The organism is Corynebacterium sp. HMSC070H05 (assembly GCF_001837615.1).
Taxonomy (GTDB): Bacteria; Actinomycetota; Actinomycetes; order Mycobacteriales; family Mycobacteriaceae; genus Corynebacterium; species Corynebacterium coyleae.
In genome coordinates, this window is sequence record NZ_KV833293.1 from 1 (window position 1) to 55,503 (window position 55,503).

General features: G+C 63.3%; 56 protein-coding genes and 1 tRNA gene (1 of these 57 only partly in view). 18 read left to right on the plus strand and 39 right to left on the minus strand.

The window, feature by feature from the left end; genetic code table 11:
• Window positions 1–288: 288 nt before the first annotated feature.
• Genes purM through HMPREF2617_RS02875 form a run of 3 tightly spaced genes read right to left on the minus strand, consistent with a single transcriptional unit; the run spans window position 289 to window position 3,287 of the window.
• Complete coding sequence (purM, locus tag HMPREF2617_RS02865; protein ID WP_070771839.1) at window positions 289–1,356, minus strand: phosphoribosylformylglycinamidine cyclo-ligase; 1,068 nt, start codon at window positions 1,354–1,356, stop codon at window positions 289–291.
• Entirely contained in the window at window positions 1,356–2,894 is a 1,539-nt protein-coding gene (gene purF, locus HMPREF2617_RS02870) for an amidophosphoribosyltransferase (RefSeq protein WP_083322927.1), read from the minus strand. Before purF ends, purM begins: the two co-directional genes overlap by 1 nt.
• 15 nt (window positions 2,895–2,909) lie before the next feature.
• Complete coding sequence (locus HMPREF2617_RS02875) at window positions 2,910–3,287, minus strand: sterol carrier family protein (RefSeq protein ID WP_070422523.1); 378 nt, start codon at window positions 3,285–3,287, stop codon at window positions 2,910–2,912.
• Between the two features lie 24 nt (window positions 3,288–3,311).
• Between HMPREF2617_RS02875 and HMPREF2617_RS02880 the strand changes: the two genes are divergently transcribed.
• Complete coding sequence (locus tag HMPREF2617_RS02880; RefSeq protein ID WP_070839782.1) at window positions 3,312–4,322, plus strand: acyl-CoA thioesterase; 1,011 nt, start codon at window positions 3,312–3,314, stop codon at window positions 4,320–4,322.
• Here HMPREF2617_RS02880 and purL read toward each other — a convergent pair.
• Genes purL through purS form a run of 3 tightly spaced genes read right to left on the minus strand, consistent with a single transcriptional unit; the run spans window position 4,319 to window position 7,503 of the window.
• On the minus strand, window positions 4,319–6,595 hold the full coding sequence (gene purL / locus HMPREF2617_RS02885) for a phosphoribosylformylglycinamidine synthase subunit PurL (protein WP_070839785.1): 2,277 nt from the start codon (window positions 6,593–6,595) through the stop codon (window positions 4,319–4,321). The two genes, HMPREF2617_RS02880 and purL, sit on opposite strands and share 4 nt — an antisense overlap.
• A gap of 6 nt (window positions 6,596–6,601) precedes the next feature.
• Window positions 6,602–7,276, minus strand: a complete 675-nt coding sequence (gene purQ, locus HMPREF2617_RS02890; RefSeq protein ID WP_070422520.1) for a phosphoribosylformylglycinamidine synthase subunit PurQ — start codon at window positions 7,274–7,276, stop codon at window positions 6,602–6,604.
• The gene (gene purS, locus HMPREF2617_RS02895) at window positions 7,273–7,503 is read right to left on the minus strand and encodes a phosphoribosylformylglycinamidine synthase subunit PurS (RefSeq protein WP_070422519.1); all 231 of its coding nucleotides are present in this window, start codon (window positions 7,501–7,503) and stop codon (window positions 7,273–7,275) included. Before purS ends, purQ begins: the two co-directional genes overlap by 4 nt.
• A gap of 109 nt (window positions 7,504–7,612) precedes the next feature.
• Here purS and HMPREF2617_RS02900 point away from each other — a divergent pair, with 109 nt between their 5' ends.
• Genes HMPREF2617_RS02900 through HMPREF2617_RS02915 form a run of 4 tightly spaced genes read left to right on the plus strand, consistent with a single transcriptional unit; the run spans window position 7,613 to window position 12,448 of the window.
• Complete coding sequence (locus tag HMPREF2617_RS02900; RefSeq protein WP_083323182.1) at window positions 7,613–10,027, plus strand: ExeM/NucH family extracellular endonuclease; 2,415 nt, start codon at window positions 7,613–7,615, stop codon at window positions 10,025–10,027.
• A gap of 16 nt (window positions 10,028–10,043) precedes the next feature.
• On the plus strand, window positions 10,044–10,943 hold the full coding sequence (locus HMPREF2617_RS02905; protein ID WP_083323178.1) for a metal ABC transporter solute-binding protein, Zn/Mn family: 900 nt from the start codon (window positions 10,044–10,046) through the stop codon (window positions 10,941–10,943).
• 15 nt (window positions 10,944–10,958) lie between these two features.
• Window positions 10,959–11,630: a metal ABC transporter ATP-binding protein gene (locus HMPREF2617_RS02910; protein WP_070816115.1), complete on the plus strand. Its 672-nt coding sequence runs from the start codon at window positions 10,959–10,961 to the stop codon at window positions 11,628–11,630.
• Window positions 11,627–12,448, plus strand: coding sequence for a metal ABC transporter permease (locus tag HMPREF2617_RS02915; RefSeq protein WP_070839791.1), 822 nt, complete (start codon window positions 11,627–11,629; stop codon window positions 12,446–12,448). The genes HMPREF2617_RS02910 and HMPREF2617_RS02915 overlap by 4 nt, the downstream gene beginning before the upstream one ends.
• Here the strand turns inward: HMPREF2617_RS02915 and HMPREF2617_RS02920 are convergent.
• The 3 genes from HMPREF2617_RS02920 to HMPREF2617_RS02930 are packed head-to-tail and all read right to left on the minus strand — an operon-like array spanning window position 12,430 to window position 16,117.
• Window positions 12,430–13,104, minus strand: coding sequence for a DUF2334 domain-containing protein (locus HMPREF2617_RS02920; protein WP_070839794.1), 675 nt, complete (start codon window positions 13,102–13,104; stop codon window positions 12,430–12,432). The genes HMPREF2617_RS02915 and HMPREF2617_RS02920 overlap by 19 nt on opposite strands.
• An 8-nt stretch (window positions 13,105–13,112) precedes the next feature.
• Window positions 13,113–15,209: a S9 family peptidase gene (locus HMPREF2617_RS02925; RefSeq protein ID WP_070839891.1), complete on the minus strand. Its 2,097-nt coding sequence runs from the start codon at window positions 15,207–15,209 to the stop codon at window positions 13,113–13,115.
• A gap of 11 nt (window positions 15,210–15,220) precedes the next feature.
• Complete coding sequence (locus HMPREF2617_RS02930) at window positions 15,221–16,117, minus strand: phosphoribosylaminoimidazolesuccinocarboxamide synthase (RefSeq protein ID WP_070839797.1); 897 nt, start codon at window positions 16,115–16,117, stop codon at window positions 15,221–15,223.
• A 19-nt stretch (window positions 16,118–16,136) separates the two neighbouring features.
• Between HMPREF2617_RS02930 and HMPREF2617_RS02935 the strand changes: the two genes are divergently transcribed.
• Window positions 16,137–16,664, plus strand: coding sequence for a hypothetical protein (locus tag HMPREF2617_RS02935; protein ID WP_070450230.1), 528 nt, complete (start codon window positions 16,137–16,139; stop codon window positions 16,662–16,664).
• Here HMPREF2617_RS02935 and purB read toward each other — a convergent pair.
• The gene (purB, locus tag HMPREF2617_RS02940; protein WP_224213538.1) at window positions 16,661–18,085 is read right to left on the minus strand and encodes an adenylosuccinate lyase; all 1,425 of its coding nucleotides are present in this window, start codon (window positions 18,083–18,085) and stop codon (window positions 16,661–16,663) included. The two genes, HMPREF2617_RS02935 and purB, sit on opposite strands and share 4 nt — an antisense overlap.
• Before the next feature lie 5 nt (window positions 18,086–18,090).
• Window positions 18,091–19,341 carry a phosphoribosylamine--glycine ligase gene (gene purD, locus HMPREF2617_RS02945; RefSeq protein ID WP_070839803.1) on the minus strand — a complete coding sequence of 417 codons (1,251 nt, stop codon included), beginning with the start codon at window positions 19,339–19,341 and terminating at the stop codon, window positions 18,091–18,093.
• Window positions 19,342–19,372: 31 nt separating this feature from the next.
• On the opposite strand from purD, the gene HMPREF2617_RS02950 reads away from it, so the two are divergent.
• The gene (locus HMPREF2617_RS02950; RefSeq protein WP_070422510.1) at window positions 19,373–19,789 is read left to right on the plus strand and encodes an HIT family protein; all 417 of its coding nucleotides are present in this window, start codon (window positions 19,373–19,375) and stop codon (window positions 19,787–19,789) included.
• Here HMPREF2617_RS02950 and HMPREF2617_RS02955 read toward each other — a convergent pair.
• The 3 genes from HMPREF2617_RS02955 to HMPREF2617_RS02965 all read right to left on the minus strand — a co-directional run bounded on the left by HMPREF2617_RS02955 (window position 19,767) and on the right by HMPREF2617_RS02965 (window position 22,119).
• Window positions 19,767–21,161 carry a sensor histidine kinase gene (locus HMPREF2617_RS02955; protein ID WP_070422509.1) on the minus strand — a complete coding sequence of 465 codons (1,395 nt, stop codon included), beginning with the start codon at window positions 21,159–21,161 and terminating at the stop codon, window positions 19,767–19,769. The genes HMPREF2617_RS02950 and HMPREF2617_RS02955 overlap by 23 nt on opposite strands.
• Before the next feature lie 15 nt (window positions 21,162–21,176).
• Entirely contained in the window at window positions 21,177–21,881 is a 705-nt protein-coding gene (locus HMPREF2617_RS02960) for a response regulator transcription factor (protein WP_070422508.1), read from the minus strand.
• A 165-nt stretch (window positions 21,882–22,046) separates the two neighbouring features.
• Window positions 22,047–22,119 (minus strand) — tRNA-Thr (locus HMPREF2617_RS02965).
• Window positions 22,120–22,185: 66 nt separating this feature from the next.
• Here HMPREF2617_RS02965 and HMPREF2617_RS02970 point away from each other — a divergent pair.
• Genes HMPREF2617_RS02970 through HMPREF2617_RS02995 form a run of 6 tightly spaced genes read left to right on the plus strand, consistent with a single transcriptional unit; the run spans window position 22,186 to window position 27,192 of the window.
• Window positions 22,186–23,634: a threonine/serine exporter ThrE gene (locus tag HMPREF2617_RS02970; RefSeq protein ID WP_246821684.1), complete on the plus strand. Its 1,449-nt coding sequence runs from the start codon at window positions 22,186–22,188 to the stop codon at window positions 23,632–23,634.
• A 58-nt stretch (window positions 23,635–23,692) separates the two neighbouring features.
• Window positions 23,693–24,052 (plus strand): hypothetical protein, encoded by a 360-nt coding sequence (locus HMPREF2617_RS02975; RefSeq protein ID WP_070839809.1) that lies wholly within the window; start codon window positions 23,693–23,695, stop codon window positions 24,050–24,052.
• A complete protein-coding gene (locus tag HMPREF2617_RS02980) occupies window positions 24,052–25,329 on the plus strand; it encodes an alpha,alpha-trehalose-phosphate synthase (UDP-forming) (protein WP_070839812.1) in 1,278 nt (425 codons plus the stop codon). Before HMPREF2617_RS02975 ends, HMPREF2617_RS02980 begins: the two co-directional genes overlap by 1 nt.
• A complete protein-coding gene (locus HMPREF2617_RS02985; RefSeq protein ID WP_070816123.1) occupies window positions 25,326–25,727 on the plus strand; it encodes a YajG family lipoprotein in 402 nt (133 codons plus the stop codon). The genes HMPREF2617_RS02980 and HMPREF2617_RS02985 overlap by 4 nt, the downstream gene beginning before the upstream one ends.
• Window positions 25,721–26,428 carry a trehalose-phosphatase gene (locus tag HMPREF2617_RS02990; RefSeq protein WP_070839815.1) on the plus strand — a complete coding sequence of 236 codons (708 nt, stop codon included), beginning with the start codon at window positions 25,721–25,723 and terminating at the stop codon, window positions 26,426–26,428. Before HMPREF2617_RS02985 ends, HMPREF2617_RS02990 begins: the two co-directional genes overlap by 7 nt.
• Window positions 26,410–27,192 (plus strand): CE1 family esterase, encoded by a 783-nt coding sequence (locus HMPREF2617_RS02995; RefSeq protein WP_070839818.1) that lies wholly within the window; start codon window positions 26,410–26,412, stop codon window positions 27,190–27,192. The genes HMPREF2617_RS02990 and HMPREF2617_RS02995 overlap by 19 nt, the downstream gene beginning before the upstream one ends.
• Here HMPREF2617_RS02995 and rlmB read toward each other — a convergent pair.
• From rlmB to HMPREF2617_RS03025, 6 genes are all read right to left on the minus strand, one after another.
• Entirely contained in the window at window positions 27,155–28,087 is a 933-nt protein-coding gene (gene rlmB, locus HMPREF2617_RS03000; protein ID WP_070422501.1) for a 23S rRNA (guanosine(2251)-2'-O)-methyltransferase RlmB, read from the minus strand. The genes HMPREF2617_RS02995 and rlmB overlap by 38 nt on opposite strands.
• A 3-nt stretch (window positions 28,088–28,090) precedes the next feature.
• On the minus strand, window positions 28,091–29,449 hold the full coding sequence (gene cysS / locus HMPREF2617_RS03005) for a cysteine--tRNA ligase (RefSeq protein WP_083323179.1): 1,359 nt from the start codon (window positions 29,447–29,449) through the stop codon (window positions 28,091–28,093).
• Window positions 29,450–29,454: 5 nt separating this feature from the next.
• Entirely contained in the window at window positions 29,455–29,940 is a 486-nt protein-coding gene (ispF, locus tag HMPREF2617_RS03010; protein WP_070422499.1) for a 2-C-methyl-D-erythritol 2,4-cyclodiphosphate synthase, read from the minus strand.
• Window positions 29,937–31,412: an HNH endonuclease signature motif containing protein gene (locus HMPREF2617_RS03015; RefSeq protein WP_070483425.1), complete on the minus strand. Its 1,476-nt coding sequence runs from the start codon at window positions 31,410–31,412 to the stop codon at window positions 29,937–29,939. Before HMPREF2617_RS03015 ends, ispF begins: the two co-directional genes overlap by 4 nt.
• Before the next feature lie 99 nt (window positions 31,413–31,511).
• The gene (ispD, locus tag HMPREF2617_RS03020; RefSeq protein WP_070839824.1) at window positions 31,512–32,234 is read right to left on the minus strand and encodes a 2-C-methyl-D-erythritol 4-phosphate cytidylyltransferase; all 723 of its coding nucleotides are present in this window, start codon (window positions 32,232–32,234) and stop codon (window positions 31,512–31,514) included.
• A 9-nt stretch (window positions 32,235–32,243) separates the two neighbouring features.
• Window positions 32,244–32,822, minus strand: coding sequence for a CarD family transcriptional regulator (locus HMPREF2617_RS03025; protein WP_070422496.1), 579 nt, complete (start codon window positions 32,820–32,822; stop codon window positions 32,244–32,246).
• A gap of 157 nt (window positions 32,823–32,979) precedes the next feature.
• Between HMPREF2617_RS03025 and HMPREF2617_RS03030 the strand changes: the two genes are divergently transcribed.
• Together HMPREF2617_RS03030 and radA are read left to right on the plus strand one after the other, a co-directional pair.
• Window positions 32,980–33,519 (plus strand): hypothetical protein, encoded by a 540-nt coding sequence (locus HMPREF2617_RS03030; RefSeq protein ID WP_070422495.1) that lies wholly within the window; start codon window positions 32,980–32,982, stop codon window positions 33,517–33,519.
• Between the two features lie 118 nt (window positions 33,520–33,637).
• A complete protein-coding gene (gene radA / locus HMPREF2617_RS03035; protein ID WP_070450265.1) occupies window positions 33,638–35,002 on the plus strand; it encodes a DNA repair protein RadA in 1,365 nt (454 codons plus the stop codon).
• Window positions 35,003–35,012: 10 nt separating this feature from the next.
• On the opposite strand, the gene HMPREF2617_RS03040 is transcribed toward radA, so the two are convergent.
• The gene (locus HMPREF2617_RS03040; RefSeq protein ID WP_070422493.1) at window positions 35,013–35,693 is read right to left on the minus strand and encodes a hypothetical protein; all 681 of its coding nucleotides are present in this window, start codon (window positions 35,691–35,693) and stop codon (window positions 35,013–35,015) included.
• A gap of 9 nt (window positions 35,694–35,702) precedes the next feature.
• The gene (locus tag HMPREF2617_RS03045; protein ID WP_070422492.1) at window positions 35,703–36,323 is read right to left on the minus strand and encodes a carbonic anhydrase; all 621 of its coding nucleotides are present in this window, start codon (window positions 36,321–36,323) and stop codon (window positions 35,703–35,705) included.
• A gap of 133 nt (window positions 36,324–36,456) precedes the next feature.
• Between HMPREF2617_RS03045 and HMPREF2617_RS03050 the strand changes: the two genes are divergently transcribed.
• Window positions 36,457–37,209, plus strand: a complete 753-nt coding sequence (locus HMPREF2617_RS03050; protein WP_371441286.1) for an HhH-GPD family protein — start codon at window positions 36,457–36,459, stop codon at window positions 37,207–37,209.
• Here the strand turns inward: HMPREF2617_RS03050 and HMPREF2617_RS11580 are convergent.
• Entirely contained in the window at window positions 37,188–37,358 is a 171-nt protein-coding gene (locus HMPREF2617_RS11580; protein ID WP_083279432.1) for a DUF4236 domain-containing protein, read from the minus strand. The genes HMPREF2617_RS03050 and HMPREF2617_RS11580 overlap by 22 nt on opposite strands.
• Window positions 37,359–37,382: 24 nt before the next feature.
• Here HMPREF2617_RS11580 and HMPREF2617_RS03055 point away from each other — a divergent pair, with 24 nt between their 5' ends.
• Window positions 37,383–38,840: a lipase family protein gene (locus HMPREF2617_RS03055; RefSeq protein ID WP_070839827.1), complete on the plus strand. Its 1,458-nt coding sequence runs from the start codon at window positions 37,383–37,385 to the stop codon at window positions 38,838–38,840.
• Here the strand turns inward: HMPREF2617_RS03055 and HMPREF2617_RS03060 are convergent.
• Window positions 38,792–41,530, minus strand: a complete 2,739-nt coding sequence (locus HMPREF2617_RS03060; RefSeq protein ID WP_070839830.1) for an ATP-dependent Clp protease ATP-binding subunit — start codon at window positions 41,528–41,530, stop codon at window positions 38,792–38,794. The genes HMPREF2617_RS03055 and HMPREF2617_RS03060 overlap by 49 nt on opposite strands.
• A gap of 160 nt (window positions 41,531–41,690) precedes the next feature.
• Between HMPREF2617_RS03060 and HMPREF2617_RS12430 the strand changes: the two genes are divergently transcribed.
• A complete protein-coding gene (locus HMPREF2617_RS12430) occupies window positions 41,691–41,918 on the plus strand; it encodes a hypothetical protein (protein ID WP_210400802.1) in 228 nt (75 codons plus the stop codon).
• On the opposite strand, the gene HMPREF2617_RS03065 is transcribed toward HMPREF2617_RS12430, so the two are convergent.
• From HMPREF2617_RS03065 to ftsH, 15 genes are all read right to left on the minus strand, one after another.
• A complete protein-coding gene (locus HMPREF2617_RS03065; RefSeq protein ID WP_070839833.1) occupies window positions 41,915–42,727 on the minus strand; it encodes a MetQ/NlpA family ABC transporter substrate-binding protein in 813 nt (270 codons plus the stop codon). The genes HMPREF2617_RS12430 and HMPREF2617_RS03065 overlap by 4 nt on opposite strands.
• Before the next feature lie 57 nt (window positions 42,728–42,784).
• Complete coding sequence (gene ptsP, locus HMPREF2617_RS03070; protein ID WP_070839836.1) at window positions 42,785–44,476, minus strand: phosphoenolpyruvate--protein phosphotransferase; 1,692 nt, start codon at window positions 44,474–44,476, stop codon at window positions 42,785–42,787.
• Window positions 44,477–44,486: 10 nt separating this feature from the next.
• Complete coding sequence (locus tag HMPREF2617_RS03075; RefSeq protein ID WP_070839838.1) at window positions 44,487–46,484, minus strand: glucose PTS transporter subunit IIA; 1,998 nt, start codon at window positions 46,482–46,484, stop codon at window positions 44,487–44,489.
• Window positions 46,485–46,553: 69 nt separating this feature from the next.
• Complete coding sequence (locus HMPREF2617_RS11835) at window positions 46,554–47,414, minus strand: hypothetical protein (protein WP_141762989.1); 861 nt, start codon at window positions 47,412–47,414, stop codon at window positions 46,554–46,556.
• A 5-nt stretch (window positions 47,415–47,419) separates the two neighbouring features.
• A complete protein-coding gene (gene lysS, locus HMPREF2617_RS03085) occupies window positions 47,420–48,961 on the minus strand; it encodes a lysine--tRNA ligase (protein ID WP_070839896.1) in 1,542 nt (513 codons plus the stop codon).
• Window positions 48,962–48,977: 16 nt separating this feature from the next.
• On the minus strand, window positions 48,978–50,231 hold the full coding sequence (locus HMPREF2617_RS03090) for a hypothetical protein (RefSeq protein WP_070450286.1): 1,254 nt from the start codon (window positions 50,229–50,231) through the stop codon (window positions 48,978–48,980).
• 38 nt (window positions 50,232–50,269) lie between these two features.
• Window positions 50,270–51,067, minus strand: coding sequence for a pantoate--beta-alanine ligase (locus HMPREF2617_RS03095; protein ID WP_070422484.1), 798 nt, complete (start codon window positions 51,065–51,067; stop codon window positions 50,270–50,272).
• 12 nt (window positions 51,068–51,079) lie between these two features.
• On the minus strand, window positions 51,080–51,781 hold the full coding sequence (locus HMPREF2617_RS03100) for a 6PGD fold domain-containing protein (protein ID WP_070568718.1): 702 nt from the start codon (window positions 51,779–51,781) through the stop codon (window positions 51,080–51,082).
• Window positions 51,782–52,606: a DUF6779 domain-containing protein gene (locus HMPREF2617_RS12400; protein ID WP_070839900.1), complete on the minus strand. Its 825-nt coding sequence runs from the start codon at window positions 52,604–52,606 to the stop codon at window positions 51,782–51,784.
• A 10-nt stretch (window positions 52,607–52,616) separates the two neighbouring features.
• A complete protein-coding gene (locus HMPREF2617_RS03110; RefSeq protein ID WP_070839845.1) occupies window positions 52,617–53,084 on the minus strand; it encodes a DUF3180 domain-containing protein in 468 nt (155 codons plus the stop codon).
• Complete coding sequence (gene folK / locus HMPREF2617_RS03115) at window positions 53,081–53,539, minus strand: 2-amino-4-hydroxy-6-hydroxymethyldihydropteridine diphosphokinase (RefSeq protein ID WP_070839903.1); 459 nt, start codon at window positions 53,537–53,539, stop codon at window positions 53,081–53,083. Before folK ends, HMPREF2617_RS03110 begins: the two co-directional genes overlap by 4 nt.
• A 5-nt stretch (window positions 53,540–53,544) precedes the next feature.
• Entirely contained in the window at window positions 53,545–53,916 is a 372-nt protein-coding gene (folB, locus tag HMPREF2617_RS03120; RefSeq protein ID WP_070450300.1) for a dihydroneopterin aldolase, read from the minus strand.
• Window positions 53,909–54,751 (minus strand): dihydropteroate synthase, encoded by an 843-nt coding sequence (gene folP, locus HMPREF2617_RS03125; RefSeq protein WP_070820572.1) that lies wholly within the window; start codon window positions 54,749–54,751, stop codon window positions 53,909–53,911. The genes folB and folP overlap by 8 nt, the downstream gene beginning before the upstream one ends.
• 7 nt (window positions 54,752–54,758) lie before the next feature.
• The gene (folE, locus tag HMPREF2617_RS03130; protein WP_070839848.1) at window positions 54,759–55,334 is read right to left on the minus strand and encodes a GTP cyclohydrolase I FolE; all 576 of its coding nucleotides are present in this window, start codon (window positions 55,332–55,334) and stop codon (window positions 54,759–54,761) included.
• On the minus strand, window positions 55,321–55,503 hold the end of the coding sequence (gene ftsH, locus HMPREF2617_RS03135; RefSeq protein WP_070839851.1) for an ATP-dependent zinc metalloprotease FtsH. Its footprint extends 2,166 nt past the window's final position; only the last 183 of its 2,349 coding nucleotides appear in the window; its start codon lies off the right edge, out of view; it ends in the stop codon at window positions 55,321–55,323. Before ftsH ends, folE begins: the two co-directional genes overlap by 14 nt.

Here is a 55,503-nt window from a genome sequence, read left to right on the forward strand (position 1 = left end):
CACGCCATAACAGGCCTCAAGACACGAAAACAGGGTGTTTCACGTCCGTCTGCGCCGCCACAACGACCATCGTCTAGCTCCCCGAAACGCCAACCAGACGATCAGCTCCATAGTGACAATGACCCTCAACACCACCTGGGGGTTTGGAGCCGTCGAAACGAGACCGTCTAGCAACATCACGAGACCAGCTAGACGACCAGCAAAAGACACCGCGCCCTAAAAGCAGAAACGGGCTGATACGAGAACGAATCCTCGTATCAGCCCGAAAGCAGGCCTAGCGATCGCGCTTTAGTACTGCGGGTGGGAGCCTGTCAGCACGGCGCGCTTCTCGTCGCCTTCGCTGGCGGCGCGGACCTCGCCGAGCACCCACGCATCCACGTGACGGGCGGCCAGGATGGCCAGGGCGCGATCGCGGTCTTCCTCGGCAACGACGGCGGTCATGCCGACGCCCATGTTGAAGGTCTTCTCCATCTCCTCGTCCGGGACCTGGCCGACGGACTTGATGGTGCGGAAGATCGGACCTGGGGTCCAGGTGTTGCGGTGCATCTCTGCGACAAGGCCCTCAGGAATGATGCGTTCCATGTTGCCTGCCAGGCCACCGCCGGTGACGTGGCAGAACGTGCGGACCTCGCACTCGGCGGCCAGTTCTAGGCAGTCGAGTGCGTAGATGCGGGTTGGCTCGAGAAGTTCCTCGCCGAGCGTGCGGCCCAGCTCTTCCATCTCGGCGTCCAGGGGCAGGCCGGCGCGCTCGAGAAGCACGTGGCGGGCCAGGGAGTAGCCGTTGGAGTGCAGGCCAGACGATGCCATGCCGATGATGATGTCGCCCTCGCGGACCTTTTCAGGACCAAGCAGTTCCGAGGCCTCAACGACACCGACTGCGGTTGCGGAGACGTCGTAGTCGTCCGGCTCCATCACGCCGGGGTGTTCAGCGGTCTCGCCGCCGAGCAGCGCACAGCCAGCCTGGACGCATCCCTCGGCAATGCCGCCGACGATTTCGGCGACCTTCTCCGGCACGACCTTGCCAATAGCGATGTAGTCCTGCAGGAACAGCGGCTCGGCACCACAGACGACAAGATCGTCTACGCACATTGCGACGAGGTCGATACCGATGGTGTCGTGCTTGTCCATCGCCTGCGCAATGGCCAGCTTGGTGCCCACGCCGTCAGAGCCTGCTGCCAGCAGTGGCTCCTTGTACTTGCCCAGCGCGAACAGGCCGGCGAAGCCGCCGAGGCTGCCACGAACCTCAGGGCGGGTGGCGCGCTTGGCGTGCGGGGCGAACAGTTCGACGGCCTTATCGCCGGCCTCGATGGATACGCCGGCGGCCTCGTAGGAAACTGGGGTCTGCTCAGTGGTCATTAGGCTTCAGCACCTTTCTGGATGCGTCGGACAAGGTCGGCGTTGGGGTTACCGTCGGGCAGCCCCAGGGGGTATTTGCCTGTAAAGCAGGCGGCACAAAGGTTGTCTTCGTGTTGGTTCGTGGAGGCGATCATGTCGTCGATAGGCACGAACGCGAGCGAGTCCGCCCCGATCATGGTGCGGATCGACTCCGCGATCGCCTCATCGGAATCAGTACGGCCGTGGTTGGCGATGAGTTCGCCGGGGCTTGCGAAATCGATGCCGTAGAAGCACGGCCACTTCACCGGCGGCGACGCGATACGCACGTGCACCTCGGCGGCGCCGGCTTCGCGCAGCATGCGGATGAGTTTGCGCTGGGTGTTGCCGCGCACGATGGAGTCGTCGACAACGATGAGCTTCTTGCCCTCGATGACTTCGCGCACCGGGTTCAGCTTCAGGCGCAGGCCCAGCTGACGCAGGGTGTCCGACGGCTGAATGAAGGTGCGGCCGACATAGGCGTTCTTCATCAGGCCCTGTTTGAACGGGATGCCGGACTCTTCCGCGTAGCCGATGGCGGCGGGGGTGCCGGATTCGGGCACCGGCATCACCAGGTCGCCGTCCACCGGGGTGACGCGGGCGAGACGGCGGCCGATCTCGATGCGCGACAGGTTGACGGTCTGACCGTCGATGATGGAGTCGGGGCGGGCAACGTAGACGTACTCGAACACGCAGTGCGCCTTCGGGGTCTCGGCGAAGCGTTCGGAGTGGACGCCCGCGTTATCAATCGCCACAAGCTCGCCCGGCTCGATATCGCGCACGAACGAGGCGCCGACGATGTCCAACGCACACGTCTCGGAGGCGATCACCCAACCGCCGTCGAGGCGGCCCAGCGACAGCGGGCGCACACCGTGCGGGTCGCGCGCGGCGTAGAGGGTCTGGCCGTCGGTGACCATGAAGCAGAATGCGCCTTCGACGCGTGGGAGGAGTTCCCGTGCGGCGTCGAGAAGCGTCTTGTCCTCAGTGACCAGATCCGCCAGCAACGCAGACACCACAGCGGTGTCTGAGGACGAGCCCTGTCCATCCACGCCCGACGCCGGGATGAGCTTGCGCTCGATCGCTTCTTCTTCGAGTTCCTTGAAGTTCACCAGGTTGCCGTTGTGCGCCAACGCAATGTCGGTGCCATTGGGCGAGGTGCGGAACATCGGCTGGACGTTTTCCCAGGAGTTCCCGCCAGCTGTGGAGTAGCGGGTGTGGCCGATCGCCACATCGCCCTGCAACGCCTCCAGGACAGGTTCGTCAAAGACCTGGCTGACCAGGCCGGTGTCTTTAAACACCACGACGTTGTCCTTGTCGCCTACGGCAATGCCGGCGCCTTCCTGGCCGCGGTGCTGCAGCGCGAACAAGCCGAAATAGGTCAGCTTGGACACGTCCTCGCCCGGTGCCCAGACACCGAACACGCCACATTCGTCGCGTGGTTCGTCGGCCTTGTCAACACGGTCGACAAGGCTGTTTTCGAAGTTGGTCTTCCCCGTGGGGCTCTTCGTATGCACGACAAACACTGTATCCGAGGAATGTCAGCGGAGGGCAATTACTGGAAGACCCGCCGCGATCTCGCCTGCGCGCGATCCGGAGGCGTCCACGTTGCCTTGCGCGAGTTCTTCCTCGAAGGTGGTTAAACCGGTGGCCAGTCGCATCCAGGTGCGGGGGTCCATCTCCACCACGTTTGGCGGCGTGCCGCGGGTGTGGCGTGGGCCTTCGACGCATTGCACCGCCACAAATGGGGGCACGCGCAGTTCCACGGAGTGGCCGGGGAGTTCTTCGGCGAGGGTGCGCGCGGTTCGTCGACAAGCATTTGCAATCTCGCTTCTCGACGACTCCTCATCCCCCTCAATCCATGCTTTGACCGCATCGACGGCCTGGCGTGTCAGTATCGGGTCCTGCTTTTGCACCATGTGGACCCATATTAAGGTGTCGGCATGTCCAAAACCCATGTAGTTGCTACCGAACGCTCCCCTCGCGTCACCCTGCGGTTTATGGCCTCCCCCACCGATGTGCTCCACTACGGCGCACAGGGTGTCTCCGGTGGTCGCGTGCTGGAGTGGATCGATAAGGCCGCCTACGCCTGCGCCGCCCAGTGGTCCGCCACCTACTGTGTGACCGCGTATGTGGGCCACATTCACTTCACCCGCCCGATCCCTTCGGGCCACATTGTGGAGGTGCGCTCGCGCATCGCCATGACGGGGCGATCCTCGATGCACATTGTCAACGAGGTGCTTTCCGCCGACCCGCGCGAGGGCGTGTTCACCCGCGCCTGCGACTGCCTGGTCATTTTCGTGGCAAAGGATCCGGACACGGGCAAGTCCATGCCTGTGCCGACATTCGTTCCGACCAACGCCGAGGAGCGCCGCGTGGCCGAGGCCGCGAAGTCGCGCATCAACCTGCGCAAGGCCATTGAGGCAGAGATGGAGTCGCAGACATACACCGACGACTCCACGGCGCAGCGCATCGTGCACCGCTTCATGGCGAAACCAACCGATGTGAACTGGGGCGGCAACGTCCACGGTGGCACCGCCATGGAATGGATCGATGAGGCCGGCACGGCCTGCACCATGGAATGGTCCGGGGAGCGCACCGTCGCCGTCTACGCGGGTGGTATTCGCTTCTACCACCCGGTGCACATCGGCGACCTGATTGAGGTGGATGCGCGCATCACCCGTACGGACGCGCGTTCCATTCACACCTCAGTGCACCTGCGCGCGGGCGACCCGCGTGGTGGCCGCGACAACTTGAAGGATGCGATCCACGCGACGTTTACCTACATCGGCATGGATATCGACGGCACCCCGCTGCCGGCACGTAAGTTCACGCCGGTGACCGACGAGGACAAGCGCCTCTGGGATCACACGCAGACGCTGAAAGACCTGCGCGCACAATATGAGCCGGTGCCCATTGTGGAACAGGCACCGGCTATGCAGCGGACGGACTAGACCGCCGCGTTCGGCGCGGTTGCGGCTGCGAAGTGCGACGGCATGGTCGCAGCCCATGCATCGGCAAGCTCCTGCACGGAGATTTCTTCGCTGGCGACGCGCAGGACACCGTCCTGAGCCGTGTCGCCAAGCACTGCGACCGGGATGCCGGCTGCGGTAGCACGCTCGACCGCTGCTTCTGCGCGGTCACGAGAGACTGCTACGAGCACGCGGGATGCGGACTCGGAGAACAGCGCGGTAAACGCGTCCTCGTACACACCCTCGAGGTTCAACTCAGCGCCCTTGTCGGAGCCGAGCAGCAGCTCGAAGACAGCCTGGGACAGGCCACCCTCGGACAGGTCGTGGGCTGCTGCTACGCCGGCTGCGTTGCCGCCGAGGAACTGTGCGAGGCGCTCCTCGTTAGCAAGGTCCACCTGCGGCGGAAGGCCCGACAGGCCAGCGCCGGAGATGTCCTGCCACACGGAACCGCCGAACTCGTCCTTGGTTTCGCCGAGCAGGACCAGGGTGTAGTCCTCCTCATCTGCGGGCAGGGCGTGCGGGATTGCCTGGGCAACGTCCTCGATGACACCGAGCACACCAACAACCGGGGTCGGCAGGATCGGGGTCTCACCGGTCTGGTTGTAGAAGGACACGTTGCCGCCGGAGACCGGGATTTCCAGTTCGGCGGAGCCGTCTGCCAGGCCGTGGACTGCTTCGCGGAACTGCCACATCACGTCCGGGTTTTCCGGGGAACCGAAGTTCAGGCAGTTGGTTACCGCAAACGGGGTGGCGCCGGTGACGGCGACGTTGCGGTAGGCCTCTGCCAGCGCCAGGCGTGCGCCCATGTTCGGGTCCAGGTAGGTGTAGCGGCCCGATGCGTCGGCGGAGATAGCAACGCCGCGGTTGGTCTCTTCGTTGATGCGCAGCACACCGGAGTTGGCGTACTTGGCCTGCACGGTGTTGCCGCGCACGTAGCGGTCGTACTGCTCGGTGATGAAGTCACGCGAGCACAGCGCCGGGGAGGCAACCATCTTCAGCCAGGTGTCCTTGATGGTTGCCTGCTTATCGACGACACCACCGCCCTGCACCTCATCCAGCCACGCCGGACGTGCGTACGGGCGTTCGTAGACCGGGCCCTCGTCAATCGTTGACGGCGGCGCGTCCACCACGAGTTCACCGTTGTGGAATACCTGCAGGCGGTCCTTGTCGGAGGTGACCTCGCCGATGACGGAGGCCAGCACGTCCCACTTGGCGCAGATTTCCATGAACTTATCCACGTCCTCCGGAGCCACCACGGCGCACATGCGCTCCTGGGATTCGGAGGCGAGGATCTCTGCTGCGGACATGTTCTCAGCGCGCAGCGGCACGTTGTCCAGGTTGACGGTCATGCCGCCGTCGCCGGATGCAGCCAGCTCGGAGGTGGCACACGACAGGCCACCGCCGCCGAGGTCCTGAATGCCCTCGACCACGCCAGCTGCGTAGAGCTCGAGGCAGCACTCGATGAGCACCTTCTCCGCGAACGGGTCGCCCACCTGGACTGCTGGGAGCTTGCGCTCTTCGCCTTCCTCGAAGGTGGCGGAGCCCAGCACGGACACGCCGCCGATGCCGTCGAGGCCGGTGCGGGAGCCGAACAGGATGACCTTGTTGCCGGTACCGGACGCGAACGCGAGGTGGAGGTCCTCCACCTTCAGGGTGCCCACACACAGGGCGTTGACCAGCGGGTTACCGGCGTATGCTTCGTCGAAGACGGTCTCGCCGCCGATGTTCGGAAGGCCCAGGCAGTTGCCGTAGCCACCGATGCCATGGACCACACCCGGCAGGACACGCTTGGTGTCCTCGGCGTCGATCGGGCCGAAGCGGAGCTGGTCCATCACGGCGATCGGGCGGGCACCCATGGCCATGATGTCGCGGACGATGCCGCCAACGCCGGTAGCCGCGCCCTGGTAGGGCTCGACGAAGGACGGGTGGTTGTGGCTTTCCACACGGAAGGTCACGGCGTCGCCGTCTCCGATGTCCACCACGCCGGCGTTCTCGCCGATGCCGGCGAGGATCTTCTTTTCCATCTCCTCGGTCATGGTCTGACCGAAGTAACGCAGGTGGGTCTTGGAGGACTTGTAGGAGCAGTGCTCCGACCACATCACGGAGTAGAGCGTGAGCTCCGCGTCCGTTGGGCGGCGGCCGAGGATTGCCTTGATCTTCGCGTATTCGTCATCCTGCAACCCGAGTTCCGCGTACGGCTGCTCAAGGTCAGGGGTGTCGACGGCGTTTTCAACAGTGTCGTTGTGCACAGTCATGGTCTTTTACGCTCCGATCTTCGAAATCGCGTCGATGGCGGAAGTGAACAGGCCCAACCCGTCGGTGGACGGCCCGGTGAGCGTCTCAATCGCATGCTCCGGGTGCGGCATGAGCCCCACAACGCGGCCGGTTTCGTTGGTCACGCCGGCGATTGCGTTGATGGAGCCGTTGAAGTTGTCGGTGTAGCGGAAGACCACGCGGCCTTCCTTCTCCAGCGCCTCGATGGTTTCCGGGGACGCCTGGAAGCGGCCTTCGCCGTGCTTGGCGGGCACGTAGATGCGCTCGCCCAACTGGCTGGTCCATGCGGTGTCGTTGTTGGCTACTTCAAGGTAGGTGTCCACACAGTGGAAGTTCAGACCCTGGTTGCGGGTCAGCGCGCCAGGCAGCAGTCCGGCTTCGGTGAGGATCTGGAAGCCGTTGCAGATGCCAAGGACCGGCATACCCTTCTTCGCGGCCTCCACAACAGCGCCCATCATCGGGGCCTGCGCGGCGATCGCGCCGGAGCGCAGGTAGTCGCCGTAGGAGAAGCCTCCCGGGACGACAACGGCGTCAACGCCGGTCAGGTCGTTGTCGGCGTGCCAGAGTTGCTTCGGCTCGGCACCGGCGAGGCGGACGGCGCGCAGCGCGTCAACGTCGTCGAGGGTGCCGGGAAAAGTAATGACTCCGATAGTTGCGCTCATCGCACAACCTCGAAGTCTTCAATCACAGTGTTAGTCAGCAGGGTTTCCGCCATGCGCTGCAGTTCGGCGTCGGTGACGGAGTCGTCCACCTCGATCTCGAATCGCTTGCCTTGGCGGACATCGCTCACCCCCTCGACACCGATGCGGCCCAGTGCGCGCAGCACCGCCTGACCCTGGGGGTCAAGAATTTCGGCCTTGGGCATGACATTGACGACGACTCGTGCCATGAGAATCCTTCACATTTCGGGAGGTTGATCGACCTTTGCGGTACGGCAGCGAGTATATCGGACGGACAGACGCGTCCAGCAATATCGGATGACCGGCTACGTTAAGGGAATGTTTCGGGCTCGTCTGCTGTGGTTGGTGCTGGTGTCGTCGATAAGCATTGCGCTTGCACCGCTCGCTGAGGCAGCGACGCCGGGGGTGGTGATCAACGAGGTCTACGGTGGCGGCAGCAATGCGCAGGCGCTACTGAACGCGGACTTTGTGGAACTGTTCAACCCCACCGGTCAGGACGTTTCAATCGACGGCTGGGAGCTGGAGCAGTTTTCCGCCAAGGGCAACTCCGGCACGGTGGTTGAGTTGTTCGGGGTGGTGCCGGCGGGTGGGTATTACCTGATCAGCGGGGTTTCCGGCGAGACGGGAGCCGATCTGCCGTCACCGGACCGTGAGGCCGCGTTTAACTTTTCTGCCACGAGTGCGGTTGCGGTGCTGCGCAACGCGGACGGCGAGGTAGACCGTGTGGCTTGGGGTGATACGCCACCCGATCTCGCGGAAGCCACACCCGCCGAGAAGACGACGAACCAACTGTCCATCCAGCGCGTCACCGATGGCGCGGATACCGACAACAACGCCGTCGATTTCCGCGCGGGTGCCCCCACTCCGCGCAATTCTGGGATCGCGCAAGCAGTTCCGCGGGTGTTGACCATCGCGGAGATCCAGGGCACCGGCGCGACCACGCCATATGAGTCAGCGACCGTCATCGCCACCGGCGTAGTCACGGCAGTCTACGACGAGGGCGGCAAGCGCGGCTTCTTCATGCAAACAGGCGGCTCCGGCCAGCCGAAACAACCCGGTGACGCCTCGGACGGCATTTTCGTGTTCGTGGGCAAGCAGGGCCGCTATCCCGCCCACGGCGATTCGGTGCGAGTGGAAGGCACGGCGAAGGAGTTCTACGGCCAGACCCAGATTTCAGCGAGCAGCATCTCGCGTCTCAGCGACCCCCTGCCCGCCCCAACGCCCATCCCCCTCGATGCCCTACCGGCCGGCGACGCCGCCCGCGAGCCCTACGAGGGCATGCTGGTCAGGCCAGGCGCCTACACCGTGACCGGCAATTACAACCTCAGCCAGTACGGCACCGTGGGCCTGGCGCCGGGCGCCGAGCCCCATTTCTGGCCCACGGAGAAGACCCGCCCCGACGCCAATCAGGTCGCTGAGATGAACGCGCAGCAGGCGGCGGAGTTCGTCAACCTCGACGACGGACGCACCCGCAACTACACAGACGAGCCCAACGTGCCACTGCCGTACCTTTCCCCCACGAAGTCCATCCGGATCTTTGACACCGTGACTTTCCAACAAGATGTGGTGGTGGGCTACAACAACGGGGATTGGACGTTCCAGCCGTTGCGTCCGATCACAGGTCAGACCCGCCCCGAAGATCTGCCGATCACGTGGGAGGACTCCCGCGCAGGCATCCTCGATGCGCCAACGAAGGTACGCGGGGACTTGTCCATCGGGTTTTTCAACGTGATGAACTACTTCACCCACTTCCCCGACATCGACCCGGAACACGGCTGCACCAACTGCCACCTGTTTCGCGGCGTGCACGATGCGCAGGCGCTCGCGTTCCAAGAAGCGAAATTGGTTGCGGCGATCAATCGGCTCGACACCGCGATCCTCGGACTGTCGGAGGTGGAGAACACCGCCCGCACCACAGGCGATACCGCCCGGCGCGACGAGTCACTGCAGCACTTGGTCGATGCGCTCAATGCTGCGGCGGGGGAGGATCGGTGGGCGGTGGTGTCGTCGCCAAGCGAGCTTGGCACTCGCGAAGATGCGATCCGCGTGGCGTTTATCTACCAGCCGGCGAAGGTGCGCCCGGTTGGGCAGTCGTGCATTTTCGACGACTCCACGTTCACCGGCATCGCCCGCCAGCCGCTCGCCCAGGAGTTCGCGCCTGCCGCCGGCGGTGACCACATTGTTGCGGTGGTGAATCATTTCAAGTCCAAGGGCACGGTCTCGCGTAATGACGACGCCACCGCCGACGGCCAAGGCAACAACGCCCGACTCCGCGCAGACATGTCGCGGACGCTGCTGGAACACCTCGACATGCAAGACGACTGGCGCGACCTGCCCACGTTCCTCATTGGCGACTTCAACGCCTACTCCCAAGAAGACGCGATCGCCGTGCTCAACGACGCCGGCTACGCCACGATCCCGCAGGAACGCCCGTCGTATCAGTACGACAACAAGGTAGGCTCACTCGACCACGTGTTAGCCAACGATGCCGCGATGGACCTCGTGAAAGATTCCCTGGTGTGGGCGATCAACAGCGACGAACCGCTCATCGACGAGCCCGGCAGCCCGTTTCGGTCCTCCGACCACAACCCGGTGAAGGTGGGTTTCGACGCCACCAGCTCACAGTCGTTGTCGTACCTCCGCGCCGGGTGGATTGTGGGCGCGGTGTTGTTGATGGCACTGCTCGCAGCACTGGTTCTTCGTCCGAAACAGATTGAAAACAGTTTCCAATAGTGATTGAATACCGCGTATGCAAAATCGTTTTCAGGCCAAGACCCTTGCCACGCTGGCTGCAGTCACTCTTGCAGGCACCGCGCTGACCGCATGCTCTACGGAGTCCGAAGACGCGGCCGAAGGTTCCGGCATCATCGCCACCACCGGGGTGTGGGCGGATGTTGCTGCCGCCGTGACCGGGGAGGACGTGGATGCGATCATCACCGGCGACGCTGTAGACCCGCACCACTTCGAGCCGTCCGCCAAGAACCTGTCTCGTATCAAGGAGGCGGCGACGGTCGTCGCTAATGGTGGCGCCTACGACGCGGCCTTGTACACCGTCGCGGAGCAGGACCGCATCGTGCACGCCATTCCGCTGCTCGACCACGCAGAGCACGAGCACGCCCACAGCGATCACCTGCCGGAGTCCCTCGACGAGTTGGAGCACGCCTGGTTCGCACCGTCAAAGGTCCGCGAGGTAGCCGATGCGGTGGCGCAGCGTACCGGTGGGGATGCTGGGGTCGTCGATACGCGAATTGCTGCAATCGAGGAGAAGCTCGCTTCCGTGCCGCACGTGCACATCGGCATGACCGAGCCGATCGCCGCCGGGCTTGTATGGGGCACTGAACTGCACGACATCACCCCGGAGGAGTACGTCAAGGCCAGCCTGAACCACCAGGAGCCGTCTGCGGCTGCGGTGTCGGCGTTTTTGAACCAGATCAAACAGGGCGACATTGACATGCTGTTTGTGAACCCACAGAGCACCAACAGCGCCACCGAGCGGCTGGCCGCTGTCGCGCAGATGAAAAATGTCCCCATTGTTGAGATTCGGGAGACTCCCCCGGCAGGCGAGAACTTCCTCGACTACTTTGAGAAGATCGTGGACCAAATCGTGGAGATCGCCAACAACGCCGAGCCGAGCTTCCACCACCATTAGTCAGGACATACACATTTGATTGCTGAGCTACGCGGCGCCGCCGTCGACCCGTTGTGGTCGGGCCTCGACCTGACCATTGAACGCGGCGAATTCATCGCGGTGCTCGGCCCCAATGGGGTGGGCAAATCCACCCTGTTGGGCACGTTCATGGGAACCCGCCGCCTCACGCACGGCTCGGCGGAAGTGCACGGCCGCATCGGGTTTATCCCGCAGCAACACATGTTCCCCAAAGACCTCCCCGTTCGCGGTCGTGACCTGGTCAAACTTGCAATGGGGAAACGTACAAAACCAGAAGACGTCGAGGCGCAGCTTGCCTCCGTCGGCGCGCAATCGTTCGCCGACCGCCGCGTCGGCATCCTCTCCGGTGGGCAGCAACAGCTCATCCGCCAAGCACAAGCCTTCGCACAGGATCCGGAGCTTGTGCTTGCCGACGAACCCCTGCTCTCCCTCGACCCCGCCCGCGCACGCGATACTGTTGAGCGTTTAGCAGGGCACCCAGCTGCCGTAGTGTGCGTGACGCACTCCATCAACCCGGTGCTCGACGTGGTGGACCGAGTGCTCTACATCGGACCTGAGGGCCACGTCATCGGGCCCGTGGCCGAGGTGATGCGCTCGGAGGTGCTTAGCGAGCTCTACGGCACACGAGTAGACGTTGTGGAAGTCGACGGACGGATGGTGGTCCTGTGAGCACGTTTATCGCCGATACCTCGTACCTGCCGAGCCAAGACTTCGTCCAAACCACACTCATCGCATGTGCGTTTTTGGGCATCCTGTCAGGCGTGATGGCGCCACTGATCGTGCTGCGCCAGATGTCGTTTTCGGTCCACGCCACCTCTGAGCTAGCGCTCATGGGCGCGTCCGCCGCGCTGTTGTTCGGCCTCAACGTCGGATTCGGCGCGGTCGCGGGTGCGATCGTGGCAGCGCTGGTACTCGCTGCGCTGGGGCTGAAAGGCCAGCAAGATTCCGCCGTGGGCGTGGCGATGAGTTTCGGCATGGCCCTATCCGTGCTGTTTATCCACCTCTACCCCGGCAACTCCAACCGTGCGCTGGCACTTCTGACCGGCCAGATCGTGGGTGTGTCCGCCCAGAACGTGATGCTGTTGGCGGCAACCACGGTCCTGGTCGCCGTCGCGGTTGTCGTGTTGTGGCGCCCGCTACTGTTCGCCTCCGCGGATCCGGTGATGGCAGCCGCGTGCGGTGTCCCGGTACGCACGATGGCGCTGGCGTTCGCGGTGCTGGTCGGCATTGCCTCCGCACAGTCGGTGCAGATCGTCGGCGCACTGCTGGTCATGTCGATGCTGATCACGCCCGGCGCGGCCGCCGCCCAAGTCACCGCGAACCCGGTGTGTGCCGTGTGGCTGTCAATCCTGTTCGCCGAGGTTTCCGCGATCGGCGGCATGGTGCTCTCGCTCGCCCCTGGTGTGCCGGTGAGCGTGTTCGTGGCGTTTATCTCCTTCGGCATCTACCTTCTGTGCCGGGCGATCGCTTACCTGAAGGCGCGGTAGTCGGCAGGTTTTGCGCCAGCCTCGATGGCCTCAGCCGCCGCGGCGAGGAAGTCGCGGCGCACCTTCTTCTGCCCCAACTCACGCCCGGACACGGACAGGCGGATCGTGTTGCCTTTCTCCGCGCCGCGCCCGGCGGCCTTGATCACGTTTCGGCGCCACCACTTCGCCGCACCGTAGCCCTCACCCACCGACAGGTTGCGGGCCTGAGCAAACTCTCCGCGAGCCAGCCGGTAGATCCCCTTCGTCGACGCCGCGACCACAAACCCGAACTCCCCCATCACCTCAAGCGTGCCCTCGGACATGCGCCAACGCGGCGGGGCAAACATGTCCAGGTCGAAGCCCAGCGCGGCCATCTGACGGGTCGCGCCCTTCAAGCGCAGTCGTGCCTCGTGGGCGCCAAGGGTGGCAAACTCGCTGCGCCTGCCCTGTACCGCCTGGTCGAACCCGTTGAGCAGCAGCGCACGTGTATCGTGCTGCTCTGCAAGCCAACCCCTGGTGGTGGTGTCTTTGGCCAGGTGCCAGGTGGCGTCGATATGCGGCGCCACAAGCAGCGACACCGGCACGCGTTCCTTATCCAGGTCGCGCACCATGCTTGTCACGTCGTCCAACGTGGCGTCGAAGATGGACGAGATAGAGACAAGCAAGCTGCCGGGCATAGCCGGGATTATCGCACAGGTTCGTCGACTGCGCCCGACTTCACCAACGTCCATGCGTACTCAAACGCGGTCTGCTTCCACTTGGCGTACCGCCCCGATACACCGCCGTGGCCTGCGGACATTTCGGTCTTGAGCAGGATCTCGCCACCGGTGGCTACCTCGCGCAGTTTTGCCACCCACTTCGCGGGCTCCACGTAGAGCACACGGGTGTCGTTCAGGCTGGTAATCGCCAGAATGTCCGGATACTTCTGTGCCTTGACGTTCTCGTACGGGGCGTATGTAGCCATGTAGTCGTAAACGGTGACGTCGTGGTACGGGTCGCCCCACTCCTCCCACTCGCCGACGGTCAGCGGCAGTTCGGGTTTCAGGATGGAGGTCAGCGGATCCACGAACGGCACGATCGCCTGGATGCCGGCGAACTTCTCCGGGGCCATGTTCGCCACCGCACCCATGAGCAGGCCACCTGCGGAACCGCCTTCGGCGACCATCTGCTCGTGCGTGGTCAGCCCTTCGGCCACTACGGCGTCGGCACACGCGATGAAGTCGGTGAACGTGTTCACCTTGTGCAGCATCTTGCCGTTGTCGTACCAGCCGCGGCCCATCTCACCGCCGCCGCGCACGTGGGCGCACGCCCAGATCATGCCGCGATCCAGCAGCGACAGCCTCGCTACAGAGAAGCCCGGGTCCATCGACGCCTCATACGAGCCGTAGCCGTACAGCAAAAGCGGCGCAGGGCCTGTGACACCCTTGCGACGCACCACGGATACCGGCACCTTCGCGCCATCCTTCGCGGTGGCCCACACGCGGAAGGCCTCGTAGTCGTCGGCGTTGTAGCCGCCTTCGACTTCCTGTTCCTTCAGCAGCGTCATCTCACCGGTCGCCACCTCATAATCAACGACCTGCGACGGCTGCGTGTACGAGGAGTACACGATACGCACCACCGGCGCGTCCCACTCCGGGTTGCCGCCGAGGCTCGCGGTGTAGAGCTCCTCAGAGAACTCAAGCTCGGTGAACTCGCCGAAGCCATTGCTTAGCGACGACACCGCCAACCGCGGAATCCCTCCCCGGCGATACCCCATGAACATGAAGTCGCGGTACGTATCGATGCCCTCGATACGCATCGAATCGGAGTGCTCCACCAGCACGTCCAAATCGCACAGCGCCGGCAACTCACCGACCGGCGTGGTGGCCACACAGAAGTTCGGCCCGTGGGCGTTGTGGGTGATCACCCACTGCTCTTTACCGTCCACCACGCAGTAGTCCGGGTGGTACTCAATGCCGGACTCGCGCGGCCACAGCACCTCGAACTCACCGGTCGGATTGTCCAAATCCAGCACCCGGTACTCCGAGGTCAGCGAAGAGGACGTCACAATCATGAGGAACCGCTCCGCGCGGTCCGCCCCCACACCGACGCCGAATTTCTCGTCCGTCTCTTCGTAGATCAGCACGTCGTCTTCGGCCGGGGTGCCCACCTTGTGGCGCCAGACCTGGTGGGGGCGCCAAGCGTCGTCCACGCGCACGTAGAACAGGTACTCTTCGCCGGCCCAGGTGGCGCCGTAGAAGATGTTGTCGAGGCAGTCGTCGAGAAGCTCGCCCGTCTCAAGGTTCTTAATGCGCAGCGTGAAGCGCTCGTCGCCTTCAGTGTCGTAGGAGTAGGCCAACAGACGACCGGTCGTGGCCACCGAGGAGGCACCCAGCGAGAAGAAATCGTGGCCTTCTGCCAGTTCGTTGATGTCCAGCAGGACCTGCTCGTCCGCCATGTGGTCGTTGACCTCGGGCGGTGTCCACGGCTCGTCACGCGTCGGCACACGGCAGGAAATGCCGTAGTTTTTGCCCTCAATGGTGCGGCTGTAGTACCACCAGTCGCCCTGGCGCTGCGGCACGGACATGTCCGTTTCCTTGATGCGGGACTTGATCTCGGCGTAGATGTCGTCGACAAGACCCGTCCAAGCGGCAGTCTTCGACTCCGTGTAGGCGTTTTCAGCTTCGAGGTAACTGATTACCTCGGGGCTTTCTTTGTCCCGCAGCCACTCGTAGTCGTCGACAAAGTCGCGGCCGTGGAACGATCGTGTAATCGGGTGCTTCGCAGCTTTCGGAGCATTCATGCCCAGAAAGCCTACGCGTGCTCCCCCGGCCATTCAGAGAAGCGTCGGCCACTCAGGCGCTCGTACGCCTCGATGTAGCGGTCGCGGGTGGCTTCCACCACGGATCCCGGCAGCTCAGGCGGCTGCACGCCGTCGGCCGGATCCCAACCGGACTTCGGGCTTGTCAGCCAGTTGCGCACGTACTGCTTGTCAAAGCTCGGCTGGGTCGCACCCTCTTCGTAGCTGTCCGCCGGCCAGTAGCGGGAAGAATCTGGGGTGAGGACTTCGTCGGCAAGCACAAGCTCACCGTTTTCGTCCAAACCGAACTCAAACTTGGTGTCCGCCAGGATGATGCCCTTGGTCTCCGCGTACTCGGCGGCACGGGTGTAGACATCCAGCGTTGCTGCACGCAGGCGCTCAGCCAGGTCAGAACCAACCTTGTTGGCCACGAACTCGAAGGTGACGTTCTCGTCGTGATCCCCCTGCTCCGCCTTGGTCGCCGGGGTGAAAATCGGCTCAGGCAACTTCGATGCCTCAGTTAGGCCCTCCGGCAGTTTCACGCCACAGACGCGGCCAGTGGCGTCGTATTCCTTCTTGCCAGAGCCGGTGAGGTAACCACGCGCAACGCACTCGAAGGGCACCATGTCGAGCTTCTTGACCACCATGGCGCGGCCGAGGACCTCTTCGGGAATGCGCTCGTCGTCAATCGGCCCCGCAAGATGGTTCGGGACATCGCCGAGCAGGTCGAAGAAGAACATCGACGTTGCGGTGAGGATACGCCCCTTGTCCGGAATGGCCGGCTCGAGCGAGAAATCGAACGCCGAAATACGGTCGGATGCCACCATCAGCAGCGTGTTGTCATCGACTTCGTAAATTTCGCGGACCTTGCCGCCGGCGAGATGGGCATAATCAGAAAGCTCTGGACGCATGCGCGTTAGTATATTCCCCGTGATCAAACGCGCGACTGCAGTCCTACTCCCCCTCGTTTTGGCTGCGTGCGGCACCCCTTCGGAGTTCGCTGGCAACATGCCAGCGTTTGAACCAACCCGCGACGGCACCACATTGTCGTTCGGCGACACCGCCCGCGTGGTCACCGAGGATGTGAGCTTCCACGTCCCCGTGCAGTGGGACGTCACCGTCGGTGCCCCCAAAACGCGGCGCGCTCCACGCAGCGCCGAGCAGGCAAACATGCTCGTGTGTTTCCCCGTCACGTTCACCCCGGTTGCGGTGGGTGAGTTCCCCGTGGACGTCACGGTCACGCTGCCGAAGCTCACGCCTATCGACGACACCCTCACCGCCAACACCGCCAACCCCGAATACTGCGGCGAAAGCACCCTCACCGGCTACACCCCGGACCTCACCGGGCCCCAGCACGGCTTCGTCGCCTCCTGGTCCGGCACCGCAGACCGGGGTGTAGTAGGCACCGGCGTCGAGGTCAGCACCCGCGACGCCACTGTGACCTTTACTTCCCCCTAGAGGATCTCGCCCGGGGTGTAGTTCGCAGCCTCCGGGTGCGCATCCACAACCTCTTGCACGCGTGCAAGCACACGATCCACCTGCGCCTCGGCAGCGCCGATGAACGCGTGGCGGTCCTCGAGCGCCTTGTCCAGTGCTGCCTTGTCCAACGGAAGGCGCTCGTCGTTAGCCAAACGCTCCACAAGGTTCTGCTCTGCGCCGCGCTCGCGCATGTCCAGCGCCATAGCGACGGCGTTTTCCTTGATCACCTCGTGTGCGGTCTCACGGCCGACGCCGGCGCGCACCGACGCCATGAGGATGCGGGTGGTGGCAAGGAACGGCAGGTAGCGGTCCAGCTCGCGGTTGATCATGGCCGGGAACGCGCCGAACTCGTCGAGCACGGTCAGCATGGTTTCCAGCTGGCCGTCAATGGCGAAGAACGCATCCGGCAGCGCCACGCGACGCACCACGGAGCAGAACACGTCGCCCTCGTTCCACTGCTGGCCAGCAAGGTCGCCAACCATGGTGAGGTAGCCACGCAGGATGACCTGGAAGCCGCCGACGCGCTCACAGGAGCGTGCGTTCATCTTGTGCGGCATCGCCGAGGAACCAACCTGGCCTTCCTTGAAGCCCTCCGTGACCGTCTCGTTGCCAGCCATGAGGCGGATCGTGGTGGCCAGAGACGACGGGCCTGCACCCAACTGCACCAGCGAGGACACCACGTCGAAGTCGAGCGAGCGCGGGTACACCTGACCCACCGAGTCAAAGACGCGGTCGAAGCCGAGACCTTCTGCGATGCCCTGCTCGAGCTGCGCCAGCTTGGCCTCGTCGCCACCCATGAGATCCAACATGTCCTGCGCGGTACCCATCGGGCCCTTGATGCCGCGAAGTGGGAGCCGATCCAGCAGTTCCTCAATCCGTTCGATGGCCACCAGGATCTCATCGGCAGCAGAGGCGAAACGCTTGCCCAGCGTGGTGGCCTGCGCCGCAACATTGTGGGAGCGTCCAGCCATGACCAGGGACTTGTACTCGCCAGCGCGGTTGCCCACCGCCTTGAGCAGCGCGACTGCCTTGTCGCGGGTCAGTTCCAGCGCCTTGCGCACCTGGAGCTGCTCCACATTTTCGGTCAGGTCGCGCGAGGTCATCCCCTTGTGGATCTCCTCGTGGCCCGCCAGCGCATTGAACTCCTCAATGCGTGCCTTCACGTCGTGGCGAGTGACCTTCTCGCGCTGCGCGATCGAGTCCAGGTCGACCTTGTCGATGACCTTCTCGTAGTCCTCGATAGCGCCCTCGGCGACCTCGACACCGAGTTCCTTTTGGGCCTTGAGCACTGCGATCCACAGTTGGCGCTCAAGGATGATCTTGTGCTCCGGAGCCCACAGGGTGGCCATCTCCGGGGAGGCGTAACGGTTGCTCAGAACATTGGAATTATTCGGTTTCACGGCATTTATCCTAGGGAAATAGCGCCTTCGATGGCGGGGCGGGCGATGTCTTTGCGGTAGAAGGATCCGGGCAGTTCGATGCCCTCAATGATGCGGTACGCGTTGTCCACGGCCTCCTTGAGCGTTGCGCCATTGCCGACGACACCAAGCACACGGCCACCAGACGCCACATACTTGCCGTCCGCTTCCTTGGTGCCTGCGTGGAGGACCTTCGTCGGGTCATCGAGTGCGTCGCCGGTGATCACACCACCGGTCTTTGCGGACTGCGGGTAGCCCTCGGCAGCCAGCACGACCATGGCAGCGAACCCGTCACGCCACTGCAGCGGCTCGATCTCACTCAAGCGACCTTGTGCGACAGCCAGCAGCACGTCCGCCAGCGGGGTCTCCAACAACGACAGCACGGCCTGGGTTTCCGGGTCGCCGAAGCGGGCGTTGAACTCCACCACCGCCGGGCCTTCCGGCCCCCACGCGGCGCCGATGTACAGCAGGCCTTGGTACGGAATGCCACGGTTGACCATTTCGGTGGCCACGGGGCGGGCGATGTCGTCGACAAGCACCTGCACCCCATTCTCCGGCAACCACGGCAGCGGCGCGTACGCACCCATGCCACCGGTGTTCGGGCCTTCGTCATTGTCGTAGGCGCGCTTGTGGTCCTGAGCGGGCAGCAGCGGCACGACCGTTTCGCCGTCGACGAGGCAGAACAGCGACACCTCCGGGCCTTCAAGGAAGGACTCGAACAACACCGGGTTGCCAGCTGCGATGACAGCCTCCGCGTGCGCCTTGGCTTCGGCGCGGTCCTCGGTGACCACAACACCCTTGCCACCGGCAAGGCCGTCGTCCTTGACCACGTAGCGCGGACCGTACTCGTCTAACGCGGACTCGATACCATCTGCCGATTCCACGCGGGTCGCCGTCGCCGTCTTCACACCAGCCGCCGCCATGACCTCCTTGGCAAACGCCTTCGAGCCCTCAAGCTGCGCGGCCGCCTTCGTTGGTCCGAAGACGGGGAAGCCGGCGTCGATCAGCGCGTCGGCAGCACCCGCAACCAACGGCACCTCAGGTCCGATGACCACGAGTTCCGCGTCGATCTCACGGGCGAGCGACACAATATCTACTGGGGACGACACGTCGAGCGGACGCACCGTGGCCAGGCGGGACATACCCGCGTTACCCGGCGCGACAGTGAGCTCATTGCCGTGCATTGCATGGAGAAGGGCGTGTTCCCGGCCGCCCGAACCGATGACAAGGATGCGCATGCGATCCAACTTACCGGTAGCGTCGGAGACTATGAGCACTGTATTCAGCAAAATTATTGCAGGCGACATCCCGGGCCGAATTGTGTACCAGGACGACAAGGTCGCAGCCTTCCTCACCATCGAACCGGTCGCGTACGGCCACACGCTGGTCGTTCCCATCGAAGAGATTGACAAGTGGACCGACATCCCGGCGGACCTGTGGGCGCACATGAATGAGGTGGCGCAGAAGGTCGGACGGGTGATCGTCGATAAGTTTGATGCGCAGCGCGCGGGCTACCTCATCGCAGGATTCGAGGTCCCCCACGCCCACATCCACGTCTTCCCCGCCAACGACATGTCCGGCTACTCGCTGGCCAGCGCAATGCGTGCCGACGAAACCGACGCCGCCAAGATGGACGCCGCCGCCGACACCATCCGCGAAGGCATTAAGCAGCTGGAAGCGAAATAGTAAACGTCGAGCCCTCGCCCGGCGCCGTATCGACAACCACGGTGCCGCCGTGGGCCTCGATCAGCGATTTGGTAATCGCCAGCCCCAGACCCGAGCCACCGCCCGAGCTGCGGTTGCGCGACGCATCCGCGCGGTAGAAGCGCTCGAAAATATGCTCGGCGTCCTTCTGTTCCATGCCGCAGCCATTATCCGCAATGTCGAGGACCACACGGTCCAGGTTGTGCCGGATCGTGATGGTCACCTCTGCATCCGGACCCGCGTGCTTAAAGGCGTTAGTGACCAAGTTGACCACCACCTGGCGCAGCCGGCCGGGATCCCCCACCACGACAGGGACGTCTGGGGTGTCCTTGACCACGTCCACCACCCGCTCTGGGTAGGCGGCGTGCATCGAGTCCTTCACCGAAAGCGCAAGCTCGAGCACATCCACCTCCTGCTTCTCCAGGCGGGAACCCTCCGCACGGGTTAGCGCCAGCAGGTCCTCGACGAGCAGCTGCATACGCGCGGACTCTTCATCGATCTTGCTCAGCACCATTTGCGGGTCATCCACCATGCCCTTGCGGTACAGCTCGGTGTATCCGCGCACGCTGGTGAGCGGTGTACGCAGTTCGTGTGAAGCATCGCCAACGAAGCGGCGCATCTGCTCTTCCTGCGTTTTCGCATTTTCCAGCGATTCTTGCAAGCGGCTCACCATGGTGTTCATGGCAAACGACAGACTGCCCACTTCTGTCTCACGTGGCCAAGCGGGCACTCGCCTGTCGGTATCGCCTCCGGCGATCGCCAGAGCGGTGTTTTCCACAATCTTTAACGGAGCCAACGCACGTGCCACGAAGTAGTTACTTGCAATGCCAATGCCGACGAGCACCAGAGCCCCAACCAGCGCCTCAATCTGTGCCAGGGAGCGCAACATCCGGTACTCCGACTCCAGCGACTTCGCCACATACTGGACGGAGCCGTCGGACTGCTCCGTGGCAATGGCACGCCAGCGCTTCACAGTCGTCGTATTTGGGTCGCTGAGATCAGAAGTGATCGTGACCAACTGTCCGAAGTCAGTCGTTTTGATCTGGCTCCAATCTGGCGAGTTGACCTCCCCCGGGCGCGACACCATCACGCCCCGGTCCGGGTACAGCCTGGATTGGGTGAACTCACTCGGCAGGTTCCAAGGGTTGAACTGCCACACCGGCCCCTGGTGCGCCCACGTATCCAAGCCTTCCCGCAGCTGGTCGTCTGCACGGTCCAGCAGCAGGTTGCGCATGAGGAAGTAGATCAGCACGGAACTCAGTGTCGTACCGATCACGGAGATGACCATCACGGTGGTGACAAGTTGCCGCTTCAGTGGCTTCTTTGTCGGCCCCGTAAATAAGGAATACGCCATAACGTTGCGAAAGGCCTACTGGCGTGGGGTGCGCAGTACGTAACCGACACCACGGACCGTGTGGATCAGCGGCACATCGCCCGTGTCTACCTTGCGGCGCAGGTAGGAAATGTAGGACTCGACCACGTTGCCGTCGCCGCCGAAGTCGTAGTGCCACACGTTGTCCAGGATCTTCGCCTTGGACACGACCACCTCAGCGTTGAGCATCAGGTAGCGCAGCAGGTTGAACTCCGTCGGGGAGAGCTCGACGATCTCGCCGGCTTTGGTGACCTCGTGGGTGTCGTCGTTAAGCGTCAAGTCCGCATAACGCAGAGTGGAATCCTGGTTCGAATCGTCCACCACGTTGCCGCGCCGCAGGATCACACGCAGGCGCGTGATCACCTCTTCGAGCGAGAACGGCTTGGTCACGTAATCATCCGCGCCAATGGTCAGGCCGTGGATACGGTCCTCCACGGCATCCTTTGCTGTCAGGAACAGCACCGGACTGTCAAGTCCTTCTGCTCGTAGCTTGCTGAGCAGCTCAAAGCCGTCCATCTCCGGCATCATCACGTCCAGGATGTACGCATCCGGGCGGGAGGTGCGCGCCAGCTCGAGGGCTTCCGCACCAGAGTTGGCGGTCTCCACATCAAAACCCTGGAACTTCAGAGACACCGTCAACAGTTCGACGATGTTCGGCTCGTCATCAACAACCAGCACTTTGAGGTTCTGCGAGTCAGCCATGGTTTGTGTTCTCCTTAATTTTTGCGGCAATCATGCACTTGCCACGATTAAACAACACAACGCTGTACGTCGCCTGTGTACTTGCTGCCCAAGGTTGAGCAAGTCGATCTTTGTTCGCCAAAGAAAATGTCCCCTCGCCGATACGTATCGACGAGGGGGCCCACGAGCTGGAGACGAGACTTGAACTCGCAACCTACGCATTACAAGTGCGTTGCGCTACCGATTGCGCCACTCCAGCAACGCGCTAGATCTTACACATAGCCCGTGGTCGCGCGAAAACCGCCAAGCCGATAGTGTGGCCTGTGTGGAAAAGAGATTGTGGGGAAAGCTCAGAGGTTCGCGCCAACGCTTAGCGACGATCGACGCTGCCCGCACCTCTCCTCCCCCATCCGTCCTCGCCCCGATCAACCTGACTGACCCGACGGAGGTCGCCGCGGTGATGAACATCGCCGCCCGCATCGGGGAAATCCTCATCGCAAACGCCACTACATCCGCGGATGCGATCAAGCAGATCCACACCGTGTGTTCGTCGTACGGCCTGCACTACGTGCACGTATCCATCACGGTGAACACGATTACGCTGAACACCATCATCGGTGTGGACCACCGCACCCCAGTCAACGTGTTCCGCGTGGTCACCATGATCAGCGAGAACTACCACAAACTGCAGGAAGTGGACCGCCTGATCCGCTCGATCCGCTCAGGTGCGACGCCTCCCGAGATGGCGGAGAAGATTCTCGACGAGATCGACAACGCCCCCATCCCCTACCGCAACACCCGCAACTTGGCCGGCTGGACTGTGATGGGTTTCTTCGTCGCCATGCTGCTCGGCGGCGATTTGCTGCTCATGTTCTTCGGCGGCCTGACCGCGTTTCTCATCATGGGCTTTTCCAAGTTGCTCTCCCGTGGCGGGTTGCCCGGGTTTTTTCACAATGTGATTGGTGGGTTCGTCGCCACGCTGCCCGCTGCAATCGCCTATGACTTTTCCGCCTCGATCGGGCACACGATCAACCCCAGTCAGCTGATCGCAACAGGCATCATCGTCCTGCTTGCAGGTTTGACGCTGGTGCAATCGCTTCTCGACGGCGTCACCGGGTCCATGGTCAACGCCTCCGCCCGCTTCTTCCAAGCCATGTTGGGCACCGGCGGCATCGTCGCAGGCGTCGCCGCTGGCGTGCAGATTTCCGAGCTGGTCGGGATGCCACTGCCACCAGTCGAGGTGCTCCCAGCTGATGCCGCGTACAACAACGTGTGGCTGACCACCTTCGGTGGTGCGATGGCGGCCGCTGCCTTTGCGGTGTGTTGCTTTGCGGAACGAGCCGCTGTGCTGCTGTCCTTCGTCACCGCAGCGACAGGTTCATTCATCTTCTACATCGTGCTCACTCCGCTCGGCGCTGGCCGACTGTTGGCTATCGCGGCGTGTGCGGTCGCCGTCGGCTTGGCCGGCGGTCTCATTTCCCGTCGCTTCCTGATCAACCCGGTGATCACTGCTGTCGCCGGCGTGACCCCGTTCCTGCCCGGTTCGTGGATCTACCGCGGCATGTACGCACTGATGAACGAGCAGCTCCTGCTCGGCATGATGAACCTACTGACCGCGATCGGCACCTGCCTCGCCCTAGCCGGCGGCGTGGTGTTCGGCGAGTGGCTGGCCCGCCGCATCCGTGCCCCACAGCTCTACGTGCCGTACGAGGCGTTTAGGCGCGCTGGCCGGCTGACTTTCCAACAGATTCGTCGGGTACGGCGCCGTCGTTAAGCAGGTGGCGTAGAATGATGGGGCTTTAGCTGTCGTTCTTGCAAGGAGGAACCCCCAAGTGCCACCTAAGATCACCGATTCGCGCCCCACCGCCGAACAAACGCATGCCGTTGAGGAGCAAACTGCGTCGGGCGCCCGTCGGATCGTGGCCACTTACGCTGAGGACTTCCTGGACGGCGTAACGCTCATGTCCATGCTGGGTGTCACCCCGCAGGGCTTCGTGTACAAGCGCTACGTCGAGGACCTGGAGCAAGCAGCGGAAGAGGAAGCGCCGAAGAAGGCGACGAAGAAGAAGGCGTCCAAGAAGAAGGCCACGAAGAAGAAGGCGACGAAGAAAAAGTCCACCAAGAAGGCAGTGAAGAAGGCTGCCAAGAAGACTGCTAAAAAGTCGACGAAGAAGACCGCCAAGAAGGCCTAATGGGTAGCAACGAGTTCCTCGTCGTGGCCAACCGCCTGCCTGTAGACAAGGTGGGCGACCATTACGAGGTCTCCCCTGGCGGTTTAGTCGCAGCCCTCGCACCGGTACTGCGCTCCCGTGGGGGCTGCTGGGTGGGATGGCCTGGCGATACCAGCGCAGAACTCGAACCGTTTGAGTTCAACGGCATCTCGCTGGTCCCCGTGTGCTTGGACCAGGACGACTTCGAGGGCTTCTACGAGGGCTTTTCCAACTCCACATTGTGGCCGCTGTACCACGACCTCATCGTCACCCCCGAGTACAGGCAGGAGTGGTGGGAGCGCTATGTCGCCGTCAACGAAAAGTTTGCGCGGGCGACCGCCAAAGCCGCTGGCAAAAACGCCACGGTGTGGGTGCAGGACTACCAGCTTCAGCTCGTACCGGGGATGCTGCGCGAACTACGCCCCGACTTAACCATCGGCTTTTTCCTGCACATCCCGTTCCCGGCACCAGCGCTGTTCCAGCAGTTGCCGTGGCGCGACGAGATCCTCTCCGGCCTGTCCGGCTGCGACCTGATCGGTTTTCAGCGCACCACGGACGAAGAGAACTTCCGCCTGCTCACCACCGATATTCGTACTGGCACCTTCCCCATTTCTATTGATGCGGATGAGGTGCAGGCGGCGACGGAGTCGTCGATACGCACACTGCGCAATTCGCTCGGCAACCCGAAGCACGTGCTGCTGGGCGTGGATCGGATGGATTACACCAAGGGCATCCTGCAGCGACTGCTGGCGGTCGAGGAACTGCTGGAGGAAGGCGAACTCGACGATATTGCCGTGGTGCAGTTGGCTACGCCGTCGCGTGAACGCATCGAGCACTACCGCAAGACCCGTACGGAAGTTGAGCAGGCGATCGGGCGTATCAACGGCCGCTTCGGCCAGGTCGGCCGCCCGGTCGTGCACTACATCCACCGCGGGGTGTCCAAGGACAAGCTGGGTACCTTTTATGCGGCGGCCGACATCATGCTGGTCACGCCGTTTAAGGACGGCATGAACCTCGTGGCCAAAGAATACGTCGCCGCACACCCGAAGGGCGACGGCGCGCTTGTGCTTTCCGAGTTCGCAGGCGCTGCAGTCGAACTCAACCAGGCGTACCTGTGCAACCCGTTCGACCTCGGGTCCGTCAAAGCCGCGATTATGGCCGCCACCGACCCTGACCCGGCACGCATGCGGGCGATGCACGACTGGGTCATGGAACACGACGTGACCCGCTGGGCGCAGGACTTCTTGGAGGCGTTGTGAAGCGCGCGCTGCTGCTCGCCCCGGTGATGCTGCTCGCGGCGTGTTCCAGCCCGCAGCAGTGGCACGTCGTTGGCGTGTACACCGCCCCAGAGGCGCCCGTCGCGCGCAATACCGGCGGCGCATCCGTCACCTTTTCGGGTTCGTCGTTTTCCGGCACCACCGGCTGCGCTGAAGTGTCCGGCGAGTTTGAAGGCGACGACACTGTGCGCCTCCACGACGTGACGGTCGGCGACCCGGGCGACTGCGCCGGTTGGGCCCGCCACATGCACGACCAGTTGGCGCCCCTGCTTCACGACGACACCGAGTTCACCGTCACCCGCCCAACCGATACCGACCTTGTACTCACCCTGCTCAGTGACGCCGTGGATGCCCCGGCCGTTAAACTGCGCACATGGTGATTGCTCAGGCCGAAACGTTGTTGGTGTGCCTCGACTTCGACGGCACGCTTGCTGAACTCAACCCCGACCCCTACGCGGTCACAATGCATCCGGCGGCCGAGGACGCGATCCGTCGCCTTGCTGCTCTCCCCGGCACCGAGGTTGCAATCCTGTCCGGCCGCCACCTCGACGGTCTGCGCCAGGTCCTCCCTTCCGGCCTCAATGTCACCCTCGTCGGCTCCCACGGTGCCGAGCCCGGGCCCACGCTTGACGACGACGCCCGCGCCCACCTCGACGACATCGAACGCCAACTGCGCGACATCGCCATCCCGCCCGCCTATGTGGAGGTGAAGCCGTATCAGAGGGTGTTGCACGTGGCGCCGGTCGCGGATAAGCAAGCGGCCCAGGACATGCTCGACGCCGCCGCTGCCCTGCCCGCCCGCAAGATCACACTGGGACATAACGTGGTGGAGTTTTCGGCCGTGGATATCACGAAGGGCACCTGGCTCGCTGAATACAAACGTGACTTCGCGGCCACCGTGTTCGCGGGTGACGACGACACCGACGAAACCGCCATCGCCGCCCTCGGCCCCACCGACCTGGCGGTAAAGGTCGGCGACAAACCCTCGCTGGCGTCGCGTCGCGTCGCAGATGTTGACGCCATGGCTGAGCTCTTGGCGGAACTCGCCGACGAAAGGGAAGCATGGAACGCCTCTCGCTAGAGCACCAGGGACGCACTCGCACCTGGACCGCCGTCGAAGGCGACCCCGACACGCTCCTGCTGGTGCTGCACGGCTCGCGCCAATCCGGCAACGTGATGCGCAACTTCACGGATCGCACCTTTGAAGCCCTCGGCGCGACCGTGGCCTACCCGGACGGTGTGGAGCACCACTTCAACGACCTGCGCACCGGTTTCAACGAGTCCGCACGCCGCCTGAACATCGACGACGTCGGATTCCTACGGAAGGTCATCGCACACCACGCCCCGCGTCGCGTGATCGGCATCGGCTTTTCCAACGGCGGCCAAATGGTCATGCGCCTCCTTTTCGACGCCCCCGGCCTCCTCGACGGCGCCGCCACCTTCGGCGCCTCCATGCCCGTCGAATCCAACACGTGTGTTGGCACTTCCGATTATCAGCCCACCCCGCTCGTTTCCGTCCAAGGCACCGCCGACCCGCTCGTCCCCTACAACGGCGGCGAAGCCGGGATCGGCGGCAACAACCGTGGCCAGACCCGTTCCGCAATCAACTCTGCGCAGTTCTTTGCGGAACTCAACTCGTGTGGGTGGCGGGGGTCGTCGACAAGCGGTGCCCTGCGTATCGACGACTGGCACGGCCCCGCCCCCGTCCGCCTCATCACCATCGACGGCTTCGGCCACATGGTGCCGGTAGCCAAAACGCTCGACGCGCGGCTTGGGCCCGGCACCGACGAGATCACCGGCGGTGAGGTTATTCAGCGATTCTTCTTTGACGAGCGAACTCGCTAAGCACCACGCCCGCCGCCACCGACGCGTTGAGGGACTCCACCCAATCCGTCATCGGCACCGACATGATGACGTCGCAGTTCTCGCGCACCAGGCGTGAAATGCCCTTGCCTTCGGAGCCAACCACGATCACTACCGGGCCCGTGGCCTGGTCAAACGTGTCCAGGGTGTGCTCGCCGCCCGCATCCAGGCCGACGACCGTGTAGCCGTTGTCCTGGAACTTCTTCACCGTGCGAGTCACGTTGGTCACGCGCGCCACCGGCAACTGCGCCGCCGTACCCGCCGACGTCCGCCACGCCACACCCGTGACCTGCGCCGAACGCCGTTCCGGGATGATCACGCCGTTACCACCGAACGCCGCAGTCGAACGAATCACCGCACCAAGATTGCGCGGATCCGTAATGTTGTCCAGCACCACAAACATGCCGGGGCCATCCACCGACTCCAGCAGGTCATCCAGGTCCGCGTACTTGTACGGCTGGATCTTCAACCCAATGCCCTGGTGTAGGCCGTTACCGGTCATCGCATCCAACTGCTGACGCGGCACTTCCTGCACCGGAATGTTCTTGCTGTTCGCCAGCGCAACGGCCTCGCTCAGACGATCATCGTGGCCGGTGCCCTGCGCGACGAACAACGCCTCCGACGGCACCTTCGCCTTCAGACACTCAATGACCGGGTTGCGGCCCACCACCAGATCCGCCACCTCACGGTCGTGCCGGCCCTGCGCGCGGCGCTTCTGCTCCAACTTGCGCTTATGCGCCGCGTGGTAGACGCGATCCTCAGCCTTCGGCGTCGCACCCTTGCCCTTCAGTCCACGGCGACGCTGCCCGCCAGAGCCCTTCGTCGGACCCTTTTTGTTCTTCTTCTGTACGTCACGACGCTGATACGGTTTCGCCATCGTCTACTCCTTTACCTGCCACTGCGGCCCCTCGGCCGTGTCGGTCACTTCAATTCCCGCACGCGCCAACCGGTCGCGCACCTCGTCCGCCGTGGCCCAATCCTTCTCCGCACGCGCGGTCGCACGGCGTTCCAGTTCAGCTTCCACCAGCACGTCTAATGCCTTGCTATTGCCATTGCTTGACGACGACGGCCACGCCCCCGGATCAACACCCAACACCGCCGCCATCGCACGTACCTGCGCCGCGATCGGGGCCGGATCGGCTGCCTTATTGCCCTCGCGCACAAGGTTGTGGATTTCTGCGAGGGCTTTCGGGACGGCGAAGTCGTCGTTAAGCGCCTGCTCAAATGTCTCAGTCCACGTCGACGGCTCCGGCATACCTGCGCGCTTCACAAACTCCTCGATGCGCCTAAAGCCGGCCGCAGCTTCCTTGAGCGCCTCCGGCGAATACTCCAACACGCTGCGGTAATGCGCCGACCCGAGGTAGTAACGCAACTCCACCGGGCGCACCTCCTCCAGCATGTTGTCGATGGACAGCACATTGCCCAGGCTCTTCGACATCTTCTCGCCAGCCATGGTCACCCAGTGGTTGTGCATCCAATACTGCGCGAAATCATCGCCCGCCGCATGCGACTGCGCCTGCTCGTTCTCGTGGTGCGGGAACTGCAGGTCAAGGCCACCACCGTGGATGTCAAACGTGCCACCCAGGTACCACGTGGACATCGCCGAGCACTCCAAGTGCCACCCCGGACGCCCATCGCCCCACGGGGTCGGCCAACTCGGCTCACCCGGCTTCGCCGCCTTCCACAACGCGAAATCACGTGCGCCACGCTTGCCCGCGTTCGACGTCTCCCCCTGCTCCATCTCCTCAACCTTGTTGCCGGAAATCGAGCCGTAATCGCCGCCCGCCTTCACCCAAGCGTCGACGTCGAAGTACACCGAACCGTCCGCTGCATAGGCGTAGCCGTTATCAATCAGGCGCTGCATGTAATCGACCATCTGCGTCACATGCCCAGTCGCCCGCGGCTCCACCGACGGCGGCAACACACCAAGCGTGTCGTACGCACGGGTGAACTCACGCTCGTACGTGGACACCCACTCCCACCAGGGGCGATTGTGCTCGTCTGCCTTGGCGAGAATCTTGTCGTCAATATCCGTAACGTTGCGCACAAACGCGACGTCGTTGCCCTTCGCCGCAAACCAGCGACGAACAATATCGAACGCAACACCCGAACGCAGGTGGCCAATATGCGGCTTCGCCTGCGGAGTGGCGCCACACAGATAAATCGAAACGTGGCCAGGATTCACCGGCTCGAAGTCTCGCAGCGTGCGGGTCTTGGTGTCGAAAATACGTTGATTCACGCCGTTTATCCTACGTTGCCGTTCAATTCCACCAACGCAGTGGCAATCGCCGCCCGGCCCTCACCCGAACCAGTGAACCCCATGTGGTCCGTCGTCGTCGCCGACACCGACACCGGAGCACCCAAAGCCTGCGACAACACCCGCTCCGCTTCCTCCCGCACCGGGCCCATCTTCGGGGTCTGCCCAATCATTTGTGCAGAAACATTGACGACGGTGTGGCCGTGGTCGTCGACAAGCGCACGGAGCTCCTCGAGCAACTGCACCCCTCGGACCCCATCATACTCCGGGCGGCCGACCCCGACGAACGAGCCGAGATCCCCAAGGCCCGCCGCCGACAGCACCGCGTCCACGATCGCGTGGCTGACAACATCGCCATCTGAATGACCTTCGCAACCATCCTGGCCCTCGTGCAGAATTCCGGCGATCCAGCACTCCTTCCCGGCCTGGATCTGATGGGCATCGAAGGCAGTACCAACTCGCAGATTCGTCATGGACTGAACACTACCCACTCCGGGGACGCCGAGTCGTATTCTTCGAAGCCCTCGCGCTCCAGTTCGAGGTCGCGCAGGTGTCTCTTCAGCGAGGCGAGGAGTTCCGGCGTAATCTCCGGCATCTTCTCCGGCGCATACTCGAACTTGCGGCCAAACTTATCCTCCAGCGTGGTGATCGTTTCCACGCAGGCTTCCCAGTCGTAGTCCTTTTCGTACTGCTCCACCGCCGAGTGACACCGGGCGTTGAACTCCGCACTGTCGCGGCGCCGCTTCCGACGCTGTTCCAGAGTGGACTTCCACCGCGGGTTTTCACCTTCGGCGAGATACTCGACGATCAAGCCGTCGGGTTCGCTGACCTGGAAGGTGCCGTCATCGAAAAGCCAGACGACTTCGCCCGTGACGTGATCGACCACATAGGTAGCGCGGCGGTCCGTCTTGATGTTGTGGTGACGCTGGCACAGACAGAACAGGTTCGACGGCGTCGTTTTGCCGCCGTTGCCGTAGGGAATGCGGTGGTCGAGCTGGCAGCGCCTCGCGGCAACGTTGCAACCCGGCCAACGGCAGGTACCGTCGCGGGTTTGCACGAACGCCTTCATTGCTTCGGTGGGCACATAGGCGTCGGTCTCGGCATGTTCAGCCTCGTCGAGGTCGATGACCTTCACCTTGGCGGTTTCTTTGAGCGCGTCGATGATTTCCGTGCCGTCTGCCCCCGACCAGCCGAAGCCGGGAACGAAGTAGCCGGCGCCTGGGGTCTTCGGCGAAAACACGTGCAGCACCAACTGAATCGACGAGTGCTGCTGGCCGGTGAGGATCATCTGCAGTGCATCGTCACGACTGAGCTTGTGTTCCTTCGCGACGGCACCGACATACATATCCATCAGGCCAATCGTTGCCGAGTCGCCAGAGATATTCAGACCGGCGTCCCCGTCGTCTTGGCCATAGAACACGCCTTGGCAGGTGCCGAATGGCGCATCTTTTGCTTTCTTGCGAGCTTTCGTTTTCTTCGGGCTTGGTGCCAACTTCGCATCGACTTGCTTAATCCGATCACGCAGGCGGCGCTTTAGCGACGTCGCCGATGGCAACTCCATCCCGGCGGAACGCGGCGTGAACACCTTGACTAGGTAGTCGTCGAACTCAGCCAACACTTCGGGCGTGGCGAGATCGTTCAACCGGTTTAGCACGGTCTCGATTGCGCTAAGGCGCGTGATATCTAGCCGTCGCATATCAGCCTGCATTTGGCGTAGTTTCGGCAGGTCTGCCAAGACGCTATACCCAAGAATTCCGCTTTCAGCCCAGCTCACGGTACGGCCGGCGGCGCTTGCGATGCGCTGGCTTACCAGTTCGAAGTCGTCGATAATCGCACCGGGCTCAGCGTAAGCGTGAAAGATACTGTATTCCGCGTCTCGCATCGCTTGACCTGCGACGCTGATCTGGTCACCCTGACGTTCTGTGGCGAAGTATCCGGTAGACATTGTCCCCCCTTTCGATCTTTCAATCGAACATACATGCCACCACCGCGACAATGCAAGGGTTTTTCGAAACTTTTTAGATAATTCGTTCGAACACTCTAGCTAGTTGCCGGGGATCTCGAACACGGTCGGCTCGGCCTCATCGGTAATGCTTTTCGCCAGGCGAAGATCGATCGGGGTGGTAATCTTGAACGCCATCGGATCGCCCTGAACAGTGGTGACGGGAACCCCGAACCACTCCATCAGCGACGCGTCGTCGGTCGCTACAAACTCGGGCGACCGCTCAAGGTAAGCACGGTTGGCGGCACGCAATTGACGCAGGTCAAAGCCTTGCGGTGTCTGTGCGGCCCGCAAACGGCTGCGGTCCAGCGTCGCCTCCACCGCATTCACCGCACCCCCACTGACCTGTTTAACGGTGTCCGCGACAGGTACAACCGGCACCACCGCGGGCGCGCCATCGAGCACGGCACGGGCCACGCGGGCAATCATGCCGGGAGGGGTGAGGGCGCGGGCGGCGTCGTGGACGAGCACGCAGGCGTCGTCAAGCGAAATTGCTTCGAGCGCTGCGTAGATGGAGTCCGCGCGCTCCGCACCGCCGTGCACAAACTGCACGTCATGCCCCCGCAGGCACTGACGGGCGTGCTCCTCCATGGCAGGGCTGATGACGACGACTACCTGGTCCACAATTTCGGAGGTTTCCATCGCGGTGACGGAACGCTCCAAAAGCGTGCGCCCGCGCAACGGGACGTACGCCTTTGGCACCTCAGCGCCCAGCCGGGTGCCCTGACCTGCTGCGGCAACAACCGCTACGACACGGCGGTCCAAGGGCTCGTCTTACTCGTCGTCGAAAGAAAGCTCGTCGAGGTCAACATCATCTTCGGCGTCAATATCGCCCGGCGCCTCGGAGATACCGGCCTTGACCTGCTCGTCGATAATCTTCTGGATCTCGGCTTCCATCTCCTCGACCTTCTTCTCATCGACAGGCTCTGCAAGCGCGAGCTCGCCGACGAGAATCTGGCGAGCTTTGCCAAGCATGCGCTTCTCACCAGCAGAAAGACCCTTGCCCTGGTCACGGCGCCACAGGTCACGTACAACCTCGGCCACCTTATTAATGTCGCCGGAGGCAAGGCGCTCCTGGTTCGCCTTGTAGCGACGAGACCAGTTGCCGGCCTCCTCAACATCCGTCTCACGCAGCACGGAGAACACCTTCTGCAGGCCCTCCTCGTTGACTACGTCACGCACACCGACAAGCTCGGAGTTCTTTACGGGCACGCGAACCTCAAGGTCTGAGTGGAGAATCTGCAGCACCAAGAAGTCCAGCTTCTCGCCGCGCATCTCACGCTCTTCGATGTCGGCGATACGCGCCGCGCCGTGGTGCGGGTAAACGACCACTTCTCCGACCTTGAATTCCATAAACGCTCCTTGGTGCTCCCGGCGAAGTTTTGACCCCACAACCCTACCACCGCCTTCAAAGCTCCGAATAGGGGATAAAATGGGAAAAGTTGCTGTCTAGGCGCTAAAGTATTCCAGAGAATAACCTTCGAAACCGTTTGACTATGGAGGACCCCACGTGAAGTCCCTGAAGCAGGTAGCCGTTATCGCTGCCGCTGGCTGCGCATCCTTGGCCCTTGTTGGCTGCTCCGCTGGCCAGATTACTCAGACCTCGAACCAGGTCGCTGCTGTGGATGGTGCCAGCGCCGCAACCGAGAACGGCGAAGTTGCTGTGCAGGATGTCACCGTCGTCTTGGCTGAGGACGGCAAGGCTGCCCTCAAGTTCACCGCGACGAACCAGGACACCTCCATGACGGATCACACGTTGAAGTCCGTCACCGCTGGTGGCAACACCGTCAAGATCGCAAACAACAACACGATTAAGTACAACTGCGTGTTGGTTGCTGATTCCGCCGAGGGCCTCGAGCGCCTGCCGCAGGATGACGCGAACTGCATCAGCTACACCGCTACCTCGCTGGCTAACGACGATTTCGCGTACGGTGGCAACGTCCCGGTCACGTTCAACTTTGACACCGGCTCCATCGACGTTGTGGCTACCGTGTCTGCCCCGCACCTCGTTTCGGGCCAGGTTGACCGCGAGACTGGCGCGAAGCACTAAGAGCTTTTCGCTTATCGACGAACACATGCCGCTGGGTTAACCAGCGGCCTTTTCGTTTTCGAACACTTTTCGAACACTTGCAGGCTCCGTGTCGTGTGCGTGTTATACGGTGTCGCACATGGCTAAGAAACCTCGCGTGATCCACACGTGCTCCGAATGCGGCTACTCTTCCCCGAAGTGGCTCGGCCGCTGCCCTGAGTGCGGGTCGTGGGGAACGTTGCAAGAAGAAGCGCCGGCTGCGGTTTCCGCAGGTCCGGTAAAGACATCTGCGCTGACACCGACGTCGCCCGCGACCCCGATCACGAAGGTGAACGCGACTGCGACGCGCACGTTGCCCTCTGGCATCCGGGAACTCGACCGGGTGTTGGGTTCCGGTGTGGTGCCGGGGTCGGTGGTGCTGATGGCCGGTGAGCCGGGCGTGGGTAAATCGACGCTGTTGCTTGAGGTTGCATCGCGGTGGGCCGCGATGGATGGCCGCAAGGCGCTATACGTGACTGCTGAGGAATCTGCAGGCCAGGTCCGTGCCCGTGCTGAGCGCACCGATGCTCTGAAAGACACGCTGTACTTGGCGGCGGAGTCGAACCTCGACGTGGTGTTTGGCCACGTCCAGCAGGTCAACCCCTCGCTGCTCATTGTGGATTCGGTGCAGACCATGCACGCCGCGGGTGTGGAGGGTGTTGCGGGTGGCGTGGCGCAGTCCCGCGCAGTAACGGCTGCGCTGACCACACTGGCGAAGACGACGAACCTGCCGATCATCCTGGTGGGGCATGTGACTAAGGACGGCAACGTGGCCGGCCCGCGCGTGCTCGAGCACCTGGTGGATGTGGTGTTGAACTTTGAGGGTGACAGGCAGTCGTCGTTACGCATGCTGCGTGGCATTAAGAATCGCTTCGGGGCGACGGACGAGGTGGGGTGCTTCGAGCAGACCGCTGGTGGCATCCGGGAGGTACCGGACCCATCGGGGCTGTTCCTCTCTCACCGCGGGAAGACTCCGGACGGTTCTGCGGTCACGGTGGCGATGGATGGCGTCCGGCCGATGCTGGCGGAAGTCCAGGCACTTACCGTCGATCCGGTGAATAAGAGCCCGCGACGCGTGGTCACGGGCTTGGATTTCAACAGGGTGCCGATGGTGCTCGCTGTCCTGCAGGCACGCTGCGGGCAGCGCACGAATGACAAGGACGCGTACGTAGCAACCGTTGGCGGTGTGAAGATCACCGAAACAGCAACGGATCTTGCGGTCGCGCTGGCTACATGGTCGAGCCTGCACGAAACACCGCTGCCGCCGAAGACTGTGGTCATCGGCGAAGTGGGCCTCGCGGGTGAACTACGAAGGGTGCCTAACCTCGGACGCCGCCTGCAGGAGGCGGCGAGGTTGGGATACGAAAACGCGATCGTGCCCAGCGGAGAACTCGAACCGGTCGAGGGAATGCGGGTCAGTCAGGTCTCTACGCTCGGGGAGGCGATCGCGCTGTTAGCTAAATAACTACAAGAAACTAGGTGATGTTGAAGGGGGCTGCTTCCGAAGCATTGTCGCCGATGACCGTGTGCAGGAAGTAGGACCCCGGCTCGATCGCGGGACGGTCATCACACTTACCCGGCTGAGATACGGTGCCGGACCAGCGAGCCTGGTAGCCCTGCTTCTCCCCCGCCTTGTAGGTCTGGGTGCCGGACACGACGGGCTGGTAGCAGTCGGTGTCTGCCCACATGCGCTCGTTGGTACGCATGTCGTACACCTCGAAGCGCAGGATGTTCTCGTCAAGGTCGATGACGCAGTCGGTGTCGGTCGGGTTTTCCACTTCCATGTAGAACACCGGCTCGGTGCCTGCGGCGTAGGACGGCTGGTTCGGCAACGCCTTGATCCGTAGGTCCTTGAGTTCGCATGCGCCAGTGCGGGCCGGTGCGGCCTCAACACTGGAAGGTTCCTCGGACGGGGATGCGGACGCAGTCTCAGACGTAGATTCCTCAGGCGCGGCGACGGTCGGCTCGGTAGCCACGGTCGGGTTCACGGTTTGCTCGGTGGAGGTTTCGGTTGCCCCATCCGATCCGGATCCGCCGCTGCGGGCCATGGCGGAAAGCGCCCAGACCAGCAACGCCACAACCACGAGGAGGATGACGAGGGCCGCGACGCGGCGACGCATGTAGATCTCCGGGGGCAATGGGCGCTGGTTCGACATGCTTATAACTTAATCGCCGAAGTTTTCGTAGGTGGTCTCGACACGGCCGTCGGACAGACGGTAACGCGCGCCAACCACACCGATGCTGCGCTTGCTCAAGCCAGCAACAACGGCGGGGATGCGGGCGACCAAGTGCTCGGCGCCGTGGCGGGCGTGGGCTTGCTCGACCTGTTCGCCGCGCTTTTCGGCCTCGACGATGGATGGGGCGATCTTCTCGACGAACAGGCGGGTCAGGCCGTGCGGGATCTCGCCGGACTCGAACGCCTGGACTGCGGAGCCGACAGCGCCGCACTTTTCGTGGGAGAGGAACAGCACGAGGTCCACGCCGAGGCCGTCGACGGCGAACTCCACGGATGCGGAGACAGCGGAGTCGACGCAGCCGCCGGCGGTGCGGATGACGAAGATGTCGCCGAAGCCGGCGTCGAAAAGCAGCTCGACGGGCACGCGCGAGTCAGAACAACCGATGACACATACGGCTGGGTTCTGGCCGGAGGTGAGCTGCTGGAGTGTTTCGGCGTCGCGGTGCGGGGCGACGGTGTTGCCGGTGGCGAATCGCTCGTTGCCTGCGCGAAGCAGGTCCCACACTTCGCGCGGGGAGGTAGCGGCCTGGAGCTCTGTTGCATTAGTCATACCGGCTATTGTGGCACGCATTGTGCAGAATATTCGCCCAAATCAGATAGTTGATTGGTATCGCGCCAACGCGCGGGATTTGCCGTGGCGCAAACCGGGTACGTCACCGTGGGGTGTGCTGATCAGCGAGGTCATGAGCCACCAAACCCAGGTGGAGCGCGTTGCCCCCATTTGGTTGGAGTGGATTGAGCGCTGGCCGACTCCGCACGATGTTGCGCAGGCGCGTATCGACGACATCCTGCGCGCCTGGGCCAACCTCGGCTACCCACGGCGGGCGTTGAGGTTGCGGGAGTGCGCGCAGGTGATCGTCGACAAGCATGGCGGCGTTGTGCCGGACGATGTGGACGCGCTGCTGGCACTGCCTGGCATTGGGGACTACACGGCGCGGGCGGTGGCGTGTTTCGCCTACGGGAAGAACGTGCCGGTTGTGGACACGAATGTGCGTCGCGTGGTGGCGCGTGTGGAGCGCGGCCAGGCGCTGGGGGTGCCGGGGAAGAAGGAAATCCAGGAGGTTGCGCACCTGCTGCCGGAGGACAACGGTCCCGAGTTTTCGGTCGGCCTGATGGAGCTTGGTGCGCTGGTGTGCACCGCGAAGGCGCCGAAGTGCGATGCGTGCCCGGTTGCGCAGGATTGTGCCTGGTTGGCGGCGGGCAGGCCGGCGCCTGAGGAGGGGCAGCGGCGGCCGTCGCAACGTTTTGAGGGCACGGATAGGCAGGTGCGTGGCAAGATTATGAAGGTACTGCGCGAGGCAGATTCGCCGGTTGAGCAGGCGATTATCGACGCCGTCTGGCCCGACGACGCCCAACGCTCACGCGCCCTGTTCTCACTGTTGGAGGACGGCCTCGCTGAACAGGATGAGCGCGGTTACTTCCACTTACCGCGGTAGGTCAGCCCACCCGGCAGCTTGATCCACACGCCGCCACGCGAGTTGATGGTCACTGGCCCGACGCGTTTGGAGGCGGAAACGCCCGAACCGGAGTAATTCAGCCAGCTGTCCTTGCTGAGCTTCTGGCGCTTACGAAACTGGAATCCCATAGCCGGCAGTTTACACTGCTGTACATGCAAAAACGTTGGTGCTCCCTGCTCATTCCGGTGTTATTGGCCCCATCCGCGCAGGCTGCGGACCTGAGCGCGGAGTCGTTGTCGTCGCTGTCGTCGGTGGGGTCGTCGACACTCGAGGTGGTACGCGACGCGTCGTCGTTGTCGTCGCTTCCGGAGTCATCGTGGAAACCACTGGCCGGCGCACCAGGTAGCGAGGCGGGTTCCCTCGACGCGGTGAAGCGGGTGCCAGGGTCGACCGGCCAGCGCATCCGCTACACCACCACGAATGACAAGGGCGAGAAGGTCGCGGTGACTGGGGCGTTTTACAAGCATCGCCGCGCGAAGGGACTCATCGCGCTCGCACCGGGCACGCGTGGTCTGGGTGATCAGTGCGCGCCGTCGGCAGGCTCGTCCATGCTGGTGCGCATCGAAGACGGCACCGTGAACATTAACTATGAGGCGCCCCTGGTACAGAAGCTGCTGGATGCCGGCTATTCCGTAGTGGTCACCGACTACATCGGGTTGGGCACCGATGGGTTGCACACCTACTTGAACAGGGTGGATCAGGGGCATGCGCTTATCGACGCCGCCCGCGCCGTTGCAAAACCAAACCAAAAAGTGGGCTTCTGGGGCTACTCCCAAGGCGGTGGCGCTGCCGCGGCCGCTGCGGAACTCGTCGCCGACTACGCCCCCGAACTCAACGTGATGGGAACGTTCTCCGGCGCCCCGCCAGCCGACCCGCTGGGTGTGCTGGAGCAAGGTACCGCACCGATGCTCACCGCCGTGGCCGGTTTTGCCGCTGCGAGCTACTCCGAAAGCTACCCGGAATTCGGCGAGGCCCTGCAGGAACACCTCACCGACGAGGGCAAAGTCTGGCTCGAAGGACTGAAAACCTCGTGTGTGGTCGACGCCTCGTTGTCTGCGCCAGCCGACCCTTCCACACTGTTCACCGCAGGCAACTCGTTCGCTGAAGTGGTGCACTCGGATGAGCGGCTGGCGAAGTATCTGGAACTGAACAAAATGGGCACCGTCGCGCCGTCTGCGCCGATCATGGTGATGACGAATGCCGACGACGACCTCGTTCCGGAGCCGCAAGCCACCCAACTGGCAGAGGACTATTGCGCCGTCGGTGCGCAGGTGGAGTACCGACGCGTGGTGGTTCCGGGGTCGCCGACGCAACCGTTGTCGTCGGGGCGTCTGCAGTTGACGCCACGCGTTCCTGGTTCGGGCCATGCCGCTCCCCTGCTTTTGCAGGCCGATAATGCGATTGCGTGGATGGATGATCGTTTCGCAGAACAGCCTATGAAACGGGTGTGCCCCTCCGACCATCCTGCATATGAGGTGGTGGAGGGGCTTGACGCGGTGGAGATCACCGCGTTAGTCCTCGGCATCCTTGGCGTGCTCGGTGGCGCAGCCGCCTGGTGGGGTTACACCGGCTCGGGGCCGTTGCCCTCATTGCCTTCGTTGTCCTTCTGATCGTCTGCGGTGTCGCGCTCATCCGGGTATTCGGAGGCTTCGGACTCCGGCTGGGTGCGCTCCGGCTCGATGTCGCGGACCTCTTCTTCCAGCTCGACGTCGAAGGCCTCCGCTGGCAGCGGGCGTGGACGTGGGGTGAAGGTGAAGGTCGCATCCGGGGCGGCCTTGCCGCGATCCTTGCGGGCCGTCTCCACGTCGCCGTCCCAGCCCTCGACGTCCACGGTGATGATCTCCCCGGCACCGATCTCGCCGAAGAGGATCTTCTCGGACAGGATGTCCTCGATCTCGCGCTGGATGGTGCGACGCAGCGGACGTGCACCCAGCACGGGGTCGAAACCACGGACTGCAAGCAGGTTCTTGGCGTTCTCGGTGAGCTCGATGCCCATGTCCTGCGCGGCCAGGTTCTTGTCCACTCGAGCGATGAGCAGGTCCACCATCTGGACAATCTCTTCCTGGGAGAGCTGCTTGAACACGACGATCTCGTCGATACGGTTCAGGAACTCCGGACGGAAGTGTTTCTTCAGCTCGTCGTGAACCTTGCCCTTCATGCGCTCGTACTGCGCCTCGGAATCCGCAGCGGTATCCCCGGTGAAGCCCAGGCCGACCGGCTTGGAGATGTCGGAGGTACCCAGGTTCGAGGTGAAGATCAGCACCGTGTTCTTGAAGTCCACGTTGCGACCCTGGCCGTCGGTGACGTGACCTTCTTCCAGCACCTGCAGGAGGGTGTTGTAGATCTCCTTGTGGGCCTTCTCGATCTCGTCGAAAAGCACGACCGAGAACGGCTTGCGGCGCACCTTCTCGGTGAGCTGGCCGCCCTCTTCGTAGCCGACGTATCCCGGAGGGGCACCGAAGAGACGCGACGCCGTGAAGCGATCGTGGAACTCGCCCATGTCCACCTGGATCAGGGAGTCGTCGTCGCCGAAGAGGAACTCTGCAAGCGCCTTCGACAGCTCCGTCTTACCCACACCGGACGGGCCAGCGAAGATGAACGAACCGGACGGACGGTTCGGATCCTTCAGACCTGCGCGGGTGCGGCGGATGGAACGGGACACAGCCTTAACAGCCTCGTCCTGGCCGATGATGCGCTTGTGCAGCTCGCCTTCCATGTTGAGCAGGCGCTTCGACTCGCTCTCGGTGAGCTTGAACACCGGGATGCCGGTCCAGTTGGCCAGCACGTCAGCGATCTGCTCCTCGCCAACCTCGGCGATGTCCTCGAGGTCGTCCGAGCGCCACTTCTTCTCCTTCGCGGCGCGCTCCTCGGTGAGCTTGCGCTCCGTTTCGCGCAGGCTGGCTGCCTTCTCAAAGTCCTGGGCGTCGATCGCCGCTTCCTTTTCCTTGCGGACCTCGGCGATGCGGTCGTCGACCTCGCGCAGGGAATCCGGGGCGGTCATGCGCTTGATGCGCATGCGGGCGCCGGCCTCGTCGAGAAGATCGACTGCCTTATCCGGCAGGAAACGGTCATTGATGTAGCGATCCGAAAGGTTCGCAGCAGCCTTCAGAGCGTCGTCGGTGTAGGACACGCGGTGGTGCGCCTCGTAGCGGTCGCGCAGGCCCTTGAGGATCTGGATGGTGTCCTCGATGCTCGGCTCGTCCACCTGCACCGGTTGGAAACGACGCTCAAGGGCGGCGTCCTTCTCAATGTGCTTGCGGTACTCGTCAAGCGTGGTGGCACCGATGGTCTGGAGCTCGCCACGAGCCAGCTTCGGCTTCAGCAGCGAAGCAGCGTCGATCGCACCTTCGGCGGCACCGGCGCCGACGAGGGTGTGGATCTCGTCGATAAACAGGATGATGTCGCCGCGCTGGTTGATCTCCTTGAGCACCTTCTTCAGGCGCTCCTCGAAGTCACCGCGGTAACGCGAACCTGCAACCAGGGAGCCCAGGTCCAGCGAGTAAACCTGCTTGTCCTTCAGGGTCTCCGGGACGTTGCCGTTCGCAATGTCGAGCGCCAAGCCCTCCACGACCGCGGTCTTACCGACGCCCGGCTCACCAATGAGCACCGGGTTGTTCTTGGTACGGCGCGACAGGACCTGCATGACGCGCTCGATTTCCTTGTCACGGCCCACAACCGGGTCGAGCTTGCCTTCCTTGGCAGCTGCGGTGAGGTTACGGCCGAACTGGTCGAGTACGAGCGAGTTGGAACGCTCGCCGCCCTGCGGGCCGCCACCACCTGCACGGTTGCCACCAGCACCCGCACCTGCGAAGCCCGGGCCGCCGCCCTGCTGCGGGGACTCCGGATTCTGCGCCTCGCCGCCCTCGTAACCAGACAGCAACTGGATAACCTGCTGGCGCACACGCGGCAGGTCAGCGCCGAGCTTGATCAGCACCTGCGCCGCAACGCCCTCGCCCTCACGGATCAGGCCGAGCAGCAAAAACTCGGTGCCGATGTACTTGTGGCCCATCTGCAGACCCTCACGCAGGGAGAGCTCCAGAACCTTCTTGGCACGCGGGGTAAACGGGATGTGACCGGTGACCGGCTGGGTGCCGTGGCCAATGATGTCGATGACCTCGCGGCGCACATCCTCAAGGTTGATACCCATGGATTCGAGGGCCTTCGCGGCGACGCCCTCGCCTTCCTTAATCAGGCCGAGCAGGATGTGCTCGGTGCCCATGTAGTTGTGATTGAGCGCGCGCGCTTCCTCCTGCGCCAGGACGATGACGCGACGGGCCCGGTCGGTAAACCGCTCGAACATGTGGCTGACCCCTTCTATAGCTAAATCGTTGTCCACCACCATAACGCCGGGGTGCGACATCACTTCCCACGTTTTGGCTGCCGGGGGCGTGGAATCGTCGAAAAGCAGTGCTCAGAGGGGATGTTCACCCTTAGCGAACATCCCTGAAATACACATTTTCATGCAGTTTGCAGCCCGGATTAAACGGGTGCCCGCACGAGGGGCACATCACAGAGCGCAGGTGCTTATCGACGCCCACAAACCGGTGATCCGCCAACTCGTCATGGCACAGCGAACAGGCCCAGAGTTTGTGGCAGGACCCGCAGGTATTGGCAATGACGTCGCACTCCGAGTGCCAGTGGGCGCACCGGCCTTGCGGGTCGACGTCGATACCGTGGCTTTTCATTAATTCACCGGGATTACGGAGCCGCTGTACTTCTCGCGGATCCACTCTGCGGTCTCCGGCGAGCTCAGGTCCGCCGCCAGCTTCTCGATGCGAGGATCCTTCGCCGCGTCCCCATTGGCTGCGAGGATGTTCACGTACGGGTTGTTCTCCGGGCTTTCGGCAATGACAGAGTCCTCCGACGGGTTCAGGCCGACCTGGAGTGCGAAGTTGGACGACGAGATGACGCCGTCGATCGAGTCATCCGACAACGACTGGATAACGATCACATCGTCGACTGGGACGATCTCAATGTCCTTCGGGTTGTCGGTGATCGACTGCAGGTTGATCTTGGACACGTTTGCCGGATCGATCTCCTGGTCCAGACCGATGACACCGTTGGCCTCCAGCAGGATCAACGCACGCGCTAGGTCGGACGGGGAGTTCGGCGTCGCAATCTTCGCCCCTTGTTTCAGCTGATCGATGGAATCAATGGAGTTGGAGTACATCCCCATCGGCTCAATGTGGACTCCGACGATGTTGACCAACTTTTTACCGGTCTGAGTCTCCCAGTCCAGCAGGTATGGCGGATGTTGGTAGAAGTTCGCAGCAGCAGAGCCATTGGCTACCGACATGTTCGGGTCGATACCACCCGGAACGACCTTCACGTCGAGCTCGTACTCCGGATTCTTCTCATCGACATAGCGCAGAATTTCCGCATGCGGTGTCGGCACTGCTAACACCGTAAGTGGCTCGAGGTCGCCCGAATCACTGGAGCAAGCAACGAGGCCAAGGCCAACTGCGGCAGACAAAGCAATGGACGCGAAACGCTTCATGGGGAAGCCCTTTCCCTATCGTGAACAACTTTGTCTGCCAATACTAGACTATGCGGTTCACAGTAGGTCAAGAATTACCGAATCCGCGATCCCAAGCACCGCCTCACGTGCATCTTCAGCGGTCCGGGCGGCAAGGGCAGCATCGGCCATCTTCCGGCAGGTATCCATGTCGTGCAGGCGCAGCGCCGCGCGCACTGCGTTGACCTTGCCGGGCGCCATAGACAGCGACTTCACACCAAGGCCGACAAGGACGAGGGCCATGAGCGGGTCGCCGCCGGCCTCGCCACACACGCCGATGGGTTTGCCAGTAGCTTCACCGCCACGGCAGGTCTCGCGGATCATGGACAGCACCGCGGGCTGCCAGGGCGAGAGCAGTTCGGCGAGTTCGCCCTGCATGCGGTCAGCGGCCATCGTGTACTGGGAAAGGTCGTTGGTGCCGATGGAGCCGAAGTCCACAACGTCGAGCACCTGCCCGGCGCGAATCGCGGCCGCAGGGGTTTCGACCATGATGCCCACCTGCTTCAGGCCAGCAGCGCGGGCGCGTTCGGCGAACCACTCGGCCTCCTCGACCGTGGCGACCATGGGCGCCATGACCCACAGTTCGGCGTCCGGGACGTTGCGCTGCGCGTTGGCGAGTGCCTCCAATTGGTCGGCGAGCAGATCCTCGCGGGCTTGGGACAGGCGCAGGCCACGGCGGCCGAGGGCGGGGTTTTCCTCCTCGCCAAGGTCCGCAAACGACAGCGGCTTGTCGGCGCCGGCGTCGAGGGTGCGCACCACCACGCGGCGCGCACCGAAGGCCTCGAGGACCTTGGTGTAGGTCTCGGTCTGCTCGTCCACGCTGGGCGCGGAGTCGCGATCCAGGAAGAGAAACTCAGAGCGGAACAGGCCGGAGCCTTCCAGGTCGTAGCCCGCAGCCTTCACCGCGTCTTCGGCAGTGCCGATGTTGGCCAGCAGTTTCACGGCGTGGCCGTCGCGGGTGGCGCCGGCGCCGGCGGAGCCTTCCAGTGCGGCGGCGCGGCGGCGGGAGCGCTCGTCGAGTTCGGCGACGTCCTCATCGGACGGGGCGACGATGATTTGGCCGGTGCTGCCGTCGAGGGCGATGCGGGGGTCGTCGACAATCGCATCGGAAATGCCCTTGACCTGCACTGCGGCGGGGATGCCGAGCTGTGCGGCGAGGATCGCGGTATGCGAGGTCGCGCCACCCGCCTCGGTGACAATGCCGAGCACCATCGCAGGGTCCAGCGTGGCGGTCTCAGCGGGCGCAAGATCGTGCGCGACCAGCACAGACGGTGCCGTCAGATCCGGCACGCCCGGCTCCGGCAAGCCGCGAAGGCGTGCGGTGGCGCGGTCGCGGATGTCGTAAAGGTCGGTGACACGCTCGGCCATGTAGCCGCCGAGTTTGCGCAGCTTGTTCGCGTACGTCTCCACCGCGTCGTGTACCGCTTTGGTGGGGCCGCTGCCCTTCTTCAGTTCCTTGTCCACCCCGCGGATCAGGCCACGATCCGTGGCCAGCGCCGCGGTGGCCTCGAGCACCTCCTGCGACGCCTTCGAGTTGGCGTGCGCCGCGCGTTCGCGTAACGACGACGCCACCTCCCCCAACACTTCCCGTATCCGCTGACCATCCGCCTCGGGGTTCACGGAGGCGGGCTCGTGGTTATCGATACCCACCGCCGGGGTCACTACCGCGACGGGTCCGCAGGTAGTACCAGCGGACACACCAATGCCGTGAAGAACTGTGCGCTCAGTCATGCCACCGAGCCTACTCGGCGGGCGTGATCTCGAGGATCGCATCTCCAATTTCGACGGTGCCATCGGCCACGTCGTTTACTCCGCCGAGTTTCTTGGAGTTGACCACGGTGGTGATCACAGTGGTGTCGACCCCCTTGGCAGCAATCGCTGGGAAGTCCACCTCCGCCAGCGCGTCACCTGCCGCAACCTCCTGTTTCTTCTCCACCAGCGGGGTGAAGCCCTCGCCCTCGAGTTTCACGGTGTCGATGCCGATGTGGACGAGCAGTTCCGCGCCGTCGTCGGTCTTGATGCCGTAGGCGTGGCCAGTCTTCGCCACAGAAATCACCTTGCCCGCAGCGGGCGCAACCACGGTGAGTTTGTCATTCGCCGGAATCACACCAACAGCCTGGCCGAGGGCGCCGGAAGCGAAGGCGGCGTCGTTAAGCGCTGCCATCGCCACAACCTCACCAGCGACAGGAGCGAGCACTGTGCTTTCAGTGCTTTGCGACGACCCCACAACCGCAACCGGCTCCTCCTCACGAGCAGCAGCCGCGCGAGCAAGCGCGTCCGCCTTCTCCTCAGGGGTGCGGTAGTCGGTGATCAGGATGATGAAGAACGAGGTGAAGAACGCCACTGCGATGGCGATCATGTAGACCCACATCGGGTCGAACACGAACATGGTCGGGATGGAGGTGAACACGAACGCGTTCGTCTTCACACCACCGAACGGGGTGCCCAGGATCGCGATAGTCAGGCCGCCGGCGAAGCAGCCGACGAGCATGCGCGGGTAGATCTTCTTAAAGCGCAGGTGGATACCGTAGAGCGACGGCTCGGAGATGCCGCCGAGCAGGCCCGCGGCGAGGGCGGAACCGGAGGTCTGGCGCATCAGCGGGTCGCGGTCACGAATAGAAATAGCCAGCACCGCGGCGGTGGCGCCGAAGCAGGCAAAGTTCCACGCACCCATCGGGCCCTGGATGAAGTCGTAGCCAAGGGTGTTGATGTTCACCAGCATCAGCGCGTTAAGCGGCCAGTGCAGGCCAAGCGGAACCAGGAACGGGTAGAGCATCGGGATCAGCAGCGCGAACAGGAACGGCGCATTGCCGTTCATCCACGCCAGACCAGTACCGATCCACGCGCCGAGCAGGTAGCCGAACGGGCCAATGATGAACGCGGTGACCGGGATCATGACCAGCAGCGTCAAAAACGGCACAAACACCATGTGCACGGCAGACGGAATGATCTTCTGCAACCCCTTGTACAGCAGGGCCGCAACAGCCGCCATGATCAGCGGCACGAACACGTTGCCGTTGTAGCCGTTCAGAATCATCGGCAGGCCGAACACATCGACGACGTCGGTCGGTGCGCCGAACAGATCGATCACCCGCGCATCGGGGTGGTCCTTCAAGTCAATGAAGTCCGGGGTAAATAGCGCAAGCATGATCGCCGCTGGCACCCACGGGTCGATGTTGAGCTTCTTGCCCGCGTTGTAGGCCACCGCCACCGGCAGGAAGAAGAACACCGAGCCCCACATGGCGTCGACGAACTGCCAGCCCGGCGTCTTCACTTCCGCGCGGAAGTCAATGATGTGAAACGCGTCGAGGAACGCCGCAAACGCAATGATCAGCGACGCGCCCAACAGCACACCCAGGATCGGGCGGAAGGAGTCGGAAAGGTACTCGAAGAACGTATCCAGCCACGGCATCTTGCCCTTAGCCTTGTCACGCTGCTGCTTCTTCAGCTCGTCGTTGGAAACCGAGCGGCCCGCCATCTCGGGCAGGTTATTGATCGCGTTGTACACCGTAGCCACGTCACCACCGACGATGACCTGGTAGTGGCTGCCGCCCTGGGGTACCGCGCCCATTACCTTCGGGTTTGCTTCGAGGCGGTCTTTGTCGGCCAGGGAGGCGTCGTTGAGTTCGAACCGCAGTCGGGTCGCACAGTGCGTCATCGATGCGATGTTGTCGGCCCCGCCGATTCCGGCGAGGATATCGGCAGCCTGATCTTGCAGGCTCGCCTTAGTGGTCGCCATGCTGATGCTCCTTTCAACCACATGGTTTAGTCACATCAAACGTTAGTTGGTTATAACCACCGTGCACAATTAGCAGGGGTCGAGATATTCCTCACGATCCGACAACACTCGCGCGTTCCCGCCGTAGTTCTTCTTTGCAGCACACAGCGCATCCGTGTCGTGGCCAAAATCGAGGTACACCGGGTAAATATCGTTGCCATCGACCTGTGCGCGAAGCGACGGGCAGTGACCTGGATAGGTGAACTCAGCATTTCCATCGCCGAGATATGCAATGTCAAACGCAAGCTTGGAGTGTGTCGAGCCAACATCTCCGTCCGCAATTACGGAATCGAGAATGAGAATTCCTCGTCCATCACAATTCGGCGCAGAGATTTGACGCTTAACCCCTTCAAACTGCGCCTCGACAATCACGCCATCGCTGTCGCGCTTAATCCCCCAGTTTGGGTCGAGTGTGCTCGATGTCGGCACAGGAGTGGAAGCCTTCGCCTGCTTCTTGTGGGGCGGCTCCTGACCAGGCGGGTATACGCCGCAGCGTGGCTCCTTATCCGCCAGGGATTCGGGAACGCCGAGCTCCTCAAGACGACCCGGGTTAAAGCACGGCCGCGCCATACCCATGCCATCCCACACGCCATCGGACTCTACTTCTACCCAGTGCTTACCGTCCCACTGCGCGAGGATGATGTTGCCGGAATTCGGAACTCCAGGACGAGTGAATCCACCTTCGCAAGGACCATACAGCTCAAACTCTTCAAGCCCTGGCGAATTTTTGATTGCATCAGTGGAGCAATCCGGTGGGGGCAGCTGCGACGTTGTTGTGGTTGGCGTGGTAGGCACCGTTGGCTCCGCAAGCTCTGCTTGTTCACTACTGCCACAGCCCGCCAACGAGGCTGCGAGGAGTACTCCGGCTGCTGCGAGGGGCCAACGGCGCATCGTCGTTACGCCTCCGGCTTCACCATCGGGAACAGGACGGTCTCGCGGATACCCAGGCCGGTCAAGGCCATCAGCAGGCGATCCACGCCCATGCCGCAACCTGCTGTCGGCGGCATGCCCTGCTCCATAGCGGCGAGAAAGTCCTCGTCGAGCACCATGGCCTCGTCGTCACCATGCGCCGCCAGGCGGGCCTGGTCTTCGAAGCGCTCGCGCTGGATCACCGGGTCGATGAGCTCGGAGTAGCCGGTGGCCAATTCGAAGCCACGGACGTAGAGGTCGAACTTCTCGGTCACACCCGGCTGCTCGCGGTGGTCGCGGGTCAGCGGGGAGGTCTCCACCGGGAAGTTAATGACAAAGGTCGGCTCATAGAGCTGGTCGGAGCAAAGCTCCTCCCAGATTTCCTCAACAAGCTTGCCGTGCAGCCAGCCTGCATTCTCCGGAACCTTCAGACCGATAATCTCAGCGATGCCCTTGAGTTCCTCCACGGAGGAATCGATGGTCACCTCAGGCTGGCCCGGGAACTTACGCTGCAGCGCCTCGTTGAGCGACGGGTACATCTCCAGTACCTTCCACTCGCCGCCGAAGTCATACTCGGTGCCGTCAGCCAGCGTGACCTTCTGGGAGCCGAAGACTTCCTGGGCACAGAACTGGACAAGACCCTTCATGGTTTCGGCGCCGTCCTTGTAGGTGCCCCACGCCTGGTAGGTCTCCAACATGGTGAACTCCGGCGAGTGGGACGAATCCACGCCCTCGTTGCGGAAGTTCTTGTTGATCTCAAAGACGCGCTCCAGACCACCAACAACGGCCCTCTTTAGGTAGAGCTCCGGCGCAATGCGCAGGTACAAGTCGATATCCAAGGCGTTGGAGTGGGTGACAAACGGACGCGCCGCAGCACCGCCGTGCAGCGTCTGCAGCATCGGCGTCTCAATCTCCACAAAGTCCAGGCCCGTCAGGAACTTACGCACCGCGGCCATGACCTTGATACGGGTCATGGCGTTCTTGCGCGCATCCTCGCGCATGATCAGATCCGTGTAACGGCGACGGACGCGCTGCTCCTCGTTCATGTCCGCAAACGCGACCGGAAGCGGGCTCAAGGCCTTCGAGGCCATGTGCCAGGACTGTGCCTGGACGGAGAGCTCGCCTCGTCGAGAAGCAATGATGCGCCCACGAACCGAGACAATGTCACCCAGGTCCGTGTCAGCCTTCCACTGCGCGAGGGCCTCCTCGCCCACCTCTGCCAGCGACAACATGACCTGCAACTGGGTGCCGTCACCCTCCTGCAAGGTGGCAAAGCAAAGCTTGCCAGTGTTGCGCTGGAACATGATGCGGCCGGCGACGGCCACCACATCCTGGGTTTCCTGGCCGGCCTCAAGGCGGGTCACGCCGTCGCCTTCGCCCTCTTCAACGACCTGGTACTTCGCCCGCAGGTCCTTCAGCGAGGTCGTACGGTCAACTTCGACGGGGTAGGCATCACGGCCCTCGCCGATAAGCCGTTGCCTCTTCTCCCGGCGGATTTGCTGCTGCTCTGAAAGATCCTGCGTACTCACGCCGGTCAATCGTAGTCTATTGGCAAAGCGGAAGATCCAGACGCTGCTCTTCCGAGTTCAAACCGTTAATAATCATGAGGTATTCAGGCTTGTCCTGCGGCACCATCACATAGGCAGGCGGGTTCGCGTCCGGCAACTCATAGGAGTTCACGGTGCACTCACCGGAGCCCAGAACGACGGCCTCGCGCGGGTCCGGCACCGCATCGTCGCGGTCATACTCGTCGGCGTACTTCACCACAGACACGCCCAACTCTGCGTTGGCGCAGCGGATCTTGCCTTCCTGGTCCGGATCGGTCGAGCCGTTCTCGCAGCGCAGGTCCTGCCAGCCCTTCTGGCCGGACTTCTTGGACACGATATCCGGGTACTCCTCGGCGATCTGCGCCTCCGCACCCTCCCAGGCCTCGCCGCGGTTGGCGGACCAATACCACAGTGCCGCAATAGCGATGAGCAGTAGCGCCAGGATCGCGATGATCCACGGCCACGGGACTTTCTTCTCGTTCGTCGCCGCCGGGCGGGTGTAGTTGCCGTCCGGGCCGTACGCGTACGGCTCAGGGCGCTTGCGATAGCCGTCCTCCGGGTTGGGAGCAACGTCGATGTTGGACGCCTCCTGGGGCGCCTCGCCCACCGGCACCATATGCAGCACATCCGCACAGGTGCGCACGCCCTCGCGTGGGGCCTCTCCCGTCATCAGACTGACCACGCTGGCGAACTTGTCCACATTCGCCTTGGCCAACTCCTCATCCGAGCCAACCGCGTCGGTACTCGGACCAACCAGGGTGAGCTTCACCGGGGTGGTCGACCACTGCGGCTGCACCAAAAGTCGCTCCGGCGAAATAGAACGGGAGACGAACCCGGACAGGCCCTTGAGGTCGTAGTCATCGATGGCCTCGACCACCGGGGCGAGCAGGTCACGCACTTCCTGCTGGGTAAACGTCGCGCCCTTCTCCGCAATGAGGTCGCTCAGCGGCGTGCCGGTTGCGGCCTCGCGCAGGACGAAAAGCTGCCCTTCGTCGGTGGTACCCACACTGCGCGGCTGGAACGCGCCCGGATGCGCCGCCAGCGCGAGGCGGCTGTTGAGCGTGTTCACGTCGGCGCCGAGGTGTTCCGCCACCTTCGTGTCAAAGACCTCCACCTCTACGGCGTGGCCTTTGTCGTCCGACGCGGTGTACAACGTGGACGTTTCAGTACGGCCGCTTTCACGCACCTGCTCAGGGGTGAAGGCGAAGCCGAAGCGGTCGGCGAGGATTCCGGCGATGTTGGGCACAGACATGCGCCGCATTCTACCGCCTGCGACCGCAGCCCGTTCGGCTACCTATCTTCTTCGATGTGCTTGAAGCCAATCCCGAGCGGCAAACCCACGTTGTCGGCCAGGCGCACAGGGCCGAGGTCGACGGCGGCGAGGAGGCGGGCGTCGCCACGCTCGGGCGCTTCGCGCATCGCCAGGTCGCGCAGCTCAAGGTAGGCCGGTTCAAGGCCCTCGGCGGCGAGCACACCACGCACGGTTTCCAACACGACCTCGGCGCCCTGCTCAGCGGCGTGGGCGCCTGCGGTCAGCGCCGCCGGCAGTGCGAGAGCGGCCTCGCGCAGGTCCTCCGGCACGTCGGCGTTGCGCAGCGACACCGCCAGCCCGTTCGGGGTGCGCACGGTAGGCACGGAGTGCAGTTTGACCTCCATACGCAGGCCAGAGACCGCATATTGCGTGGCGACGAGCACCTCAAAGTCCTTCTCCCCCAACACCACATCCGTCGCATGCGAGGCGTTAATCGCAGCAAGGATGCGCGCCACCTCGCGCTGCGTGTGCTCCGGGTCCTCCAGCGGATCCACCCCGGAATCCACCCGCACCTTGGTCTCCAGCGGGCCGTGGAACACCACGTCCACCTTCTCCTCGGCGAAGATGTCCGGCACCTCGTCGCCAGTAAACGTGACCACGACGTACGAGCCGAGCAGCGACTTCGCCGCACGGATTAACTCAATGTGACCCGCGTGCACATCGCGACCCAACGGCACGACCACAACGGACTTGCCAATCTTGCGAAACGCCCGCCCGTACGTTGCCAGCAGCGCCTCATCCGTAACGACGACTGCCTTACCTGCCTCAAACGCCATCTATCTTCCCCTTTATCTTCCCTCGTATTTCTGAATAACCCACAGTTCCGTATCCGTGTCCTGCTCCATCTCACCGCGTCGGCGCTGCAGATCCACAAACAGCCTGCGCACCCCGGGTTCCGGCAGTGCGTCGAGCATCCGGTCCAAGTCGTTGACGCTTTTTGCGTATCGACGACCCGACGCCGCCTCGATGAACTTCTCCGCCACCGCCTCAAACGCAGGAACCGTATCGATGAGCAGCTCGAGCGCGTCGTCGCGCACCGTCGCTTCCAGCGCGCGAAGTTCTTGGGCGGCGGCGATGGTGGGGCGGACGGTGTCGTCGATACGCATGCTCGTGCCGCCGATCTCCGCGATGAGCAGCCCCACGACGGTTTCGCCGAGTTCGTCCGCGGCGGAGGTGACCCAGATGTTGTCGAAGAGGTTGTGGGCGCACATGGTGATGGCCTGGGACGTTTCGACGTCGTCAAGCAACTGCGGGCCTTCCTCCAACGCGGTGTGGAGGAACATCTGCTGCGGGCGCGCGTAATCAGCCAGGATTTCTGCGGCGGCACGGATATCGTTCGCGGAGCCGTCGATGAGCACGAGGTCCACGTGCGCGATCGCGCCCGGGTCGGTGTTGATATCGATCGGGCGCACGGTGTGCCCGGCGCGCTCCATGTCGAGAGCGAGTTGGCTGTGGCCGGGGATTGCGCCTACGAGCAGGCGTGGCGCCATTTACTTCCCCCGGCGGGCGAGCAGTTCAGCGACGGAAATGGAGTTCTCGCGCTCGTCACGACGACGGCGGCCCGAACGGCGCGGCTCCTCCTGCGGTTCCGGTTCCGGGGTTGGCTCCGGCTTGGGTTCTGGCTGCGGTTCTGGCTTTGCTTCTGCTTCCGCTTGCGCCTTTCGCTCGCTGATCAGGTCAGACAGCGGGTTGCGGGCAGGGCGGCCGGACGGCTGGGTGCCAATGCGGCCAGCGATCGCATCCGAGCTCGGCGCACCTGTCGGACGCACGCGGTCGAGCACGACAGTGTCGTCGTTGGACGGCGACGGGCGCGCTGGTTCTGGTTCTGAGATCGGTTCTGGTTCCGGGGTGGGTTCCGGCGCTGGCTCTGGTTCTGGGGTGCTCTCCAACTCGGAGATGCGACGCGCAGAGGCGCGCACGGCGGCCGGCTCGTACTCGAAGACGCGGCCGTTGAGCTCCTCCAACTGTGCTCGCAGTGCCTGGATCTCATCCTGCAGCGCGCGAAGGGCTTCCATGTCCACCGCGGAGCCCTCGCTCTGCGGCAGGGCGGCGATGACGGCCTTGTGGCGTTCTTCCTGCTCGCGGACTTGTTCGCGAGCTGCTTCGGCGTCTCGGGTGGCGTCGTCACGCTCGCGGCGGCTGCGGAAGTTCAAGATCAACCCGGCCGCTCCGGCCCACAGCGCGAAGATCAACGCGATCTTCAGCGCGTTGGCAGAGTTGGTAAACAGCATGACAACGGTGCCAATTACGGCGACAACAAAGGGGACGATGACCCACAGGGTTGCGCTGTCACTGGATGTGTTTTTGGCACTCATGCCCAACACTCTAGCCAACCCCCTGCCCGTCGGCGGGTGGCGACACCTCGCAGTTTTTCTCCAGCACCAACCCGGCTACACACAGCGCGACGCCGCCGAGGGTGCCAACGGTCAAAGGCACAACGTCGTCAGATGCTGCTGCGAGCACATCCAGTTTGCGCACCACATACATCAACGCGCCTGCATACATGCCGCCACAGATCGCACCTGCCCAGGCGCTGGCCTTGCCGAACACCATGAAGTTCGCCGCCTGCATCGGGTTGAGTTGGCTCCGATCCAGCCCCACCTGGCCGTCCTTGCGGCGCTTGTGTACCACCCACGCCAGCCACCCAGCCACCGCGGCGATGCACCACAACGACAGCGGCACGATCACATCCAGCGACTCCAGCCAGCTGTAGTAGCGACGCACCACAATCAGCGCAGCCGCGGCACTGAAACCAGCAGCGGCGATGATCCCCTCGATCGGCGTGCGCTTCATAGTTTGCGCACCCCTTGATCCTCCAGGCCATCGAGCAGCTCGCGTATCGACGACCCCTTCAACTCCGCACCCGGATCAATCTCCAACCACGGCTCGAGCACAAACTGGCGCAGGTGCGCCCGCGGGTGCGGGACGGTCAGCACCGGATCGTCGGAGGTATAGCCCTCGATCCAGACAATGTCCACGTCCAGGGTGCGAGGGCCCCAGCGCTCCACGCGCACACGGTCGGCCTCGTTTTCCAGGCGCTGGCAGCGCTCGAGCAACTCGTGCGGGGTTTGGTCCACCTCCACCAGCAGGCTCTGATTGAGAAAGTCCGGCTGGTCAGTCTTGCCCCAGGGCGCGGTGGCGTAGATGGAGCTGGCAGCAACGGTTTCGCTCGCGAACTCATCCACAACCGCGCGCAGGTGCGCACGCGCATCACCCATGTTCGATCCGGAGGACAGCACTGCGCGCATGGGCATCACATCCGTTTCCGGGAGCGGCGAGCCACTACTGCGACGTCGTCGAACACTGCCGGGATCGGCGCGTGCGGCTTGTGCAGAGTGACCTCGATGGCCTGCAGCACGTCGTAGGTGCGCATAGCGGTCTCTGCGATCTCGACAACCACGGTCTCAATCAACTGGCGTGGCGTACCGATGGCAATGGCCAGCGCGGTGTCGGCCAGTTCGGCGTAGTTGACGGTTTTGGTCAGGTCGTCGTCACGCGCGGCGTCTGCGAACTCCAACCAGCACGTAATGTCCAGCGAGAACGCCTGGCCAAACTCCGTTTCGTGCTCGAGCACGCCGTGGTTGGCGTGGAACTTAAGCCCCTTGAGTTCGATGCGGTCAGCCATGGTTCCACCTTGCCACCACATCCACCGCGTCGCGCGAGACCGCAACCTCGTGCACACGAACGCACCAGGCGCCGGCCTGGGCAGACAGCGCCGTGACGGCAGCGGTAGCCGGGTCCGCATCCACCGGGGAGTGCTCCAGACCACGATCCGCGCGGATCTCCCTGAGGAAACGCTTGCGCGACGCACCCACAAGAATCGGGAACTCACCGGCGATAAACTCCGGCAGGGCGTTGAGCAGCGCCCAGTTATCGGCCGCGGTCTTAGCAAAGCCCAACCCCGGGTCCAGCGTGATCTGCTCCTTGGCCACCCCCGCGGCCAGGGCGTTCTCGACGAGTTCTGCCAGCACCTGGTGGACGTCCTTGACCACATCCCCGCCGTGGTCGGCCGCACCCGAGGCGTTGACAAACGCGTCCGCACGCCAGTGCATGAGGCACACCGGCAGCTGCGTTTCCGCCATCACGCGGTACATGTCCTCATCCGCCAGGCCACCGGAGACATCGTTGATCAGATCCACGCCCTCTTCAGCAGCGGCCTGCGCGGTAGCGGCACGCATCGTGTCAATCGAGGTCCGGATGCCATCCTCGTGCAACGTCCGGATCACCGGGCGAATGCGCTCCGCTTCCACCTCCGCGGGAACGCGGGTGGCGCCGGGTCGGGTGGATTCGGCGCCGACGTCGATAATGTCCGCCCCCAACTTCACCAACTCGTGGGCATGGGCGATGGCATCGTCGGTGGCGAGCCACTTGCCGCCATCCGAAAACGAATCCTCCGTGACGTTGACAATCCCCATCACACTCGTGCGTCCGGACAGTGTCAGGTCGGCGACAGTGGTCATTGGTGTTCTATCCCCTAATCAGGCTCATGACCTCGGCACGCGAGGCCGCGTTCTTCTGAAAACCGCCGCGCACCGCGGACGTGGTCGTTGTCGCACCCGGCTTCCGAATTCCACGCATTGCCATGCACAGGTGCTCGCATTCGATGACGACGATCACCGCAGACGCATCAAGCTTTTCGACGATCGCGTCCGCAATCTGCGCCGTCAACCGCTCCTGCACCTGCGGGCGCTTCGCGTACATATCCGCCACACGGGCCAGCTTGGACAGGCCGGTCACCTTGCCGTCCTGGCCAGGGATGTAGCCAATGTGGGCCACGCCGTAGAACGGCACGAGGTGGTGCTCGCAGGTGGAGTAGATCGGAATGTCACGCACGAGCACCAACTCGCGGTGGTTCTCCGAAAAGGACTTCTCCAGGTGCACCTTCGGGTCCTCGTGCAGGCCCGCGAACACCTCGGCGTAGGCGCGCGCCACACGCGCTGGCGTCTCCACGAGGCCCTCGCGGTCCGGGTCCTCCCCCACCGCGATGAGCAGTTCACGCACGGCCGCCTCGGCGCGGGCCTGGTCAAACTTAGACGTCGTCATCGTCGTCCCTCCTGTGCTTCGGCTCCCGCGGCTCGCGCGGCAACTGGGTGGTCTCGTCTTCAGACGCAGTCGGACGGGTCTCCGGCTCCGGACCACGTGCTGGGTGGTCTGGGCGTTCGTGCTCCGGCAGGCGGAAGCCGATCTCCTCGGTCTCCCGGGTTGGGTAGTT

Bases quoted from the DNA above. Each gene is read 5' to 3' on its own strand.
- purM (WP_070771839.1), bottom strand. From the start codon at position 1,356: ATGACCACTGAGCAGACCCCAGTTTCCTACGAGGCCGCCGGCGTATCC.
- HMPREF2617_RS02875 (WP_070422523.1), bottom strand. From the start codon at position 3,287: ATGGTGCAAAAGCAGGACCCGATACTGACACGCCAGGCCGTCGATGCG.
- HMPREF2617_RS02880 (WP_070839782.1), top strand. From the start codon at position 3,312: ATGTCCAAAACCCATGTAGTTGCTACCGAACGCTCCCCTCGCGTCACC.
- purL (WP_070839785.1), bottom strand. From the start codon at position 6,595: ATGACTGTGCACAACGACACTGTTGAAAACGCCGTCGACACCCCTGAC.
- purQ (WP_070422520.1), bottom strand. From the start codon at position 7,276: ATGAGCGCAACTATCGGAGTCATTACTTTTCCCGGCACCCTCGACGAC.
- purS (WP_070422519.1), bottom strand. From the start codon at position 7,503: ATGGCACGAGTCGTCGTCAATGTCATGCCCAAGGCCGAAATTCTTGAC.
- HMPREF2617_RS02900 (WP_083323182.1), top strand. From the start codon at position 7,613: ATGTTTCGGGCTCGTCTGCTGTGGTTGGTGCTGGTGTCGTCGATAAGC.
- HMPREF2617_RS02905 (WP_083323178.1), top strand. From the start codon at position 10,044: ATGCAAAATCGTTTTCAGGCCAAGACCCTTGCCACGCTGGCTGCAGTC.
- HMPREF2617_RS02920 (WP_070839794.1), bottom strand. From the start codon at position 13,104: ATGCCCGGCAGCTTGCTTGTCTCTATCTCGTCCATCTTCGACGCCACG.
- HMPREF2617_RS02925 (WP_070839891.1), bottom strand. From the start codon at position 15,209: ATGAATGCTCCGAAAGCTGCGAAGCACCCGATTACACGATCGTTCCAC.
- HMPREF2617_RS02930 (WP_070839797.1), bottom strand. From the start codon at position 16,117: ATGCGTCCAGAGCTTTCTGATTATGCCCATCTCGCCGGCGGCAAGGTC.
- purD (WP_070839803.1), bottom strand. From the start codon at position 19,341: ATGCGCATCCTTGTCATCGGTTCGGGCGGCCGGGAACACGCCCTTCTC.
- HMPREF2617_RS02950 (WP_070422510.1), top strand. From the start codon at position 19,373: ATGAGCACTGTATTCAGCAAAATTATTGCAGGCGACATCCCGGGCCGA.
- HMPREF2617_RS02955 (WP_070422509.1), bottom strand. From the start codon at position 21,161: ATGGCGTATTCCTTATTTACGGGGCCGACAAAGAAGCCACTGAAGCGG.
- HMPREF2617_RS02960 (WP_070422508.1), bottom strand. From the start codon at position 21,881: ATGGCTGACTCGCAGAACCTCAAAGTGCTGGTTGTTGATGACGAGCCG.
- HMPREF2617_RS02980 (WP_070839812.1), top strand. From the start codon at position 24,052: ATGGGTAGCAACGAGTTCCTCGTCGTGGCCAACCGCCTGCCTGTAGAC.
- HMPREF2617_RS02990 (WP_070839815.1), top strand. From the start codon at position 25,721: ATGGTGATTGCTCAGGCCGAAACGTTGTTGGTGTGCCTCGACTTCGAC.
- HMPREF2617_RS02995 (WP_070839818.1), top strand. From the start codon at position 26,410: ATGGAACGCCTCTCGCTAGAGCACCAGGGACGCACTCGCACCTGGACC.
- rlmB (WP_070422501.1), bottom strand. From the start codon at position 28,087: ATGGCGAAACCGTATCAGCGTCGTGACGTACAGAAGAAGAACAAAAAG.
- ispF (WP_070422499.1), bottom strand. From the start codon at position 29,940: ATGACGAATCTGCGAGTTGGTACTGCCTTCGATGCCCATCAGATCCAG.
- HMPREF2617_RS03015 (WP_070483425.1), bottom strand. From the start codon at position 31,412: ATGTCTACCGGATACTTCGCCACAGAACGTCAGGGTGACCAGATCAGC.
- HMPREF2617_RS03025 (WP_070422496.1), bottom strand. From the start codon at position 32,822: ATGGAATTCAAGGTCGGAGAAGTGGTCGTTTACCCGCACCACGGCGCG.
- radA (WP_070450265.1), top strand. From the start codon at position 33,638: ATGGCTAAGAAACCTCGCGTGATCCACACGTGCTCCGAATGCGGCTAC.
- HMPREF2617_RS03040 (WP_070422493.1), bottom strand. From the start codon at position 35,693: ATGTCGAACCAGCGCCCATTGCCCCCGGAGATCTACATGCGTCGCCGC.
- HMPREF2617_RS03045 (WP_070422492.1), bottom strand. From the start codon at position 36,323: ATGACTAATGCAACAGAGCTCCAGGCCGCTACCTCCCCGCGCGAAGTG.
- HMPREF2617_RS03050 (WP_371441286.1), top strand. From the start codon at position 36,457: ATGAGCCACCAAACCCAGGTGGAGCGCGTTGCCCCCATTTGGTTGGAG.
- HMPREF2617_RS11580 (WP_083279432.1), bottom strand. From the start codon at position 37,358: ATGGGATTCCAGTTTCGTAAGCGCCAGAAGCTCAGCAAGGACAGCTGG.
- HMPREF2617_RS03055 (WP_070839827.1), top strand. From the start codon at position 37,383: ATGCAAAAACGTTGGTGCTCCCTGCTCATTCCGGTGTTATTGGCCCCA.
- HMPREF2617_RS03060 (WP_070839830.1), bottom strand. From the start codon at position 41,530: ATGTTCGAGCGGTTTACCGACCGGGCCCGTCGCGTCATCGTCCTGGCG.
- HMPREF2617_RS12430 (WP_210400802.1), top strand. From the start codon at position 41,691: ATGCAGTTTGCAGCCCGGATTAAACGGGTGCCCGCACGAGGGGCACAT.
- HMPREF2617_RS03065 (WP_070839833.1), bottom strand. From the start codon at position 42,727: ATGAAGCGTTTCGCGTCCATTGCTTTGTCTGCCGCAGTTGGCCTTGGC.
- ptsP (WP_070839836.1), bottom strand. From the start codon at position 44,476: ATGACTGAGCGCACAGTTCTTCACGGCATTGGTGTGTCCGCTGGTACT.
- HMPREF2617_RS03075 (WP_070839838.1), bottom strand. From the start codon at position 46,484: ATGGCGACCACTAAGGCGAGCCTGCAAGATCAGGCTGCCGATATCCTC.
- HMPREF2617_RS11835 (WP_141762989.1), bottom strand. From the start codon at position 47,414: ATGCGCCGTTGGCCCCTCGCAGCAGCCGGAGTACTCCTCGCAGCCTCG.
- HMPREF2617_RS03090 (WP_070450286.1), bottom strand. From the start codon at position 50,231: ATGTCTGTGCCCAACATCGCCGGAATCCTCGCCGACCGCTTCGGCTTC.
- HMPREF2617_RS03095 (WP_070422484.1), bottom strand. From the start codon at position 51,067: ATGGCGTTTGAGGCAGGTAAGGCAGTCGTCGTTACGGATGAGGCGCTG.
- HMPREF2617_RS03100 (WP_070568718.1), bottom strand. From the start codon at position 51,781: ATGGCGCCACGCCTGCTCGTAGGCGCAATCCCCGGCCACAGCCAACTC.
- HMPREF2617_RS12400 (WP_070839900.1), bottom strand. From the start codon at position 52,606: ATGAGTGCCAAAAACACATCCAGTGACAGCGCAACCCTGTGGGTCATC.
- HMPREF2617_RS03110 (WP_070839845.1), bottom strand. From the start codon at position 53,084: ATGAAGCGCACGCCGATCGAGGGGATCATCGCCGCTGCTGGTTTCAGT.
- folK (WP_070839903.1), bottom strand. From the start codon at position 53,539: ATGCGCGCAGTGCTGTCCTCCGGATCGAACATGGGTGATGCGCGTGCG.
- folB (WP_070450300.1), bottom strand. From the start codon at position 53,916: ATGGCTGACCGCATCGAACTCAAGGGGCTTAAGTTCCACGCCAACCAC.
- folP (WP_070820572.1), bottom strand. From the start codon at position 54,751: ATGACCACTGTCGCCGACCTGACACTGTCCGGACGCACGAGTGTGATG.
- folE (WP_070839848.1), bottom strand. From the start codon at position 55,334: ATGACGACGTCTAAGTTTGACCAGGCCCGCGCCGAGGCGGCCGTGCGT.